Annotated in this window: 45 protein-coding genes; 35 read left to right on the forward strand and 10 right to left on the reverse strand. The window is 66.2% G+C overall.

Going from position 1 to position 57,671, the window contains the following annotated elements; translation table 11 throughout:
* Window positions 1-181 precede the first annotated feature (181 nt).
* The 3 genes from O0J15_RS07330 to fdnG are packed head-to-tail and all read right to left on the reverse strand — an operon-like array spanning window position 182 to window position 4,822.
* The gene (locus O0J15_RS07330) at window positions 182-829 is read right to left on the reverse strand and encodes a formate dehydrogenase subunit gamma (RefSeq protein WP_005410882.1); all 648 of its coding nucleotides are present in this window, start codon (window positions 827-829) and stop codon (window positions 182-184) included.
* Window positions 826-1,743, reverse strand: a complete 918-nt coding sequence (gene fdxH, locus O0J15_RS07335) for a formate dehydrogenase subunit beta (protein ID WP_100473795.1) — start codon at window positions 1,741-1,743, stop codon at window positions 826-828. Before fdxH ends, O0J15_RS07330 begins: the two co-directional genes overlap by 4 nt.
* 10 nt (window positions 1,744-1,753) lie before the next feature.
* On the reverse strand, window positions 1,754-4,822 hold the full coding sequence (fdnG, locus tag O0J15_RS07340; protein ID WP_308305399.1) for a formate dehydrogenase-N subunit alpha: 3,069 nt from the start codon (window positions 4,820-4,822) through the stop codon (window positions 1,754-1,756).
* A 291-nt stretch (window positions 4,823-5,113) separates the two neighbouring features.
* Here fdnG and gmk point away from each other — a divergent pair, with 291 nt between their 5' ends.
* The 5 genes from gmk to recG all read left to right on the forward strand — a co-directional run bounded on the left by gmk (window position 5,114) and on the right by recG (window position 11,161).
* Complete coding sequence (gmk, locus tag O0J15_RS07345) at window positions 5,114-5,779, forward strand: guanylate kinase (protein WP_233653787.1); 666 nt, start codon at window positions 5,114-5,116, stop codon at window positions 5,777-5,779.
* Window positions 5,780-5,889: 110 nt separating this feature from the next.
* Window positions 5,890-6,189: a DNA-directed RNA polymerase subunit omega gene (gene rpoZ, locus O0J15_RS07350; protein WP_005410877.1), complete on the forward strand. Its 300-nt coding sequence runs from the start codon at window positions 5,890-5,892 to the stop codon at window positions 6,187-6,189.
* A 105-nt stretch (window positions 6,190-6,294) separates the two neighbouring features.
* Window positions 6,295-8,457, forward strand: coding sequence for a bifunctional (p)ppGpp synthetase/guanosine-3',5'-bis(diphosphate) 3'-pyrophosphohydrolase (locus tag O0J15_RS07355; protein ID WP_019661980.1), 2,163 nt, complete (start codon window positions 6,295-6,297; stop codon window positions 8,455-8,457).
* Window positions 8,458-8,655: 198 nt separating this feature from the next.
* Window positions 8,656-9,042: a RidA family protein gene (locus O0J15_RS07360; protein WP_005410875.1), complete on the forward strand. Its 387-nt coding sequence runs from the start codon at window positions 8,656-8,658 to the stop codon at window positions 9,040-9,042.
* Window positions 9,043-9,049: 7 nt separating this feature from the next.
* Complete coding sequence (recG, locus tag O0J15_RS07365; RefSeq protein WP_308305400.1) at window positions 9,050-11,161, forward strand: ATP-dependent DNA helicase RecG; 2,112 nt, start codon at window positions 9,050-9,052, stop codon at window positions 11,159-11,161.
* Between the two features lie 53 nt (window positions 11,162-11,214).
* Here the strand turns inward: recG and O0J15_RS07370 are convergent, their stop codons facing one another.
* Window positions 11,215-12,543 (reverse strand): Fic family protein, encoded by a 1,329-nt coding sequence (locus O0J15_RS07370; protein ID WP_111103992.1) that lies wholly within the window; start codon window positions 12,541-12,543, stop codon window positions 11,215-11,217.
* A gap of 226 nt (window positions 12,544-12,769) precedes the next feature.
* Here O0J15_RS07370 and O0J15_RS07375 point away from each other — a divergent pair, with 226 nt between their 5' ends.
* The 11 genes from O0J15_RS07375 to O0J15_RS07425 all read left to right on the forward strand — a co-directional run bounded on the left by O0J15_RS07375 (window position 12,770) and on the right by O0J15_RS07425 (window position 29,146).
* Window positions 12,770-13,708 carry a nucleoside hydrolase gene (locus O0J15_RS07375; protein WP_308305401.1) on the forward strand — a complete coding sequence of 313 codons (939 nt, stop codon included), beginning with the start codon at window positions 12,770-12,772 and terminating at the stop codon, window positions 13,706-13,708.
* Between the two features lie 88 nt (window positions 13,709-13,796).
* Window positions 13,797-14,039 (forward strand): type B 50S ribosomal protein L31, encoded by a 243-nt coding sequence (locus O0J15_RS07380; protein WP_005410871.1) that lies wholly within the window; start codon window positions 13,797-13,799, stop codon window positions 14,037-14,039.
* A gap of 296 nt (window positions 14,040-14,335) precedes the next feature.
* A complete protein-coding gene (locus tag O0J15_RS07385; RefSeq protein ID WP_049453347.1) occupies window positions 14,336-15,613 on the forward strand; it encodes a citrate synthase in 1,278 nt (425 codons plus the stop codon).
* A 292-nt stretch (window positions 15,614-15,905) separates the two neighbouring features.
* Window positions 15,906-16,973 carry a hypothetical protein gene (locus O0J15_RS07390; protein WP_134731826.1) on the forward strand — a complete coding sequence of 356 codons (1,068 nt, stop codon included), beginning with the start codon at window positions 15,906-15,908 and terminating at the stop codon, window positions 16,971-16,973.
* A gap of 350 nt (window positions 16,974-17,323) precedes the next feature.
* Window positions 17,324-17,686 (forward strand): NirD/YgiW/YdeI family stress tolerance protein, encoded by a 363-nt coding sequence (locus O0J15_RS07395; RefSeq protein WP_308305402.1) that lies wholly within the window; start codon window positions 17,324-17,326, stop codon window positions 17,684-17,686.
* Window positions 17,687-18,083: 397 nt separating this feature from the next.
* Window positions 18,084-18,593: a CS1 type fimbrial major subunit gene (locus tag O0J15_RS07400; RefSeq protein ID WP_155030055.1), complete on the forward strand. Its 510-nt coding sequence runs from the start codon at window positions 18,084-18,086 to the stop codon at window positions 18,591-18,593.
* A gap of 51 nt (window positions 18,594-18,644) precedes the next feature.
* A complete protein-coding gene (locus tag O0J15_RS07405; RefSeq protein ID WP_308305403.1) occupies window positions 18,645-21,371 on the forward strand; it encodes a TcfC E-set like domain-containing protein in 2,727 nt (908 codons plus the stop codon).
* Window positions 21,372-21,571: 200 nt separating this feature from the next.
* Window positions 21,572-22,501 (forward strand): CfaE/CblD family pilus tip adhesin, encoded by a 930-nt coding sequence (locus O0J15_RS07410; RefSeq protein WP_308305415.1) that lies wholly within the window; start codon window positions 21,572-21,574, stop codon window positions 22,499-22,501.
* 18 nt (window positions 22,502-22,519) lie between these two features.
* Window positions 22,520-23,230 (forward strand): pilus assembly protein, encoded by a 711-nt coding sequence (locus O0J15_RS07415; RefSeq protein ID WP_164145045.1) that lies wholly within the window; start codon window positions 22,520-22,522, stop codon window positions 23,228-23,230.
* Between the two features lie 66 nt (window positions 23,231-23,296).
* A complete protein-coding gene (locus tag O0J15_RS07420; RefSeq protein WP_308305404.1) occupies window positions 23,297-28,333 on the forward strand; it encodes an ESPR-type extended signal peptide-containing protein in 5,037 nt (1,678 codons plus the stop codon).
* A gap of 69 nt (window positions 28,334-28,402) precedes the next feature.
* A complete protein-coding gene (locus O0J15_RS07425) occupies window positions 28,403-29,146 on the forward strand; it encodes a hypothetical protein (protein WP_134731836.1) in 744 nt (247 codons plus the stop codon).
* 177 nt (window positions 29,147-29,323) lie between these two features.
* Here the strand turns inward: O0J15_RS07425 and O0J15_RS07430 are convergent, their stop codons facing one another.
* Together O0J15_RS07430 and O0J15_RS07435 are read right to left on the reverse strand one after the other, a co-directional pair.
* Window positions 29,324-29,968, reverse strand: a complete 645-nt coding sequence (locus O0J15_RS07430; protein ID WP_075676367.1) for a hypothetical protein — start codon at window positions 29,966-29,968, stop codon at window positions 29,324-29,326.
* Between the two features lie 360 nt (window positions 29,969-30,328).
* A complete protein-coding gene (locus O0J15_RS07435) occupies window positions 30,329-32,752 on the reverse strand; it encodes a penicillin-binding protein 1A (protein ID WP_308305405.1) in 2,424 nt (807 codons plus the stop codon).
* A 219-nt stretch (window positions 32,753-32,971) separates the two neighbouring features.
* Here O0J15_RS07435 and O0J15_RS07440 point away from each other — a divergent pair, with 219 nt between their 5' ends.
* From O0J15_RS07440 to O0J15_RS07510, 15 genes are all read left to right on the forward strand, one after another.
* Complete coding sequence (locus O0J15_RS07440; RefSeq protein ID WP_010484061.1) at window positions 32,972-34,030, forward strand: pilus assembly protein PilM; 1,059 nt, start codon at window positions 32,972-32,974, stop codon at window positions 34,028-34,030.
* Entirely contained in the window at window positions 34,030-34,920 is an 891-nt protein-coding gene (locus tag O0J15_RS07445) for a PilN domain-containing protein (RefSeq protein WP_180877605.1), read from the forward strand. Before O0J15_RS07440 ends, O0J15_RS07445 begins: the two co-directional genes overlap by 1 nt.
* On the forward strand, window positions 34,917-35,594 hold the full coding sequence (locus tag O0J15_RS07450) for a type 4a pilus biogenesis protein PilO (RefSeq protein WP_021203696.1): 678 nt from the start codon (window positions 34,917-34,919) through the stop codon (window positions 35,592-35,594). Before O0J15_RS07445 ends, O0J15_RS07450 begins: the two co-directional genes overlap by 4 nt.
* Window positions 35,594-36,127 carry a pilus assembly protein PilP gene (locus tag O0J15_RS07455; RefSeq protein ID WP_019659994.1) on the forward strand — a complete coding sequence of 178 codons (534 nt, stop codon included), beginning with the start codon at window positions 35,594-35,596 and terminating at the stop codon, window positions 36,125-36,127. The genes O0J15_RS07450 and O0J15_RS07455 overlap by 1 nt, the downstream gene beginning before the upstream one ends.
* Window positions 36,128-36,148: 21 nt before the next feature.
* Window positions 36,149-38,119: a type IV pilus secretin PilQ gene (locus O0J15_RS07460; protein ID WP_134731840.1), complete on the forward strand. Its 1,971-nt coding sequence runs from the start codon at window positions 36,149-36,151 to the stop codon at window positions 38,117-38,119.
* A gap of 195 nt (window positions 38,120-38,314) precedes the next feature.
* Complete coding sequence (locus O0J15_RS07465; RefSeq protein WP_021203694.1) at window positions 38,315-39,340, forward strand: MoxR family ATPase; 1,026 nt, start codon at window positions 38,315-38,317, stop codon at window positions 39,338-39,340.
* 8 nt (window positions 39,341-39,348) lie between these two features.
* A complete protein-coding gene (locus O0J15_RS07470) occupies window positions 39,349-40,278 on the forward strand; it encodes a DUF58 domain-containing protein (protein WP_111103978.1) in 930 nt (309 codons plus the stop codon).
* On the forward strand, window positions 40,275-40,724 hold the full coding sequence (locus tag O0J15_RS07475) for a DUF4381 family protein (RefSeq protein WP_308305406.1): 450 nt from the start codon (window positions 40,275-40,277) through the stop codon (window positions 40,722-40,724). Before O0J15_RS07470 ends, O0J15_RS07475 begins: the two co-directional genes overlap by 4 nt.
* Entirely contained in the window at window positions 40,721-41,725 is a 1,005-nt protein-coding gene (locus tag O0J15_RS07480) for a VWA domain-containing protein (protein ID WP_308305407.1), read from the forward strand. Before O0J15_RS07475 ends, O0J15_RS07480 begins: the two co-directional genes overlap by 4 nt.
* A complete protein-coding gene (locus O0J15_RS07485) occupies window positions 41,722-43,560 on the forward strand; it encodes a VWA domain-containing protein (protein WP_134735196.1) in 1,839 nt (612 codons plus the stop codon). Before O0J15_RS07480 ends, O0J15_RS07485 begins: the two co-directional genes overlap by 4 nt.
* Window positions 43,557-45,272, forward strand: a complete 1,716-nt coding sequence (locus O0J15_RS07490; protein WP_134735195.1) for a BatD family protein — start codon at window positions 43,557-43,559, stop codon at window positions 45,270-45,272. Before O0J15_RS07485 ends, O0J15_RS07490 begins: the two co-directional genes overlap by 4 nt.
* Window positions 45,273-45,329: 57 nt before the next feature.
* On the forward strand, window positions 45,330-46,649 hold the full coding sequence (locus O0J15_RS07495) for a dicarboxylate/amino acid:cation symporter (RefSeq protein WP_308305408.1): 1,320 nt from the start codon (window positions 45,330-45,332) through the stop codon (window positions 46,647-46,649).
* Window positions 46,650-46,864: 215 nt separating this feature from the next.
* On the forward strand, window positions 46,865-48,862 hold the full coding sequence (gene tkt / locus O0J15_RS07500) for a transketolase (protein WP_021203688.1): 1,998 nt from the start codon (window positions 46,865-46,867) through the stop codon (window positions 48,860-48,862).
* Window positions 48,863-49,133: 271 nt separating this feature from the next.
* Complete coding sequence (locus tag O0J15_RS07505; protein WP_010484073.1) at window positions 49,134-49,412, forward strand: type II toxin-antitoxin system RelE/ParE family toxin; 279 nt, start codon at window positions 49,134-49,136, stop codon at window positions 49,410-49,412.
* Window positions 49,413-49,423: 11 nt separating this feature from the next.
* The gene (locus tag O0J15_RS07510) at window positions 49,424-49,729 is read left to right on the forward strand and encodes a HigA family addiction module antitoxin (protein WP_308305409.1); all 306 of its coding nucleotides are present in this window, start codon (window positions 49,424-49,426) and stop codon (window positions 49,727-49,729) included.
* Between the two features lie 86 nt (window positions 49,730-49,815).
* On the opposite strand, the gene O0J15_RS07515 is transcribed toward O0J15_RS07510, so the two are convergent.
* Both O0J15_RS07515 and O0J15_RS07520 read right to left on the reverse strand, forming a co-directional pair.
* On the reverse strand, window positions 49,816-51,768 hold the full coding sequence (locus tag O0J15_RS07515; RefSeq protein WP_308305410.1) for an acetyl-CoA hydrolase/transferase C-terminal domain-containing protein: 1,953 nt from the start codon (window positions 51,766-51,768) through the stop codon (window positions 49,816-49,818).
* Between the two features lie 34 nt (window positions 51,769-51,802).
* Entirely contained in the window at window positions 51,803-52,360 is a 558-nt protein-coding gene (locus O0J15_RS07520) for a flavin reductase family protein (RefSeq protein ID WP_308305411.1), read from the reverse strand.
* A 118-nt stretch (window positions 52,361-52,478) separates the two neighbouring features.
* Here O0J15_RS07520 and O0J15_RS07525 point away from each other — a divergent pair, with 118 nt between their 5' ends.
* From O0J15_RS07525 to O0J15_RS07535, 3 genes are read left to right on the forward strand one after another with little or no spacing between them, the layout of a single operon-like run.
* Complete coding sequence (locus tag O0J15_RS07525; RefSeq protein WP_010484077.1) at window positions 52,479-52,844, forward strand: BlaI/MecI/CopY family transcriptional regulator; 366 nt, start codon at window positions 52,479-52,481, stop codon at window positions 52,842-52,844.
* A complete protein-coding gene (locus O0J15_RS07530; RefSeq protein ID WP_308305412.1) occupies window positions 52,837-54,078 on the forward strand; it encodes a TonB family protein in 1,242 nt (413 codons plus the stop codon). The genes O0J15_RS07525 and O0J15_RS07530 overlap by 8 nt, the downstream gene beginning before the upstream one ends.
* Window positions 54,075-54,638, forward strand: coding sequence for a hypothetical protein (locus O0J15_RS07535; protein WP_019660008.1), 564 nt, complete (start codon window positions 54,075-54,077; stop codon window positions 54,636-54,638). The genes O0J15_RS07530 and O0J15_RS07535 overlap by 4 nt, the downstream gene beginning before the upstream one ends.
* Window positions 54,639-54,695: 57 nt before the next feature.
* On the opposite strand, the gene O0J15_RS07540 is transcribed toward O0J15_RS07535, so the two are convergent.
* Together O0J15_RS07540 and O0J15_RS07545 are read right to left on the reverse strand one after the other, a co-directional pair.
* A complete protein-coding gene (locus tag O0J15_RS07540; RefSeq protein WP_019660009.1) occupies window positions 54,696-55,496 on the reverse strand; it encodes an MBL fold metallo-hydrolase in 801 nt (266 codons plus the stop codon).
* An 11-nt stretch (window positions 55,497-55,507) separates the two neighbouring features.
* On the reverse strand, window positions 55,508-56,326 hold the full coding sequence (locus tag O0J15_RS07545; protein ID WP_308305413.1) for a S1/P1 nuclease: 819 nt from the start codon (window positions 56,324-56,326) through the stop codon (window positions 55,508-55,510).
* A 113-nt stretch (window positions 56,327-56,439) separates the two neighbouring features.
* Here O0J15_RS07545 and O0J15_RS07550 point away from each other — a divergent pair, with 113 nt between their 5' ends.
* Window positions 56,440-57,567 carry a GGDEF domain-containing protein gene (locus tag O0J15_RS07550; RefSeq protein WP_155030040.1) on the forward strand — a complete coding sequence of 376 codons (1,128 nt, stop codon included), beginning with the start codon at window positions 56,440-56,442 and terminating at the stop codon, window positions 57,565-57,567.
* The last annotated feature ends 104 nt before the right edge of the window (window positions 57,568-57,671 follow it).

The raw sequence follows: 57,671 nt of genomic DNA on the forward strand, positions 1-57,671 counted from the left end.
GCGCTTTGCTTGCGAAGCACTGCTTCGCAAGCGCCCGAACGCACAGCCGCCAGCGGCTGGGCCGGGCCCCGGAGGGGTACTTGCAGCGTCCCCCGCAACCGGATCCACCCCGCCATCCCACGGATAGCCGCTGTTGCTGTTGCCTTGGCTTGAAGCGGGTGCAGGGCCGCAGGCCCTGCCGCTACCCCTCTTCCCGACGTCCGCGCAGGATGTCCCGGAACCACTGCCGGTGGTGCTTGTACGCCCACCCATAGGTCACCTTGCCCTGGGTCATCGCCCGCACCGAGCCCTTGATCCAGATCGCTGCATAGATGTGCACCACGATCGCGCAGACCAGCACCCAGCCGAACAGCGCATGGGCAAGTACCGAGAAGCGGATCACCCCGATCGGGAAGAAGTGGCTGAAGTACTGCCGCCAGATCACGAAGCCGGTCAGCAGCAGCGCCGACAGGCAGCCGATGATGGCCCAGAACAGCAGTTTTTGGCCCGCATTGAAACGGCCCACCGGCGGCAGCTTCTCATCCTCGTTGCGCAGTACATCGCGCATGCCGCGCATCCATGCGCGATCGTCGGCGGTCGGCAGATTGTCGCGCCACATGCGGAACGCCAGCAGTGCAAAGCCCACCACCATGGCCAAGCCGATGAACGGATGCAGGATGCGCGTCCACGGTCCACCGCCGAACAGCTGGGTCAGCGGAAACAGGGCAGGGTGGAACAGGGCCAACCCTGACAAGGCGGTCAGCACGAAGCAGATCGCCACGATCCAGTGGTTGATGCGGGTCGGTGCGCGGTAGCGGATGATCTGGCGCGGGTGCGGGGCGTACTTCATGGCCGCTGCTCCTCTTCGATCTGCTTCGCCTCGTGTTCGGCTTCCTCTTCTTCCTCGTCATTGACCGTGTTGCGGCCGATGCCGATGTAATGCAGGAAGCCGGCGAAGGCGGTGGCGGCGATCGCCAGCACGCCCAGCGGCTTGGCCACGCCCTTCCAGACCTCCACCATCGGGCTGATGCGTGGGTCCTTGGGCAGATCGGCGTACAGCTCGGGCTTGTCCACATGCTGCAGCACGTACATCACGTGGGTGCCGCCGACGCCCTGCGGATCGTACAGGCCAGCATTCTCGTAGCCGCGCGATTTCAGGTCTTCCACGCGTCCGGCCGCGTGCTCGGTCATCGCCTGCTTGCTGCCGAAGGTGATCGCGCCGGTCGGGCAGGTCTTCACGCAGGCCGGTTCCTGGCCCACCGCCACCCGGTCCGAACACAGCGTGCATTTGTAGGCCTTGTGGTCCTTCTTGGAAATGCGCGGCACGTCGAACGGGCAACCGGTCACGCAGTAACCGCAGCCGATGCAGTTTTCTTCCTGGAAGTCGACGATGCCGTTGGCGTACTGGATGATGGCACCGGGCGACGGGCAGGCCTTCAGGCAGCCCGGATCGCTGCAGTGCATGCAGCCTTCCTTGCGGATCAGCCACTCCAGCTTGCCCTTCTCGTCCTCGTACTCGCGGAATTTCATCACCGTCCACGACTGTTCGCTCAGGTCGGGCGGGTTGTCGTAGCTGCCAACGCAGCTGCCCACTTCGTCGCGCAGATCGTTCCACTCCATGCAGGCGACCTGGCAGGCCTTGCAGCCGATGCACTTGCTCACATCGATCAGCTTGGCGACCTGGCCGGTATGCGCACCGCGCGCTTCCGGCGAGGGCGTGGTGGTGGCCGAGCGGCGGATGATGTCCAGCGATTGCAGTGACATGGCGTGTCTCCTACACCTTCTCGACCTTGACCAGGATGCACTTCGATTCGGGCGTCTGCGAGTTGCCGTCACCGATGGCGTTGGTCAGCGTATTGGCGATGTAGCCGGGTTTGGCCGCACCGAGGAAGCCCCAGTGGATCGGCACGCCCACCTGGTGCACGGTCCGGCCATCGATCTGCAGGGCCTTGATGCGCTTGGTCACCATGGCGACCGCTTCGATGTGGCCGCGCTTGGAACTGACCCGCACGCGGCTGCCGTTGTTGATGCCCAGCTCGTCGGCCAACGCCGCGCCGATCTCGACGAACTGCTCGGGCTGGATGATGGCGTTCAACTTGCCGTGCTTGGTCCAGAAGTGGAAATGCTCGGTCAGGCGGTAGGTGGTGGCCACATGCGGGAACTCGTCCGGCGAACCGATCTGTGCGCGATCGCTGGCAAATACGCGGGCGGCCGGGTTGTTCAGCGTCAGTGCCTGGCCAGGGCTGAGCGGGTTGCTGCGCAGCGGTGTATCGAACGGTTCGTAGTGCTCCGGGAACGGGCCTTCGGCCATGCCGGCCTTGGCGAAGAAGCGCGCGATGCCCTCCGGGTTCATGATGAACGGGCCCATTCCGCCGGCGGGATCTTCGTCTGCCTTGAAGTCGGGCACGTCCACGCTGCCCCAGTTTTTCCCGTTCCACGCCAGCAGCGTGCGCCGTGGATCAAATGGCTTTCCGGCGACGTCGCACGAGGCGCGGTTGTACATCACGCGACGATTGGCCGGCCACGCCCAGGCCCAGCCCAGCGTGTTGCCGATGCCGGTGGGGTCGCTGTTGTCACGCCGCGCCATCATGTTGCCGGTCGGGCCCCAGGCACCGATGTAGATCCAGCAGCCGCAGGCGGTGCTGCCGTCGTCGCGCAGGTCGCCGAATGCGGCCAGCTGCTCGCCGGCCTTGCGCACCAGCCTGGTCGGGTCCTTCGGATCGAACACGTCGGCCAGCGCCTTGCCGTTGTATTCCATCGCCAGTTCTTCGGGCGTGGGTACCTCAGGGTTGGCGTAGTTCCAGGCCAGGTCGCGCACCGGCTCCCACCACGCACCGCCGTCCTTCTCGTACAACGCTTTGATGCGATGGAACAGCTCGGACATGATCTCGATGTCGCTGCGCGCTTCGCCTGGCGGATTGGCCCCCTTCCAGTGCCATTGCAGCCAGCGCGAGGAATTCACCACCGCGCCGTTCTCCTCGGCAAAGGAGGTGGTCGGTAGGCGGAATACTTCGGTCTGGATCGTGCTCGGGTCGACGTCGTTCAGTGCGCCGTGGTTCTGCCAGAAGGCGATGGTCTCGGTTTCCAGCGGATCCATGCTGACCATGAACTTCAGCTTGGAGAACGCGCTGATCAGCTTGCCCTTGTTCGGCGCCGAGGCCAGGGGGTTGAAGCCCTGGCAGATGTAGCCATGGATCTTGCCCTCGTTCATCAGCTCGTACGCCTGCAGCATGTCGTACGGCTTGTCCAGCTTGGGCAGGTGATCAAAGCACCAGTTGTTGTCGGCGGTGGCAGCGTCGCCCCACCACGATTTCATCAGGCTGACGTGGAACTTCGGGTAGTTCTGCCAGAACGACATCTGGTTGGCGCGCAGCGGCTTCTGCGTGCGCTTGGCGATGTAGGCGTCGTAGTCCTGTTCGTCCTGTTTCGGCAGGGTCAGGTAGCCGGGCAGCAGGTCGGACATCAGGCCGATGTCGGTCAGGCCCTGGATGTTGGAATGCCCGCGCAGCGCGTTCATGCCACCACCGGCCACGCCGATGTTGCCCAGCAGCAGCTGCACCATGGTGCCGGCACGCACGTTCTGTGCGCCGATCGAGTGCTGCGTCCATCCCAGCGCGTACAGGATGGTCATCGCCTTGTCCTTGCCGGCGGTGGACGCGATCATGTCCCAGATCTTGCGGATGCTGTCGGCCGGAGTGCCGCAGATGCGCTCGACCATCTCCACCGTGTAGCGCGCATAGTGCTGCTTGAGCAGGTTGTAGACGCAGCGCGGGTCCTTCAGCGTCGGGTCGCTGCGCACGAAGCCATCGTCACCGTAGGCGTAGTCCCAGCTGGAGCGGTCGTAGCTGCGCTTCTCTTCGTTGTAGCCCGAATACAGGCCGTCCTTGAAGGCGAACTCGTCCTTCACCAGGAACGACATGTCGGTGTAGTTCAGCACGTACTCGTGCTGGATGCGGTCCTCGGTCAACAGGTAGTTGATCAGGCCCCCCAGGAACACGATATCGGTACCGGTGCGGATCGGCGCGTACACGTCGGCCACCGCGGCCGAGCGGTTGAAGCGCGGATCGACCACGATCAGCCGGGCCTTGTTGTGCGCCTTGGCCTCGGTCACCCATTTGAACCCGCACGGGTGCGCCTCGGCGGCATTGCCACCCATGATCAGGATCAGGTCGGCATTCTTGATGTCGACCCAGTGATTTGTCATCGCACCACGGCCTAGCGTCGGGGCAAGACCTGCCACCGTCGGGCCGTGTCAGACACGTGCCTGGTTGTCGAATGCCAGCATGCCGAGGGAGCGGACGACCTTGTGGGTCAGCACCGCGGTTTCATTGCTGGTGGCCGAGGCCGCCAGCATGCCGGTGGTCAGCCAGCGGTTGACCGTCTGCCCGGCCTCGTTCTTCTGCACGAAGTTGGCGTCGCGGTCTTCCTTCATCAGCCGCGCGATGCGATCCAGCGCATCGTCCCAGCTCAGCCGCTTCCACTCGTTCGAGCCCGGTGCCCGGTACTCGGGGTAGAGCAGGCGCGACTTGCTGTGGATGATGTCGGCCAGGCCGGCACCCTTCGGGCACAGCGTGCCGCGGTTGACCGGATGGTCCGGGTCGCCTTCGATATGGAAGATGCTCGGCTCGGCGTTCTTGGCGCCATCGCCGAGGCTGTACATCAGGATGCCGCAGGCCACCGAACAGTAGGTACAGGTGTTGCGGGTCTCGGTCGCGCGGGTCAGCTTGTACTGCCTGACCTCCGCGAGCGCGATGCCGGGCGCGAAGCCCATCAATGCCAGGCTGGAGCCGACCAGGGTTGTCCCGGTCACTTTCAGGAACTGGCGGCGGCTCATCGATGGCATGCCGTTCTCCTGGGATGGCGGGGAGGCACGGGCCTCCGGGCTGTCGTTGGGTACGGCCCGGTTATAGCACAGGCACCCGCATACCCATGTGGCACAAGGCCCGGCGCCTGCCGGGCAGGCGCGCAAACGGGCGCCTCTGGTAAAGTTGCGTGCCCGCACCCCGGGGAAGCGTCTGCCGGGCCTGGTTCCAGGATGTTCCGCGCAGCCCCCGCCGTCCTGGCGCGATCCGCCGCGCCGGACCTGGAACACCGAGGAAAAAAGTTTGCGAAATCAACCCGTTGGATCCCCCGCATGAGCGCCCCGTCGAAGCCGTCGGACACCGTTGCGCGCGGCACGCTGTACATCGTGGCCGCCCCGTCTGGCGCCGGCAAGAGCAGCATCGTCAATGCCACCCTGGCGCGTGACCCGCAGATCGCCCTGTCGATTTCCTTCACCTCGCGCGCAATGCGCCCCGGTGAAGTGAATGGCCAGCACTACCACTTCGTCAGTGCCGAGAAGTTCGAGCAGATGATCGCCGCCGGCGACTTCTTCGAGCACGCCTGGGTGCACGGCGACTGGAAGGGCACGGCCCGGCAGTCGGTGGAGCCGCAGCTGGCCGCCGGCCAGGACGTGCTGCTGGAGATCGACTGGCAGGGCGCGCAGCAGGTGCGCCAGCTGGTGCCGGGCACGGTCACCGTGTTCATCCTGCCGCCGTCCAAGCAGGCCCTGCAGGACCGCATGCGCAAGCGCGGCCAGGACAGCGAAGCCGTCATCGCCCAGCGCCTGGGCGCGGCCCGGGACGAGATGCTGCACTTCAACGAGTTCGACTACGTCATCGTCAACGAGGTGTTCGACACTGCCGTGGACGAGCTGTGCGCCATCTTCACCGCCAGCCGCCTGCGACGGGAGGCCCAGAAGGTCCGCCACGCCGGCCTGATCCAGGCGTTGCTGACCCCCGATCCGGGTGCAACTGACTGATTCCAAAAGAATCGGGTGGGGGTTGGCTTGATTTTGTCCAGCTCCTGCCAGTACACTCCGTCCCCTTTCCCTCATTCGACTGAGCGGCCGACCGGTCGCCGGGAGCCCGTATGGCCCGCATCACCGTAGAAGATTGCCTGGAAGTCGTTAACAACCGTTTCGAACTGGTCATGATGGCATCCAAGCGTGCCCGCCAGCTCGCCAACGGCGTGCAGGCCACGCTGGACAACAGCGAGACCGAAGACAAGCCGACCGTGCTGGCGCTGCGCGAAATCGCCGCCCGCAAGATCGACAACGCGCTGATCGACGAAGTCGAGAAGGCCGAGCGTGAGCGCGCCGAGCGCGAAGCGCTGGAGTGGGCTGCCGCCGAAGTAGTCGCCGACGAAGACATGTCCAAGAACGACGATTGACCGCATCGATCAACGTCGTTGCTGGATCGCCGAACAGCCCGCCCCGTGCGGGCTGTTTCGCATTCAGGATTTGCCGTAAACGTCGCGCTGGAATAGGCTTCGGGCATGAACCCAGGCCCCACTGCCAAGGTCGCCGCAGCCCCCGCTGCCGCCGTACCCGACTACGTCCTCCAGCTTGAACGCGCCGCCCATTACCTGCCGCCGGAACAGCTGCCGCTGCTGCGCCGCGCCTGGGAAGTCGGAGCCGCCGCGCACGCCGGGCAGACGCGCAAGTCGGGCGAGCCCTATATCACCCATCCGGTGGCCGTGGCCCAGGTGCTGGCCGAGCTTGGCCTGGACGTGGAAGCGTTGATCGCGGCGATCCTGCACGACACCATCGAAGACACACCGCTGACCCGTGAGGCGCTGGCCGCCGAGTTCGGCGAAGCCGTGGCCGAGCTGGTCGACGGCGTGACCAAGCTGGACAAGCTGAAGTTCCGCGACCGCCAGGAAGCGGCCGCCGAGAGCTTCCGCAAGATGCTGCTGGCGATGTCGCGCGACCTGCGCGTGATCATGATCAAGCTGGCCGACCGCCTGCACAACATGCGCACGCTGGGCGCGCAGAGCCGCGAAGCGCGCGGCCGCATCGCCCGCGAGACGCTGGAGATCTACGCGCCCATCGCCCAGCGCCTGGGCATGAGCCTGGTCAAGAGCGAACTGCAGAATCTTGGCTTCAAGGCGCTGTACCCGTGGCGCCACGCGATCCTGGAAAAGCACATCCGCAGCCAGCCGGTAGTACGCCGTGAAGCGCTGGCACAGGTGGAAGTGCAGCTGTCGCAGCGGCTGGCGAAGGAAGGTATCGAGCACCGCCTGGTCAGCCGCATCAAGACCCCGTGGAGCATCTACAACAAGATGCGCGACGAGAACAAAACCTTCGACCAGGTGATGGACGTGTTCGGCTTCCGCCTGGTGGTGCGCAGCGTACCCAGCTGCTACCACGCGCTGGGTTCGGTGCATGCCACCTTCAAGCCGCTGGATGGCCGCTTCCGCGATTTCATCGCCATTCCCAAGGCCAATGGTTACCAGTCGCTGCACACGGTGTTGTTCGGGCCGTATGGCTCGCCGATCGAAGTGCAGATCCGTACCGAGGAAATGGACCTGATCGCCGAACGCGGCGTGGCCGCGCACTGGACCTACAAGTTCGGCGGCGATTCACCCAACAGTGCGCAGAGCCGTGCGCACGCCTGGATCGTCGAACTGATCGATTCGCAGCGTGCTGCCGGTTCCTCGCTGGAGTTCCTCGACAACGTCAAGGTCGACCTGTTCCCGGACGAGGTCTACCTGTTCACCCCGAAGGGCAAGATCCTGGCGCTGCCGCGCAACTCCACCGCGCTCGATTTCGCCTACGCCGTGCATACCGACGTCGGCAACATGGCCGTGGCCTCGCGCGTGGACAAGAAACTGGTGCCACTGCGCACCAAGCTGGTGTCGGGCCAGTCGGTGGAGATCATCACCGCACGCTCGGCCACGCCGAAACCGCAGTGGCTGGAATTCGTGGTCACCAGCAAGGCGCGCACCGCCATCCGCCACCAGCTCAAGCAGCTGGAGCACGAAGATGCCGTGCAGCTCGGCCACCGCATGCTCGACCGTGCGCTGGAGGCGATGGATTCGTCGCTGGAACGGTTGCCGAAGGGGCGCCTGGATGCGTTCCTGGCCGAACACCGCTTCCCGCGCCTGGAAGCCCTGCTGGCCGAGGTCGCACTGGGCAACTGGATGCCGACCCAGGCCGCGCAGGCGCTGATGGCCTACGCCGAACTGCGTGGCGGCCCGCATTCGCGCCACCACTCGCAGGAAAAGATCCTGATCAACGGCAGCGAGCGTGGCGTGGTCACCTTCGCCGGCTGCTGCCAGCCGATTCCCGGCGACGAGATCATGGGCTACCACACCGCCGGCAAGGGCATCGTGGTTCACCGCATGGACTGCCCGAACCTGGCCGAGCTGCGCAAGTCGCCCGAGCGCTGGGTGCCGATCGGCTGGGACACCACCGTTTCCGGCGACTACGACACTTCGCTGGTGGTGGAAGTAGAGAACGGCACCGGTGTGCTGGCGCAGCTGGCTGCTGCCATCGCGCAGAGCCATTCCAACATCGAGCGCGTGGACTACCTGGACCGCGACTTCAACGCCGCCGTGCTGGCGTTCAACATCCAGGTACGCGACCGCAACCATCTGGCCGAAGTGATGCGCCGCCTGCGCCGTCTGTCGGTCGTGCAGTCGGTACGCCGGCAATAACCCGCGCCGGCACCGATCCGTAGAGCCGAGCCCATGCTCGGCTGCTCTTGCCTGAAGCAGCCGAGCATGGGCTCGGCTCTACAGAGAGCGCACGGGGTCAGAGCCGTTTCCCGCCAGGAAACGGATCCGACCCCAGCCGACATCGCCCCCACCCGGTACAATCACCGCTCTGTTTTCCCCCAAGCACCGGAGCGACCCATGTCCCGCCAGATCATCAACACCGAAAAGGCCCCCGCCGCCATCGGCCCGTACTCGCAGGCCGTGCGCGCCGGCAACACCGTGTACTTCTCCGGCCAGATCCCGCTCGACCCGGCCACCGGCGACATCGTCGGCGCCGGTGACGTCGAAGCACAGGCCCGCCGCGCCTTCGACAACCTCAAGGCCGTGGCCGAAGCCGCCGGCGGCTCGCTGGACAAGGTCGTGCGCCTGGGCCTGTACCTGACCGACCTGGGCGAGTTCGCCAAGGTCAACGCGGTCATGCAGGACTACTTCCAGGCCCCGTACCCGGCCCGTTCCACCATCGAAGTCTCCGGCCTGCCGAAGGGCGCCAACTTCGAGGTCGACGCGGTGATGGTCATCGACTGACCGCCACGTGGCACGCAAGGCGGCGGTCACCCCGGTCCTGTCACCGTCCGGCGAAGCATCCCTGGCGATGCTCGCGGGCGTCGGTCCGGCCGTGGCCGCCAAACTGCAGGCGCGTGGTCTGGCCACCCTGCAGGATCTCTGGCTTCATCTGCCACTGCGCTATGAAGACCGTACCCGGCTGACCTGCATTGAGGACCTGCGCAACGGCGTACCGGCGCAGGTGGAAGGGCGGGTGGTCGCGGTCGAGCGCGGCATGCGCTACCGGCCGATGCTGAAAGTGGCGGTGGAAGACGAAGGGCAGGGCACCCTGGTGCTGCGCTTCTTCCATTTCCGCCAGCAGCAGGTCGGCCAGTTCGCGGTCGGCAACCGGCTGCGCTGCTTCGGCACGCCCAAGCCGGGCCACCTCGGCCTGGAAATCGTCCATCCCAGCTACCAGGTGCTGGGCCGCAACGACGATCCCGAACTCGGCGACCGCCTCGACCCGGTGTATCCCACCGTCGAAGGCGTCGGCCCGATGACGATGCGCAAGCTGATCGGCCAGGCGCTGGACCGCCTGCCGGAGGAAAGCACGCTGGAACTGCTGCCCAGCGGCTGGCTCGATGGCCTCGGCCTGCCGTCGCTGCGCAGCGCGCTGCTGACCGTGCACCGGCCGCCGCCCGATGCCGACCTGGCCGCGCTGGCCGCCGGCACCCACCCGGCGCAGCGCCGCCTGGCGATGGAAGAGCTGCTGGCCCACCACCTCAGCCTGCGTCGCCAGCGCATTGCATTGCAGGCACACCATGCGCCGCCACTGGCCGGTCCCGGCAAGCTGGCCAAGGCGCTGCTGAAGCAGCTGCCGTTCGCGCTCACCGGCGCGCAGGCGCGGGTGTTCAAGCAGATCCGCGAAGACCTCGCGCGGCCCAGCCCGATGCTGCGGCTGGTGCAGGGCGATGTGGGCTCCGGCAAGACCGTGGTCGCCGCGCTGGCGGCGATGTTGGCGGTGGAGCAGGGCAAGCAGGTCGCGCTGGCAGCACCGACTGAGCTGCTGGCCGAGCAACATCTCAACAACCTGCGCGGCTGGCTGGCACCGCTCGGTGTGCGCATCGCCTGGCTGGCCGGCAAAGTCACCGGCAAGGCGCGCGCCAAGGTGATGGAGCAGGTCGCCAGCGGCGAAGCGCAGGTGGTGGTGGGTACCCACGCGCTGATGCAGGAGGCGGTGGTGTTCCAGGATCTGGCACTGGCCATCGTCGACGAGCAGCATCGCTTCGGCGTGCATCAGCGACTGGCGCTGCGTGACAAGGGCGCAGGCGGCAACAGCGTGCCGCACCAGCTGGTGATGACCGCAACACCGATTCCGCGCACGCTGGCGATGTCCGAATACGCGGACCTGGATGTCTCGGCCATCGACGAACTGCCACCGGGCCGCACGCCGGTGCAGACCGTCGCACTGAACAATGACCGTCGCCCGGAGCTGATCGAGCGCATTGCGCTGGCCTGCCAGGAAGGGCGGCAGGTGTATTGGGTGTGCACGCTCATCGAGGAAAGCGAAGAGCTGGATGCAACCCCCGCGCAGGCCACTTACGAATCACTGCAGGCACTGCTGCCCGGCGTACGCGTCGGGCTGGTGCATGGCCGCCTGAAAGCCGCCGAAAAGCTGGCGACGATGGTGGCGTTCAAGGCCGGCGACATCGACCTGCTGGTGGCGACCACGGTGATTGAAGTGGGCGTGGACGTACCGAACGCCTCGTTGATGGTGATCGAGAATGCCGAGCGCTTGGGCCTGGCCCAGCTGCACCAGCTGCGCGGCCGCGTCGGCCGTGGTTCGGCGGTGTCGCGCTGCGTGCTGCTGTACCAGGCACCGCTCTCGCAGATGGCACGCGAGCGCCTGCAGACCATGCGCGAAACCAACGATGGTTTCGTCATCGCCGAGAAGGATCTGGAACTGCGCGGCCCCGGCGAACTGCTGGGTACGCGGCAGACCGGCCTGGCCGGCTTCCGCATCGCGGATCTGGCCCGCGACGCCGGCCTGCTGCCCGGCGTGCACGACCTGGCCGAGCGCTTGCTGGACCAGCAACCCGCGCTGGCCGACCGCGTGGTGCAGCGCTGGATCGGCACCGCCGTGCGTTACGCCTCGGCGTGATGTCGCGTTGGTGGGGGTGGACCTTGGTCCACACATCCACGCATGGCGTGGATCTACAACACCAAGCGTTCCGACAGGCCTGGAAGCACCAGATATTCTGACGCTTTGCCGACGCGCTCTTTGCTGACAAGCCCAGATGCCACCAGTCCATTCAGATCCTTCAATGCGGTCGGATAGGTGATGGTGTGTGCCGCCTGGTGGCTGGCGACGGTGTAGGTCCGATCAGGATCTTTCAGCGCGTTGGCCAGCAACGCGCGCTGACGGTGATTGAGCTGCATGCCGCCAAGCCGGGCGGTTCGCAACATGCGTCGCGCTGCCTGATCCTCTGCATGCTTCCTGGCGATGTAGGCGTGCAGTCCCTGGATCGATTGCTCAATGGCCTCCAGCTGTTGCGCAACGAAGTAGCCAAGATCCCGGTTGTCACTTTCGGTGTACAGGTAGGCCCGCATGTACTTGCCTGGGGACTTCTTCAGCACGCTGGAAATGGAGAAGTACTCGGTCATCCAGTACCCGGCATTCATCATTGCCCAGTAGAACAGTGCGCGCGCAGTACGGCCATTTCCATCCACGAAAGGGTGGTCATAGCCAATCTGGAAATGTAGTGCGATGGCTTTGGCGACTGGATGCACAAACGGTGTGCTTTCTTCATTGATGAACGTGCACAGCCGCTCAATCCGTGCAGGCACTTCCTCGGCCGGAGGAGGGGTGTGCAGAAGCGTAGGCGGTGAGCCGCGGTCGAAGATCGCAACGTTGTCTTCGGCGGTTCTGAAACGCCCGCTGTCGGTTGGCAGCTCCAGCGTTCCGTCGGTGAGGATGCTGTGCAGTTCCAGAATCTCGCCGGGAGTGATCGGGCGTATGCCGCGCTCGCGGATCACGTTCATTGCCACGTAGTTGTTGTAGATCATGCGCTCGGACTGGTCGCGCGGCGCGCGGCCCGTGCTCAACATTTCCTTTGCCACGGCCCGCGTGGTTGAGGCGCCCTCCAACTGCGATGAGGTCATCGCTTCCTCGATCAGCGACCGGATCATGAACCGTCCTTGGCCGCTGGCAGCATCCACACCCTTCACCGAGCCTGCGGCCTCCCGGTCAATGTAGTGCAGGTGCCGCTGCATTGAATCGGTAAGTGCGAGCTTGAAGGGTTGCTGCGTCTTGTCCAGCAACAGCGGTAGCGGCTTCAGCAATGCTGCGCGCGTCCACGTGATACCCAGCCACCACTGCTCCGCGTTCAGGCCTGCCGGTGGCGCTCTGTGGCGCACCTTGTCCCAGTGCTCATAGGCGCCGTTCACCTCTGGCCCGATCCGGGCGTCCAGGATGGTACCGAGGGTCTCGATGTATTTCCGGGTGAGGGTTGCCAGATCGGGAGCTGGCATGGGCAGCTTCATGGCGGCTTTCTATAAAATATTTATCACTTTTTATAGCAAATAATGTTGAGCGCTCCAAGCGTGCCCAATCAAAATTCGTTCATGTTCGTGAGCGAGTCGGGCGGGGCCGTTAGTGGCGAGCAAAGGATCCGACGGTCTCCCCGGCACCTTTGCCGTTGGGGTAGTGCGGTATTGCAACGGTCATCAACCCGGTCCACACTTCGTTGCCGATCTGAAGACGGCAACGATGACCCACAAGATCCCGCTGTTGATCGACACCGACCCCGGTGTGGACGACGCCCTGGCCCTGCTGATGGCCTTCGCCGATGAACGGCACGACGTGGTCGCCCTGACCATCGCCGCCGGCAATGTCGGCCTCGATTACACCGTTCGCAACGCCCTCAAGCTCTGCGACATCGTCGGCCGCGCCGACGTGCCGGTGTTTGCCGGCAGCCCGGATCCGCTGCTGCATCCCTCCGTCGACGCTGCCCACGTGCATGGCCGTGACGGCTACGGCGACGTGGACCTGCCGCCGCCCAGCCGCCAGGCCGAAGCCGAGCACGCCGCACTGGCCATCCTGCGCCTGTCGCACGAGCATGCCGGCGAACTGATGCTGGTGATGCTGGGCCCGCTGACCAACCTTGCCCTGGCACTGAAGCTGGACCCGACCCTGCCCGAGCGCATCAAGCGCATCGTGGTGATGGGCGGCGCGGTCACCTGCCACGGCAACATCACCCCGGCGGCCGAATTCAACATTGCGTTCGACCCGGAAGCGGCGCACGTGGTGTTCACCTCGTTCAAGCACCTGCTGGTGTCGGACTGGGAGGCCACCGTCGCCCATGGCCTGCCGCTGCAGGACGCCGAGAAGTGGCTGCAGGCCGATTCCGATCGCGCCCGCTTCTACGAACTGATCTCGCGCAAGACCCGTGGCCTGTCCGAAGACAGCAAGGGCGGGCGCTGGTACACCGCCGATGCGGTGGCCATGGCCTGGGCGCTGAACCCCGAAGGCCAGCTGCGGGTCGAGTCGCGCCCGCTGAATGTGGAGCTGAACGGCACGTTCAGCCGCGGCGCCACCATCGTCGATTGGAACCGCCAGACCGGCCAGCCGGACAACTGCGATCTGCTGATGGCCTACGACCAGCAGCGTTTCGAGGCCCTGGTGCGCCAGGCCCTGGGCGCGGACTGACGTCCGTGGCCCGGCACCGGTTGCCCCGGGCGGCAACCGGTGCTTATAATGCCGCTCTTGACCACCAGCCCATTTACGGTGTGAGCCCATGAAGGCCGATATCCATCCGAACTACCGCGACGTCGTCTTCCATGACGTCACCTCCGATTTCAAGATCCTGACCCGCTCCACCATGGCGACGAAGGAAACCATCCAGTGGGAAGACGGCAACGAATACCCGCTGGTCAAGGTTGAAATTTCCTCGGCTTCGCACCCGTTCTACACGGGCAAGCACAAGGTCATCGACACCTCGGGCCGTATCGACAAGTTCCAGAAGCGCTACGCGCGCTGATCTGTCGATCCAGCTTCGAACCAACGGCCGCGCTCTGCGCGGCCGTTTGTTTTTCCCCAACGCCAACCCAACGGGCGTTTGGATGGACGGAACACTGCGTTCGTGTGACAACGCTTTTGCCGATCCGGGCCGCTCAACGGCCGGCGTCTGGCTGCCTGTCGTATACGACTTCTGTCTAGCGCCGGGCAAATGCTGCTGTGCGATAATGACCTGATCCCCGGCACAGGCCGAGGACGTCATTCACGTGCCTGACCAATGCGCTTGGGCAGGCGCCTTCCCATGAAGGAGCGCACACAGTGTCCGATCTTGATCAGGTCACGCTCAACGCCGGCGACAAGTCGGTCGTTCTGCCCGTCATCAAACCCACCCTTGGCAACGACTGCGTCGACATCGCGAAGCTGACCAAGGAAACGGGGTATTTCACCTACGATTCCGGCTTCACCGCGACGGCCAGCTGCAAGTCCGCCATCACCTACATCGACGGCGACAAGGGCGTGCTGCTGTACCGCGGCTACCCGATCGAACAGCTGTCGGAAAAGTCGAGCTACGTCGAAGTGGCCTACCTGCTGATCAACGGCGAGCGCCCGAGCGCCGAGCAGCTGAAGGCCTTCACCGATGAGCTGACCGCCGAAGCCAACGTCGATGAGTCGATCAACACCCTGATCGGCAGCTTCGCCAAGGATGCCCACCCGATGGCCATCCTGGCCGCTGCGATCGCGCAGCTGTCGGCCATCTACCACGACTCGCTGGACCTGTCCGACGCCGAACAGCGCCGCCAGGCCGCCGTGCGCCTGATCGCCAAGGTGCCGACCCTGTCGGCGCTGATCTACCGCCACGGCAAGGGCCTGCCGGCCAACAAGCCGGACACCTCGCTGGACTACGTCAGCCGTTTCCTGAAGCAGACCTTCGAGTCGGCTGACGGCCAGTACGATCTGAACCCGGACGTGGTCAAGGCGCTGGACCTGCTGTTCATCCTGCACGCCGACCACGAGCAGAACGCCTCGACCTCGACCGTGCGCCTGGTCGGTTCGACCGGTGCCAACCCGTACGCGTCGGTCGCTGCGGGCGTCACCGCGCTGTGGGGTCCGGCCCACGGCGGTGCCAACGAAGCCGTGCTGAAGATGCTGGAAGAGATCGGCACTGCCGACAACGTCGAGTCTGCCGTGGTCAAGGCCAAGGACAAGACCTCCGGCTTCCGCCTGATGGGCTTCGGCCACCGCGTCTACAAGAACTTCGACCCGCGCGCCAAGGTCATCGGCGAGATGACCAGCAAGGTGCTCAAGCAGCTGGGCGTGCAGGATCCGCTGCTGGACGTGGCCGTGAAGCTGGAGCAGGCCGCGCTGCAGGACGAGTACTTCGTCGCCCGCAAGCTGTACCCGAACGTCGATTTCTACAGCGGCATCATCTACAAGGCGCTGCAGATCCCGACCGAGATGTTCACCGTCATGTTCGCCCTGGGCCGTACCTCCGGCTGGGTGTCGCATTGGCTGGAACAGCAGGTCGACCCGGAAATGAAGATCGGCCGTCCGCGCCAGGTCTACACCGGCAGCGACGTGCGCGACTACCAGGGCTGATCGCCCGCGTAGGTTGTGCCGAGAACGCCCCGCATCCGCGGGGCGTTTTTTTTTGCGCGGACCTGGTAGGTGCGGACCGTTGGTCCGCACGATTTCGGCGCCGGCGAAAAATCATCCACGCCTGGCGTGGATCTACCACCGCATCCGCCTTCGGTAGGTGCCAACCTTGGTTGGCACGCGCTTCACCGCGCCAAGACCGCGTGATTCAAGGGTCTCACCAGCTTCACAAGCGCTCGCGCAGCCTCAGGACGCCAGCTGCATCCTTAGCACCTGAAATGGAGCGTCCATCCCGATGAGTACCCGATTCGACCCACCCGAGCGCGGCCCGCTTGGTCCCGACGTCGCCACTGTCGTCACCGCCCCGATCATCACCCCTCCCAGCGAAAGCGCCGTGTCCTGGGGCGCGATCTTCGCCGGTGCCGCCGCTGCCGCCGCACTCTCCCTCATCCTGCTCATCCTCGGTGTCGGCCTTGGCCTCTCCTCGGTGTCGCCGTGGTCGTTCGAAGGCGTCAGCAAGGAAACCTTCGGCTGGTCCAGCATCGCCTGGCTCACCTTCACCGCACTCGCCGCCTCGGGCCTGGGTGGCTACCTCGCCGGCCGCCTGCGCACCAAGTGGACGCAGATCCATGGCGATGAAACCTACTTCCGCGATACCGCGCACGGCTTCGTGTCGTGGGCGGTGGCCACGCTGCTGACTGCGGGCCTGCTGACCTCGGCCATCGGTGGCGTGCTGGGCGCCGGTGCAAAGGTGGCGGGCGCCACCGCAGGCGCTGCCGCATCCACGGCCGGTGTTGCCGCTGCGGGCGCCGGCAGCGCTGCCGCTGCGGCTCCGGAAGGCGACCTCAACTACTGGGTCGATTCGCTGTTCCGCAGCACCACCAGCGCAGGGCCGTCTGCTCCTGCAGCGCCGCCGCCGGGTGCACCGATGGATCCGAATGCCCCCCCGCCGCCGCCGGCCGCAAGCGTCGGCCCACGCGACGCGCGCATGGGCCCGCCGCCGCGCCCGATGCCGGGCAACGGCCCGATGGGCGACCGCCGCGAAGTCCGCGCCGAAGTGAACCGCATCATCGTCAACAGCCTGCAGGGCGATGGCCTGGATCCGGCCGACACCCAGTACCTGTCGCAGCTGATCGCGCGCGAGACCGGCATGAGCCCGGCCGAAGCGCAGGCCCGTGTGACCGATGTGCAGACGCGCATGCGTGCCGCGCTGGAGAAGGCAAAGACCACCGCCAAGCAGGCGGCCGACGATGCTCGCAAGGCCGCAGCGTACGCCGCGCTGTGGCTGTTCATCACTCTGCTGATCGGCGCGTTCTTCGCCAGCCTCAGCGCCACCTGGGGCGGCCGTCGCCGCGACCTGTAACCCGCATTCCATGCAAGGAGACCTGCCATGAAAATGATTCTGCTCTGGCTGTTGGGCGTGCCGATTCCGCTGTTGATCCTGTACGCGATCTTCTTCTGATCGCGTGCCAACACGATGTCTCATCAGGCCGCCGAAAGGCGGCCTGATATCTGTAGAGTCGAGCCATGCTCGACTCCCGCGCGCAGCGCGGACAGCAGCCGCGCCCGGGCGCGGTTCCACAGGGACTCGCTTCAGGATCTGAATGCATTCTGACAATGGATGTCGCGTTCACATCTTTTCGGATCTATTGCATGGGCATCACATGGAGGGCGATAGAACCTGAGGGTACTCATCCCTCCACGGAGAACACCATGAACCGACTGTTTGCCATCGCCCTCATCGCCACGCCGCTTGCCCTGCTGAGCCCGCAGGCCTTTGCGCAGTACACCGGACCAGGCGCGGGAACGGCTGCCAGCACCGTCGCCGACGCACGCGCGCAGCGCGATGACCATCCGGTGGTGCTGCGTGGCACCCTCATCTCCAAGATCGGCCATGAGCGCTACCAGTTCCGCGACGCCAGCGGCCAGATCGAGGTCGAGATCGACGACGAAGACATGCCGTCGCAGGCCGTCGGTGCCGACACCGTGGTCGAGCTGCGTGGCAAGGTCGACACGCATCGATTCAAGCCGACCGACATCGATGTCGATCACGTCACCGTGGTGCCCGCAGGTTGAAGCGAACGGCAGCCGCGCATGGGCCCGGCGCCACAGTAGATCCACGCCATGCGTGGATGACGTCAAACGAGCGGAAAAGCTGTCTGTAGAGTCGAGCCATGCTCGACTCGCACGTATGGTGCGAACAGCCGTCGAGCACGGCTCGACTCTACAAATGCGAAGCAATGAGGTTTATTGCATTCAAGCAGTGAGGGGAATTGCATAGCCCTCAAACATTGAACACCTTCAAGAATTCTCCTTAACGTTCCACGTTTTAGGAATGCTTGAATAGTCTGCATGGCAATGGATTCCTAACATTCTCTCCGTCGCCCGCACCCACCTCTGCGGGTGGCGCCTCCCTCCCTTTCTCCTTAGGGGAGGGAGGCTTTCATATTCCCCTGTCCGAGAGAGACAACCCATGCACGCCATCATCAAGAAGGCCGCGCTCGCTGCAGCGCTGGCCACTGTTTCGCTGTCTGCGCACGCGCTGGAAACCAAGATCTCCGTCTATGCCGACGTCGACCCGACCCTGGCACTGCTGCGTGATGACGGCACCCCGCTGCCGGACCTGGTCACGCTGACCCACGATCCGCTGCGCGGCCTGATTCCGGACACGCAGCGTGTGCGCATTCACTCCAACGACGAAACCGCGGATATCGAGGCACGCATCGACGGCGCGTTTGCCCTCGCAAATGAGACCGGCAGCGTCACCGTGCCGATGACCATCAGCCTCAACAATCGCGCACTGGGTGCCGCCGCCATCGAATACAAGGCAGTCGACCTGTTCACCGGCGCCGGTTCGACCCCGGGCGCCTCGATCTCGATGCCGTTGACCATTGCCCAGGCCACCCCGGCCCCGATCACCACCAAGGGTCGCTACAGCGGCATCGTCAACGTCGTGCTGAACCAGAAGGCGGCCTCGCCGTAATCCCCGCGCCGGCCCGGCTCCCGGGCCGGCCGCTTCTCCAGCGGTACCCCCATGACCTCACACGCCCCCGCCGTCACCCGGCTGGCGGTCGCGCTCGCCCTGGCGTTGTCCACTCCGCTGGTGGCCGCGCGCGGCGTCCCGCCCGGTTTCGAAGATCTGGTCGAAGGCCAGACCGAACAACTCGACATCCGGCTGTTCGGCCGCTCGGCCGGGCTGTCGCCGGTGCGCGTCACCCTGGAGCATGTGCAGCTGGAAGATCCCGCGCGCGTGCTGCAGGCACTGGACCTGTCCGCCGAGGCGCAGGCCGCGCTGCTGCCGGCGCTGTCGCAGCCGCTGCCACGCAACAGCCACCTGGCCTGCCGCTTCGGTGGCGCCGAGGCCGGTTGCGGTTATCTGGATCCCCCGGAAGACCCTGCCGCCGCGCTCGCGCTGTACGACGAAGGCGAGGGCGCCGTGCGCCTGTTCGTGGCGCGCAAGTGGATCGGTGGCGAGCCCGCCGCGGAACGCTTCCACGCGCTCAGCAGCAATGCCGAGAACGCTTTCCTGCACCAGCAGGTACTCAACCTTACCGGTGGGCGCGACTACCAGTCGTTCAGTGCGCGCGGCACCGGCGTCCTCGGCCTGTTCCAGCGGGGCCATATGTCCGCCGACTGGTACTTCACCCAGCAGCGCTACCGCAGCAACGGTGGCGATGCGCATTTCGAATTCGACAACGTCTATTACCGCCATGACCTGGGCCAGCAGTATTACCTGCAGGCCGGGCGCATGGACCGCCGCAACCTGTCCAGCCCACAGGGCGGCACCTTCGGTTTCAGCATGCTGCCGCTGGACCGCTTCGACGGTGCCCGCGTGGGCACCACCCAGGCTTACGTGGACAGCGATGCTGCCGTGCAGGCCTCGCCACTGACGGTCCTGCTCGCCCGCGATGCGCGCGTGGACGTGTTCGACGGCGAGCGCCTGCTGCAGACCTACTACCTGCAGGCCGGCATCAACCAGATCGATACCCGCAACTTCCCGTTCGGCAGCTACCTGGTGCGCATGCGCATCTACGAGGATGGCGTGCTGGTGCGTACTGAAGAAGCTCCCTTCGACAAGGGCGGTGACTGGACCGACAGCCAATGGCAGTGGTTCGTGCAGGGTGGCCGCCGCAACGAGCGCCGCAGCGACCGCTTCGATGGTGAGCAGGTGGCGGTGGCCGGTATGCGTGTGCCATTGGCACGCGACCTGGCCGTTACCGCGGGCGTTGCCCATCTGGGCGGGCACAGCTATGGCGAACTGCGCGTGGACCTGCGCCGCGTGCTGGCCACGCAGGAGATGCGCGCAACGTTCAGCGGCATGCGCGGCAGCGATGGCAGCCATGGCCAGCAGCATCAGCTGTCATACCGGCGCAAGGCGTCCTGGAACATCTACCAGCAGCGCATGCGCGGCAAGGCCTGTCAGTTCGAGGCCGATGCACGGGACCGCCTGGGCTGCACCAACTCGCTCAGCGGATCGGTCTCGCTGCCGATCGCCGGGGGTACGGCGTACCTGGGGTACACCCGGCGCCAGACCTGGCGCACCGGTTGGAGCCGTCCTGATGACGATGATCCGTTGGCGCCACTGGATCCGTTCCTGCCGCCGCAACCGCTGCAACCGCACCGTGAGCCGCAGCTCAGCCGCACCTGGCAGGCCAGCTTCAGCCGCAGCCATCGTTGGCAGGATTTCAGCGTCTCCACGCGGCTGGGCTTGTGGCAGCAGCTCAGCCACGACAGTGCCCGCGACATCCGCACGCGCGACCGTGGCATCTACCTCAACGTGAGCTTCACCCGCCTGCAACGCAGCCATGTTGGCAACGGCCAGCGCCGCTACGCGATGGACATACGCCAGCCGCAGCACCAGCGGCCGGAGATCAACTACAGCGTCGGCCAGAGCTATCGCCAGGAGGTGGACGCGCAGTTGCGTGAGCTGACCTCCGAGCTGCGCGCCAACAACAACGACCGCTACAGCGCATCGCTGGGCGGGCAGCTGCAGAACCGCTACGGACAGACCGGCGCCACCGTGGCGTACTACCAGCAGCATGGCCGCAGCGAGACTGCCTACAGCGGCACGCACAGCTCCGCCTTCGCGCTGGGCCGGCGGGGCGCGTACTGGGGCGCAGGGAGCGGCGCCGACGCCGGGCTGGCGGTACAGGTAGGCGCCACCGATGACCTGGACCTGCAGGGCGTGGCTGCCGAACTGCAGGTGAGTGGCGCAGGCCGGCAACGGCTGCAGATCGGCGAGCGCCGGCTGCTGCCGTTGGCCGCCTACCAGTCGCACCGGGCCGAACTGCAGGACGCCGGCATCGACACCAGCATGGCCGCCATCCGCGTGAGCGGCGTGGGCGGCGTGCGCCCGATGTTCCTGGCCCCAGGGCGGCTGATGCGCATGCCGGTGCCGATCGAAGTGACCTATACCTTCATCGGCAGCGCCCGCACGCTTGCCGGTGCGCCGCTGGGTGGCGCCCGCATCCTCAACGCGCCGGTGCCCGGCACCAGCGCCAACGGCGGCTTCGTCGCCGACTTCCCGCGTCGCGAGACAACGCTCTACCTGCTGCAGGACGACCGCCTGCTGCACTGCCCGCTGCAGGTGCGCGAGCGCCGCCAGGTGGTGCTGCTGGTCGGTGCCGTGCACTGCGAACCGCTGGCCGTGGCCCAGCTGCCGGCGGAGATCCGCCAGCAGGCCCGCGTCACCCGGCTGCTGCAGGAACGCGCGCTGATTGCCGCCACGCCCCAGACCGCTGCTGCAGGAGGAACGCCATGAGCCGGCGTGTGTTGTTCGTGTTGATGCTGGTGTGCGCGCTGGCCGTGCTGATGCCACGGGCGTGGGCGCAGTGGCCGCCGGAGACGCATCCCACCGATCAGAGCCGGGACATCGTGATGACGTGGGACCGCTCGGCCGTGCCCGGTGACGTGGAGCTGTGGGCGCCGAGGACGGTGCTGGGGTTCAGTCATGACGTGGCGATGAAGTATGGGCAGATCCATGTGGTGTGTGGGTCTGCTTCTGATGCCGAGTTTGGCAAATGTCCCACGGCGGGTATTCCGTCTGGCGCAGATGGGGTTACTGAGGTTTCGCTTAGGTTTGCAGATCAGCGGACTGGCTTACGCATCGAAGTCCGCGCGTTTGGCAGCATCCAGCGGATCATGTCTGACTGGGGATGTGCGATCGACTATTGGGACTCGCTGCAGAGGATTTTGAGTTCGGCATCCTGGTACACCTGCGGGCCAGATCAGCCAATAGGCACAGGCGTCAGGCTGTCAATTCCGTCAGCGGAACTTGCGCGCCTCGTCGCAGGTCACTGGAAGGCCACGATGCGCCTGAACATCAAGGCCGATCCCGCCGCAGCTCCCGTCGCCACCGCCACCTTCAATTTCGAGTTCACCGTCACCGACTACGACGCGATCTCGATCTACTTCCCGGCCTTCGACAACATTGCGCCGCTGGTCAACATGGACCTGCGCTACGACCCCATCAAGCAGATGGTAGGCGGCCGCAAGCAGCTGGAGATGTGCCTCTACGACGGCCTCGGCTCGCAGAGCGAGTTCCTCGGTGTCACCGTGCGTGACAGCGGGCCGCGCCCGCCACCCGGCAGCGACTTCGCGGTATGGCATCGCGATGGTGGCAGCGACGACCGCCAGCGCCTGGACTACCACGTCAGCCTGAACTACGGCGGGCGCGATATCCGCATGCGGCATGGCGTGGAAGAGCTGCTGCATGGCATCGACAGTGCCGAACTGCGCCTGGTGATGCTGCCCGGCATCAGCCAGCCGGTCTATTGCGTGCCCACGCCGCTGACCCTGCAGACACCTCCCACCCCCGTCGCCAGCAAGCGCCCCGGTCTCTACGAGGGCGAGCTGACGGTGGAACTGCGCGTCCCCACCGCCAAACCCTGATCCCACACGGAGCCTGCCATGAACAAACTGATCGCCTGGATGCTGCCGTTGAGTGCGCTGCTTGCACCAGCAGCACACGCCAACCTGTCCATCCATCCCATGCGAACCGCGATGGATGCCAAGCGTGGTGCGCAGATCCGCGTCTACTCGCAGTCCACCCGCCCGCAGTATGTACAGGCCAGCCTGCGACGCATCGACAACCCGGCAACGCCTCGCGAACAGGAGCAGGATATCGAGGTCGCCGATTCGGCCATTGCCATCACGCCCGGCAAGTTCGCGCTGTCAGGCGGTGGCAATCGCCTGATCCGGCTGATCCCACTGCAGCCGGTACAGAAGGAAACCGCATACCGCGTGTACTTCGAAGGTGTGCGCGGCCCGGAAGGCACTGAACTGGAAAGCAGCGACGACGCTGCGCACGCCGACGTTGGCGTCAGCCTGGTGTGGGGCGCGCTGGTGAACGTGGTGCCCGCCGACGGCGTGGTCAACCTGAGTGTACGCGGCAACACGCTGCACAACAGCGGCACGCTGCGCGTGGGCATCGTCCATGCGGCCGAATGCACGGCCGCCGGCGTCTGCACACCGCACGACCTCTCGCACAGCCTGTACCCGGATGCCGATTTCACCCTGCCGTTCCAGCCGCAGCCGGGCAGTTCGCTGCGCCTGCGCTACCGGCTTTCCCAGGACGGCTATCGCGAGCATGTCCAGGACGTGGCCATCCAGCCCAGTTGATCCCCCTCCCTGCGTCCCGCGCATGGCGCGGGATGCCTTTTCCACAAACTGTTAAGGAGAAAGACCATGAATCGAATCTATCGGCGTATCTGGAACCGGGCCAAGGGATGCTGGGAGGTGGCCAGCGAGCTGATCAACCGCAATCAGGGAGGTGGTCGCGTGGCGAAGGCCTGCACGGCTACAGCGCTAGTCACGCTTATGCAGATCGGGCCTGGACTGGACAAGGCAGAGGCGGCGGCCTTCTACATGGGGGGCTGTACGCGAACGGATTCCGGCAATGTCAACTGTACGCCCATCATCGGCAGAACCTCAGGCATCTCCTACGCGAACGCCGCCTTGGGGAGTAATGACTACCTCGTTATTGGAGGCGGTGCCGTAGCAGATGGCGACTGGATCACCATGTTTGGCCACCAAAGCTATGTGAAGGGGAACTTCAGTTCTGCATTCGGCGCTAAGGCAAATGCGAACGGCGTGGACAGCGTTGCCGTTGGCTACAATGCCAGCGCCAATGGCGGTCACAGCACGATTGTGGGCACGAACGCCTATGGCAAGGGCATCGGCTCAAGCGCATTCGGAAACAGCGCTGCGGCAACGCGCCAGAACGCGCTTGCCGTCGGCAGTGGCTCGTTGTCACAGAGCGAGAATGCGGTCGCAATGGGCGCAAACGCTTTCGCCAATGGCGTTGATGGCGTCGCCCTGGGCAGCAAAGCCTCGGTCGATACCGGCGGCGGCAACTCCGGCATCGCCATTGGTGCTGCTGCGAAGGCCGGGACGGCCGGCTACACCGGTGCAATCGCCATAGGCGGTGGCGCCGAGGCGCGCATTGATGGCGTGGCCCTGGGCTACGGCGCGTCGACCACCGCGCAAGGAGCAGTTGCGCTGGGTGTGCGTTCTTCCGCAACCGAAATGCATACTGTCTCCGTGGGCAGTTCGACGCTGCGACGGCGAATTGTGAACGTGGAAGACGGCCGCATCACGGCTTCCAGCTCAGATGCCGTTACCGGCAAGCAACTGCATGCGATGAGCGAGCGGGTCGATGGCCTGATCAAGCAGGATTCCGCGAGCGGCATAGTGCGTATTGCCAACAGCAATACCGGCACGGAAGTCAGCATGCGCAATGCAGTACTGGCGACGCGAAAAGTGAGTGGCGTTTCTGATGGAGCGTTGACGACAAGCAGTACAGATGCCGTGAATGGCAGGCAGCTCAACGCCACGAACACCAGGCTGGGGACAGTGGAATCGGCAGTGGGAACCGTAAAGGGAGACCTCGCGGACGTTCGGACGCTCGCGCAGTCCGCCACCAATCGTATCGATGCCACCACCCTGGCACTGGGCAAGGGCGCGGTTGCAGAGTCGGGCAGCTACGGCATCAGCACCGCCATCGGCAACAATGCCAAGGCCTACAACGGTCGCAGTGTCGCGCTCGGATTCGATGCACTGGCCGGCGTCGATGCAGAAGGCAACAAGGTGAACAACCAGAATGCCGGCGTTTCCATCGGTGCAAACACGCGCAGCGCAAACGGCGCGGTCGCGACCGGCTTCCGGGCCATTGCCAGCGGCAACTTCTCCATCGCCGTGGGCGGTGACGCCAATGCGGCTGCCGAGCATGCCACTGCAATGGGGTACCTGAGCAAAGCGACGGCAAAGCAGTCCACTGCGCTGGGGCGTGGCAGCGAGGCCACCGCGCAGTTCGCCACCGCGTTGGGCAATCTTGCGGTATCGGCCAACACCAGCGCCGTTGCACTGGGTGACCGGGCCAATGCCCGCCATGACAATGCAGTGGCACTGGGTGCGGGCTCTGTCACGGCGTCCGTCAACTCCGTTTCGGTGGGCAGCGCCACTCTCAAGCGCAAGATCCAGTACATTGCCGATGGCGCGGTCAGCAATGGCAGTACCGATGCCATCACCGGCAATCAGCTGTTCGCGACCAACCAGGCCGTGTCCACTGCGCAGAACATGGCGACGAGCGCGCAGACGGCGGCCAACGCCGCAAAAGCCGATGCTGCCAAGGCACTGACCGAGACCACCGCGCTCGCCGGGTTGGTCTCTCAGACCACCGCCAGCGGCAATGTCCGCCTGGGCGAGAAGAACAGCGGCACTGTACTGGACGTGCGCAACAGCGCCAACGCCAGCCGGAAGGTTGCCGGTGTGGCGGATGGCACGGTAAGTGCCAGCAGCAATGAAGCGGTCAACGGCAAGCAGCTCAATGCCACCAATGTGCAGGTAGCTGCCGTGGAGAAGGCGGCTGCAGCTGCGCAGGCGGATGCCACGGTTGCGAAGGCAGATGCTGCCAAGGCGTTGGTCAGCACCACCGCGTTGGAAGGACTGGTCAGCCAGACTGCCGCCAGCGGCAATGTCCGTCTGGGCGAGAAGAACAGCGGAACCGTGCTGGACGTGCGCAACAGCGCCAACGCCAGCCGGAAGGTTGCCGGTGTGGCGGATGGCACGGTAAGTGCCAGCAGCAACGAAGCGGTCAACGGCAAGCAGCTCAATGCCACCAACGTGCAGGTGGCTGCCGTGGAGAAAGCGGCTACGGCGGCGCAGGCGGATGCAACGGTTGCGAAGGTCGACGCCGCCAAGGCGTTGATCAGCACGGGTGCTCTGGAGGGACTGGTCAGCCAGGCTACCGCCAACGGCAATGTCCGTCTGGGTGAGGAGAACAGTGGAACCGTGCTGGATGTGCGCAATAGCGTCGGGGACAATCGCAGGATCAGTGGGGTGGCGGATGGGTTGGTGACCGACAGTAGTGCGGAAGCTGTATCTGGTCGGCAGTTGTTTGCAACCAACGCTCGTATTTCGTCACTGGAAGGTACTGGCCAGTTCTTGAGTGTAGGGCACGCGCCGATTAGTGAGCCGGCTGAAGCGGGTGTTGCGGGTGTGGCGCTAGGAAACGCGGCAAAGACTGGAAAGGAGGGGGGCACCGCAGTGGGTACTCGTGCCGTGGCGATGGGGAGGAACTCCGTAGCTGTGGGGCGCGGATCAACTGTGTTCGATGGATCAGAGGGTGGATTTGCTCTAGGAGCTGGAGCTCAGGTCGGTGGCTCGGGTGGTGTCGCGGAAGGTGGTGTTGCGATCGGTGCGGGCGCAAGGACTGGTGAGGGTGCAACTGGTTCGCTTGCACTTGGTCAAGGTGCTGAAGCGACCGAAGCAGGCGTTGCGTCGTTCGGGAACGCCTTTGCCCAGAGGCGCCTCGTGAACATCGCCCGGGGCACTGCCGATCACAACGCCACGACCGTCTCCCAATTGAAGGATTCCCTCGCCACGCTCGGCGGCAGCGCAAGCATGGACGCCAGCGGCAACATCATTGCCCCGATCTACTCGGTGCAGGGCGGGACGCAGAACACCGTTGAAGACGCGTTGATGGCGCTCGATGGTGCCGTCATCACCTCAAGCCGCCGTGCGGACAAGGTGGAGGGTCAGCTCAACTCGATCTTCCAGGATTCACCCTCGGTCCGTGGCGATGGCATGAGCCAGATCGCGCTGAGTGGCGCGAACGGCATGGTGTTGACCAATCTGGCTGACGGTCGGTTGGCGCCCGGAAGCCGCGATGCCGTAACGGGCAATCAGCTGTACGCCGCAGAGCAGAAGATCTCGCAGAATCGAAATGATCTGGAGGCGATGCGCAAGGAGCGGGAGATGGGCGAGCGGGCAATGCGTGGATTGGATGCGGGCGTCATCGACTACGGTGGTGCGAGTTTGACTGGTGTGGCTGAAGCGAAGTTGTCGGCTGACAGTTCGGATGTTGTTCGTGGAAGTCAGCTCTATGAGACCAACAGCCGTGTTTCGGAACTTGAGGACGTCGCACAGTTTGTGAGTATCGGGTCAGCGCCCTTCAGTGAACGCGCCCAGGCGGGTGTGGCGGGCGTTGCGTTGGGAAATTCAGCAAAGACGGGACTGGAGGGAGGAACTGCGGTAGGGACGTTTGCGGAGGCCATGGGGAAGAACTCGACCGCAATTGGTAGAGCGGCGACTGTCTCTGTGGACTCTGCGAATGGATTCGCAATGGGTGTCGGTGCACAGGTCGGTGGAGGCGCGGGCGGTGCGAATGAGGGTATCGCGATTGGTGCTGCCGCAAGAGTTCAAGGCGGAGCTCATGGCTCTCTGGCACTTGGAAACGGTGCCCTGGCAGATGAGGAAGGAGTTGCGTCATTTGGCGGTGTTGGCATCAAGCGCCGCCTCGTAAACATCGCCAGCGGCACCGCCAACCACAACGCCGCCACCGTCGGCCAGCTACGCGGGGCGCTGTTCGCGCTCGGCGGTGACGTCGATGCCAACGGCAACATCGTCGGCCCCAGCTTCAACGTACAGGGCCAGTCCCAGTCCACCCTCAATGGTGCGCTGGAGGCACTCGACGGCGCAGTCATCAGCACCACCTCGCGCGTGAACCAGGTCGAGTCCCAGCTGCGCAACGTGTTCCAGGACACCCCCTCGGTCCGCGCCGACGGTCTCAACCAGCTCACCCTGGCCGGAACCCACGGCATGGTCATCTCCAACGTGGCCAATGGCCTGGTCGCCGCCGGTAGCCGCGATGCGGTCAATGGTGGCCAGCTGCATTCGATGCAGCAGCAGCTCAACGGCCGTATCGATGGCCTGGAAGAGCGCATCGATGCGCCGCAGCCGCAGGCAATGGCCGTCGCTTCGGTGCCCGAACCAGAAGCACCGGTGCCGCAGGCCGAAGGCGGCCAGCAGGTGGCGTCGGTCGGCGAAGGTGAGAAGCCCGCGCCGCAGCCGAAGTCGAAGAAGGACGACACGCCCAAGCCGCAGGTCGACACCGCTGAGCTGGAGAAGATGCTGGCACGCGCCAACGAGTACACCGATGGCGCGATCAGCAACTTCGAACGTCGCCTGGACAAGATGGACAAGCGCTTCAACCGCATGGCGGCGATGAGCAGCGCACAGACCGCGATGGCGATGAACACCGCGGGCCTGGCCACCTACAACCGCCTCGGTGCGGGCGTGGGCTACAGCGAGGGTGAGTCCGCGATGGCGGTGGGCTACCAGCGCGTGCTCAACGAAAAGGGCTCGGCCACCTTCAGCCTCAATGGGGCGTTCACCAACAGCGGTGAGCGCAGCATGGGCGTCGGCGTCGGCATCGGCTGGTAAGCCATGCGGCCCCGGCGTGGTGCGCGTAATGAACCCCGCCGCGCCGGGGTCCTTGCCGAGGAGAAGGCAATGTACAGATGGGTAAGTGGAATCGTCAGCTATCGCACGTTCTATATCTGGCGGGCGCGCTTTCGCTACTACACCCGGAACCTGGATCTGTGGACGCTGATGAGCGGGCTATGCATTGCCGGTCTGCTGCTGGTGCTGTGGTACCTGTGGCAGATGCTGGGCGTGCCGCCGCCGCGCGTGCGTCCTCAGGCAGCGGCGCTGCGGATCGAGGGCGTCACCAGCGAGGCGATCCATCGCATCGTGCTGGTGCGTCACGCGGGCCGCACGCCGGGTGCACCGTTCACCACGCCGGAGGAGGTAAGGGCGAGCACGTTGCGCACGATGCGGGTGCGGCAGGTGATGGACAGCGAAGTGGTGTGGCGGCTGAAAGCCGACATGCTGGCGGACATCGCCGACTACATCACCGCCACGGGTGGGTGCGTCCCGTACGACTGCCGACGGATTCGCGCTCGATTGGAGGATGTGCGCAGGGCGGGTGTTGAGAATGCGCAGATCAACACAGCACTGTTGACGATCCTGGAGGTGTCGCTGGACCAGATGCCCTCGTTGGAGGCGGTCGAGCATGAGCGGGTGAAGAGTGGGTGGTCGGATGGGTTCAACGACATCTATGACCAGATCTGGTTGCTGCGGGGCCTGCAGGTCATGCATGCACAGATGATGCGGGAGTATCCGCAGCGAGCCCCAGTACCGTGGCTGCCGCGGCTGCTCAGCGATCCGCTGCGCGATACCCGTTTTGTCTGGTAACGGGAGCATGATGGGCATCATCTGCCAGCGCAGGTAGCGCAGCTTTTGTAGAGTCGAGCCGTGCTCGACTGCTCTCCGGCCAGCAATCGAAATGCCTGAAGCACGGTGCGGACCAACGGTCCGCACCCATCACTGGCAGGTACCGCTGCGCTCGCCGGCCATGGGCCGGCGCTACCGTCATCCGCCGATGTACGCGGTGATCTCGGCCTCGGCCAGCACCTGCCGCAACTGCGCGACAGACGCGCGCCGCATCGGCTTCTCATCGACCGGCGACAACGGTGCCTGACGCAGGGCATCGTACGGCAGCACGGCCAGGTCAAAGGTCAGTTCCTCGGCACTGAACACCCACACCGGCACGTCCAGGCAGCGCTCGCGATCCATGCGCAGGCGGCGCGTCCGCGATTCGGCGGGGATGCCGTGCTCGTCCAGGAAGCGGTGCACGGCTTCCGGGTCGTCGCTGTGCAGGTGAAGCTGCACCGGGCTGTTGGCATCGGCGGTGCCTTCCAGCACCGGGCCGGCCAGCCGTGGGGCGAAGCCGTGCAGGAACTCCAGCGCGCGCATGGCAGCCTCTCGGCGGCGCTGCAGTTCGTTGCCGTGCTGGGGCCCGGAGAACAGCCGCTGGTACTCGCGCAGGGCGTCTTCGATCTCGGTGTTGCGGGGCAGGGAGGCATCGTCGTGGATGCCGAGCCGGCTGGCGGCCTTCAACTTGGCCTGGTGGTAGTCGCGGATGCCGCCTTCGGCCATCAGGCGGGCGGCTTCGTGGGCGAGGCGGTGGCGCCGCTCGCGGGTCTGGCTGGCAGCATGCTGACGGGCGCGATGCATGCGATGACTCCCTGTTGCGACCTGGCTACAGAGTAGCGCACGGATGTGACATCTGCGTGGGTATGGCGCGGAGATGCCAACCAACGGTTGGCACCCACCACGGCCAACGGGTGCCGTTGATCCTGTAGAGCCGAGCCCATGCTCGGCTGCTCTATCGCGAGCGCCCGGAGCCGAGCATGGCTCGGCTCTACAAAGGCGGCGCCAACCAAGGTTGGCATCTACCGGAGCAAAAGGGTGCCGTTGATCCTGTAGAGCCGAGCCCATGCTCGGCTGCTCTACCGCGGGCCCCCGAAGCCGAGCATGGGCTCGGCTCTACAAAGGGCAGTGCCAACCAACGGTTGGCACCCACCGAATCCTTCCTCAGAAGATATCGAACGCGGCGGCGTCGGCCTGCGGCGTATTGAGGTTCAAGTCGTAGTCGGTCAGGCGGTCCATGTCTTCCACCTTCACCCACTCGGTCGCGCCGTTGAGGGTGGCCTGGACCATGCCGCTGGGCGGCTCGTTCTGCGCGATCGGGGTGTCCTTCAGCGCGGTGCGCATGTAGTCGATCCAGATCGGCAGCGCGGCCTTGCCACCGTATTCGCGGTAGCCCAGCGAGCGGAAGTCGTCGCGGCCCACCCACACCGTAGTCACGTACGGGCCACCGAAGCCGGAGAACCAGGCGTCGCGGTGGTCGTTGGTGGAGCCGGTCTTGCCGCCCACGTCCTCGCGGCCGAGCACCTTGGCCTGCACGCCGGTACCGCGCTGGACCACGTCGCGCATCATCGACACCAGCTGGTAGGCGGTGCGGGCGTCGATCGCGCGCGGGGCGGTGCGGGCATCGGGGTTGACCGGCGCGGCCGGGGTCTCGGCCTTGGCTTCGGCCTTGGCCGCAGCAGCCGGGTCCACCTTCGGGGCCGGGGCGCCGAAGTTGAAGCCGTCCACCACCTGGTTGACCGGCTGGTCGCTGCTGCCGGCGCAGTCGCGGCAGGCCATCGCCGGGTTTTCCTTGAACACCAGGTTGCCGTCGCGGTCGTTCACCTGGTCGATCAGCCAGGTGTCCACGCGCGAGCCGCCGTTGGCGAACACGGCGTAGCCACGGGCCACCGACAGCGGGGTGAGCGAGGCGGTACCCAGCGACATCGACAGGTTCGGCGGCAGTTCCGATTCGGCGAAACCAAATTCGCTGATGTACTTGCGCGCGTAGTCCACGCCCATGCCATCGAGCAGACGCACCGAGACCAGGTTGCGCGACTGCACCAGCGCTTCGCGCAGGCGCATCGGGCCGCGGAAACCGCCGCCGTCGTTCTGCGGGGCCCAGGTCTTGCCGCGGCGGTCGCGGAACACGACCGGGGCGTCGAGCACGATCGAGGCCGGGTTGTAGCCCTTGTCGAAGGCCGCGGCGTAGATGAAGGGCTTGAAGCTCGAACCCGGCTGGCGGCGGGCCTGGGTGGCACGGTTGAACTTGTTGCCGGAGAAGCTGAAACCGCCAACCAGCGCCTTCAGCGCGCCGCTGTGGGCATCCAGCGAGACCAGCGCGGACTGGCCGCGTGGGAGCTGATCCAGCAGCCACTCACCTTCCTTGGCACCGGCACGCACGCGCACGATGTCACCGCGCTGCACCAGCTTGCCCGGGGTCTTGTTGGTCCACTTGGCGGCACCGGCCGGCAGCACGATCTCGCTGCGGTTGGCCAGTACCACGGTGGCGCTGCCATCGGCACCGGTGCTGGCAACGATGGCCGGCAGCAGGCCGGCCTGGCCGTACAGGCCACGCAGGTGCTCGGCCAGGGCGGCGGCGTCTTCGCCGGCACCCACCTGGACCTGCTTCTCCACGCCGTGCCAGCCGTGGCGGTGGTCGTACAGCAGCAGGCCGTCGCGCACCGACTGGTTGGCGGCGGTCTGCAGGGTCGAATCGATTGTGGTGGTGACGTGGTAGCCCTTGTTGACCACGTCACCGCCGAAGCGGGCGATCATTTCCTGGCGCACCAGCTCGGCCACGTACGGGGCATCGACCTGCACCGGCGGCTCATGCGCGGTGGCGTGCATCGGCACGGCCTTGGCCGCGTCGGCCTCGGCCTGGCTGACGAACTTCAGGTCGGCCATGCGCTGCAGCACATAGTTGTCACGACGCTGGCGGGCGCGCTCCGGGTTGGAGATCGGGTTGCCCGAGGACGGGAACTTGGGGATGCCGGCCAGCGAGGCCATCTCGTCCAGGTCCAGCTCGTTCAGTTTCTTGCCGTAATAGAACTCGGCGGCAGCGGCGACGCCGTAGGCGCGGTTGCCGAAGAAACTCTTGTTCAGATACAGCTCGAAGATCTCGTCCTTGCTCAGCTCGGACTCGATCTTCCGCGCCAGCAGGATCTCGGCCAGCTTGCGGGTGTAGCTGTACTCGGAGCTGAGGAAGAACTGGCGGGCCACCTGCTGGGTGATGGTGGAACCACCGGGCACGCGCTTGTCGTTGGTGGTGGCCAGCAGCCAGACCGCGCGGCCGATGCCCTTGTAGTCCACGCCGCCATGCTCGTAGAAGCGGGCGTCCTCGGTGGCCAGGAAGGCCTGCTTCAGCTTCTCCGGCACGTCCTTCATGGTGATCGGGGTACGCCGGGTCTCGCCGAACACCGCCATCAGCTTGCCGTCGGCGGCATAGACGTACATCGGCTCCTGCATTTCCACGTCGCGCAGGGTCTGCACGTCGGGAAGCTTGGAGGACACGGCGTAGTACAGACCGCCCACGGCGGCCGCGCCGATCAGCGCCAGGACCAGGACAATCAGGAAGATCCAGCGCAGCCAGCGGCGGAGTCGAGTCATCGGGTTCAGATTCCGATTGCGAATTTCGTGGTCGCAGAGTATAGATTACGCAAGGTGGCGGCTGGGGTCGGCACCGGGGAGCGCAAGGGGAACAGTCAGGGGCTGCATCGTGAATCCGTGAGGAACTTCACAGCAGGGCCGTTGCCATTTGCTAAGAATACGTTATTAATGCTCGGGCGCAGGTCTTGCGTCCAAGTGCCCGTCGGCAGGGGAGAAACCGTGGGGCTCATCCCAAAAAGTCAGTCGCCGCTCGTAGGCGTCGACATCAGTTCGACTGCGGTAAAGCTTTTGCAGCTGTCCCGCAGTGGCAACCGTTTTCGCGTGGAACATTACGCTGTGGAACCTCTTCCGCCGAATGCGGTGGTGGAAAAGAACATCGTGGAAGTGGAGGCCGTGGGTGAGGCCATCCGCCGCGCGATGAACCGCTCGGGGAGCAAGGCCAAGCTGGCCGCTGCCGCCGTTGCCGGTTCGGCGGTGATCACCAAGGTGATCCCGATGCCGGCCGAGCTCGACGAGAACGACATGGAAGCCCAGATCGAGCTGGAAGCGGTCAACTACATTCCGTACCCGATCGAGGAAGTGAACCTGGACTTCGAGGTGATCGGGGCGATCCCGAACAACCCGGAGATGGTCCAGGTGCTGCTGGCCGCGTCGCGTTCGGAGAACGTGGAACTGCGCCAGTCGGCCCTGGAACTGGGTGGCCTGCAGGCCAAGGTGATGGACGTGGAGGCCTTCGCGGTCGAGAACGCCTACGCCCTGGTCGCCAGCGAGCTGCCGGTGTCCATCGAGGGCGTGGTCGCGCTGGTCGATATCGGCGCCACCATGACCACCCTCAACGTTCTGCGCGGCGGCCGCAGCCTGTACAGCCGCGAACAGGTGTTCGGTGGCAAGCAGCTGACCGACGAGATCATGCGCCGTTACGGCCTGAGCTACGAGGAAGCCGGTCTGGCCAAGCGCCAGGGTGGGCTGCCGGAAAGCTACGAGATGGAAGTGCTGGAGCCGTTCAAGGAAGCCACGGTCCAGCAGATCAGCCGCCTGCTGCAGTTCTTCTACGCAGGCAGCGAGTTCAACCGCGTTGACCACATCGTGCTGGCCGGCGGCTGCGCCGTGCTCGGCGGCCTGCCGGAAATGGTCGAGGAACAGCTGGGCGTGCCGACCGTGGTCGCCAACCCGCTGGCGCAGATGACCCTGGGGCCGAAGGTGAACGCACATGCGCTGGCCCAGGATGCCCCCGCGCTGATGATCGCCACCGGTCTGGCGCTGAGGAGCTTCGACTGATGGCACGCATCAATCTATTGCCCTGGCGCGCCGAGCGGCGCAAGCAACGCCAGCGCGAGTTCTACGCAATGCTTGGCATGGCCGCGATCGGTGGCCTGCTGCTGTCGCTGGTGATCTGGTTCTATTACGACCGCCAGGTGAGCGGCCAGATGGACCGCAATGCCTATCTGGAAGCCGAGATCGAGAAGGTCAAGGAACAGAACAAGGAGATCGACCGCCTTGACGCGCAGAAGGAACGCCTGCTGGCCCGCAAGAAGGTCATTGAAGAACTGCAGGCCAAGCGCTCGCAGATGGTGCACCTGTTCGATGCGCTGGTGCGCACGATTCCCGATGGCCTGGTGCTGACCGCGCTGAAGCAGGAAGGCGACGTGCTGACCCTGGAAGGGCGCACCCAGTCCAACGCCCGTGTTTCGGCGTACATGCGCAACCTGGAAACGTCCGGCTGGATGACCAACCCGGAACTGTCGATCATCGAAGCGCGTGACCCCGAGAAGGACAAGGACGGCAAGACCGGCCCGGTTGCGGACATCAAGGCGCTGCCCTATGTGTTCGTGGTCAAGGTGAAGCTGCCGGCACAGAGTGAGGAAGTGGCCGGTACGCCAGGCCTCAACGCCGATGGTTCGGTGGCAACGCCGGCTCCGCCCGCAGTGGCCCCGCTTGCCGCCGGCCCGGATGCAGCGGCGCCTGCTGCACCGGCCGCAGGCCAGCCCGCTGCTGCTCCGGCTGCCCCCGCCCCCGCCGCCGCTCCGGTCAACGCACCTGCTGCCACCCCGGCCGCGCCGAACCAGCCGGCAGCCCCGGCTGCCAAGCCTGCGCCGAAGCCCGAGGGCAGCCGCCTGGCGCAGCCGCCGCAGGCCTTCAACGCCCCGCTGCAGGGGGATCGCGCATGAGCCAGAAAATCGATCTGAAGAACCTGGATTTCAACGACATCGGCAACTGGCCGCAGAAGGCCAAGATCGTCTTCTGCTCGCTGTTGGCGCTGGTGATCATGTTCGTTGCGTGGATGCTGCTGATCAGTGGCAAGCGCGAGGAACTGGCCGGCCTGGAATCGAAGGAAGTCGACCTGCGTGCCGAGTTCACCAAGCAGCAGGAACGCGCGGTGAACCTGGCGCCGCTGAAGCAGCAGCTGGCACAGATGGAACAGGTGCTGCAGCAGATGCTGCGGCAGCTGCCCAGCAAGACCGAAATGCCGGACCTGATCATCGACATTTCGCAGACCGCGTTGTCCAGCGGCCTGACCAACGAGCTGTTCGAGCCGGAGCAGGAGCAGGTCAAGGAGTTCTACGCCGAAAAGCCGATCAAGCTGCGCATGGTGGGCAGTTACCACCAGTTCGGTGCTTTCGTCAGTGGCGTGGCGTCGCTGCCGCGCGTGGTCATCCTGACCATGCACGACATCAACCTCAAGCCCAAGGACAAGGCCAGCGGCAACGCCCGCAGCGGTGCGCTGGAGCTGTCCGGTACGGTCAAGACCTATCGCTATCTGGATGAGACGGAAGTGCAGGCGCAGCAGGCTGTCGCCGATGCCGAAGCGAAAAAGAAGAACGGCAAGGGGGGCAAGAAGTGATGCGCACGTACATCGCACGCAGTGCAGTGGCGTTGGCGGTCCTGTTGCTGGCCGCCTGTGGCCGCGGCGTGACCAGCACGCCGGGTGATGCGCCGAATCTTGAAAAGTGGGTGGAAGGCGAGCGTGCACGACCGGCGCAGCCGCTGGAGCCGCTGCCGGTGATGCAGCAGTTCGAAACCTTCGAATACTCCGCACAGGGCCTGCGCGATCCGTTCACCGATGCCTGGACCAATCCGCAGCAGGGGAATGGCGGATTGCGTCCGGATCCGAACCGGCGCAAGGAGCCGTTGGAAGGCTTCCCGCTGGATGCACTGGACATGGTCGGTACCATCGGCACCGGCGCCGCTACCGTGGCGCTGGTGATGGGGCCGGACAAGGTGACCTACCGGGTACGCCCGGGTGGGTACCTGGGGCAGAGCGACGGGCGGGTCACGGCGGTCTTCGAAGACCACGTGGAGCTGATCGAACTGGTGCCGGATGGCGCGGGCGGCTGGCTGGAACGGCCGGCAACGCTCTCGCTTGAAGATCAATGATCGTTTACTGGGGATAGCACGATGACCTTTCACCAAGCCAAGGGGCTGCGTCCCAACCGGCGCTCTACCTTGAACCGTGTCAGCGCGTTGGGAGTCGCGCTGATGCTGGCCTGCGCTCCGGCGCTGGCCGCCGCACCGGCCGAGAAGCCGGTGGGCGCCACCGTGGCTCCGGCGGCAGCGCCGGCCGGCCTGTCGGTGGCCAAGATCGATTTCAAGCGCGGCGATGATGGCGCCGGGCGCCTGATCGTCCAGTTCGACGGCCAGGGCGCGGTGCCGGATCTGCGTACGCAGGGCAACAGCGTGGTGGTCGATGTCGGTAACGCTCGGCTGCCGGCCAACCTGCAGAAGCCGATGAACGTCACCGACTTTGCCACACCGGTGCAGCGCATCGACGCCAAGCCGTCCGGTGCCGGTACCCAGCTGGTGCTCAGTACCGGTGGCGCGGTGGAGTCGCTGGCCTACCAGAGCGGCAACGAGTACGTGGTGGAGATCAGCCCGCGGCAGGCGCCCGCCGCGGTGGGCGCGGTCACCGCCGGCAGCGTCACCCAGGCCGCCAAGGCGGTGGGGCAGCGTGGCTTCACCGGCAAGCCGGTGACCTTCAACTTCCAGGACGTGCCGGTGCGCACCGTGCTGCAGTTGATCGCCGAGGAATCCAATCTCAACGTGGTGGCCTCCGATTCGGTACAGGGCAATGTGACCTTGCGCCTGGTCAACGTGCCGTGGGACCAGGCGCTGGACATCGTGCTGCGCGCCAAGGGCCTGGACAAGCGTCGCGATGGCAGCGTCATCTGGGTCGCTCCGCAGGCTGAGCTGGCCAAGTTCGAGCAGGAGAAGGAAGACGCGCGGATCGCCATCGAGAACCGCGAAGACCTGGTCACCGATTACGTCCAGATCAACTACCACAGCGCCACGCAGATCTTCAAAGCGCTGACCGAGGCCAAGGGCATCGGTGGAAGTAGCAACAATAGTGGTAATGGAGGCAGTTCATCGCAGGAGGATAGTGGCTTCCTTTCTCCACGTGGCCGTATCGTGGCCGACGAGCGCACCAACACGCTGATGATCAGCGACATCCCGAAGAAGATCGCGCGCATGCGTGAGCTGATCGGTGTGATCGACCGTCCGGTTGACCAGGTGCTGATCGAAAGCCGTATCGTCATCGCTACCGATACCTTCGCCCGCGAGCTGGGTGCGAAGTTCGGCATCAGCGGCAGCCGCGACAACGTGTATTTCAGTGGCAACCTGGAAGCCAATCGCCTGACCCGCGAATCCCAGGTCAAGGCTGCACAGGATAATGCCAAGGCCGAACGTGACTGGATTACTGGCGGCCGCGTCGGTCCGCCGCCCGTGCCGACGGGTTCGGCAATTACCCGTGGCCTGAACTGGAGTGTGCCGGTAGCCGCAGCCAACAACCCCGGCTCGCTGGCGCTGTCGATCCTCAACGCAGGCTACCTGCTGGACGTGGAGCTGTCGGCCATGCAGGAAGAGTCGCGAGGTGAGGTGATCTCCAACCCGCGCGTGGTTACCACCAACCAGCGCGAGGCGATGATCAAGCAAGGCAAGGAAATCGGCTACGTCACCATCAGCGGCACCGGTGCTGCCGGTGGCGCCGGCTCCACCCCGAACGTGCAGTTCAAGGAAGTGGTGCTGGAACTGCGGGTGACCCCGACCATCACCAACGACAACCGCGTGTTCCTCAACATGCAGGTGAAGAAGGATGAAGTCGACCGCCTGATCGAACTGCAGGGCTACGGCACGGTGCCGTCGATCAACCGCCGCGAGGTCAACACTGCGGTACTGGTCGAGGATGGGCAGACCGTGGTCATCGGTGGCGTGTACGAGTTCACCGACCGCAGCAGCATCAGCAAGGTGCCGTTCCTGGGCGACGTGCCGTTCCTGGGCAACCTGTTCAAGAAGCGCGGCCGCAACAAGGACAAGGCCGAGCTGCTGGTGTTCGTCACGCCGAAGGTGCTGCGCGTGGCCAAGCAGAACTGAGCCCGCGCCACCCGCGCAACGCAGAAGGGCCGCCATGCGCGGCCCTTCTGCGTTTCCACCCGTTGATCCACGACGCCCATGTCCAGTAGATCCACGCCATGCGTGGACGCTGTTCATCCTTTCTTGATGCCAATCGCAAGGCACCCTGCGATGATGTCGGGAACCCGTGCCATCCCGCGCCGGTCAAAGGCCCCCATGAACCTGCCACCGCCGATGCCCGAAACCGTCTCGCCGCCGCCCGCGCCGGCCGCCTCCCGCCTGCATGGCGCCTTCACCCAGCTGCGCGATGCCCTGTCGGCCGAGATCGTCGGCCAGGCGGCACTGGTCGAACGCCTGCTGATCGCGCTGCTGGCCGATGGCCACCTGTTGGTGGAAGGCGCTCCGGGCCTGGCCAAGACCACGGCGATCCGTGCGCTGGCCTCGCGCCTGGAGGCGGATTTCGCCCGCGTGCAGTTCACCCCGGACCTGTTGCCGGCCGACCTGACCGGCACCGAGATCTGGCGCCCGCAGGAGGGCCGCTTCGAATTCGTACCCGGCCCGATCTTCCACCCGATCCTGCTGGCCGATGAAATCAACCGCGCGCCGGCCAAGGTGCAGTCGGCGCTGCTGGAAGCGATGGGTGAGCGCCAGGTCACCGTTGGCCGCCACACCTACGCGCTGCCGCCGCTGTTCCTGGTGATGGCCACGCAGAACCCGATCGAGCAGGAAGGCACCTTCCCGCTGCCCGAAGCACAGCTGGACCGGTTCCTGATGCATGTACGCATCGGCTACCCGGACCAGGCCGCCGAATCGGAGATCCTTCGGCTGGCCCGCGACCGCGCCCGTGGCGCGCTGGGCGAAGCCGCACCGGCGGCGGAAAAGCTGCCGATGCAGGATGTGTTCGATGCCCGCCGCGAAGTGCTGGACCTGCACATGGCGCCGGCGCTGGAACGCTACCTGATCGAGCTGGTGCTGGCCTCGCGTGATCCGTCGCGCTATGACGCTGGCCTGGGCCGCCGCATTGCCTGGGGCGCCAGCCCGCGCGGTTCCATCGCGCTGGAACGCTGCGCACGTGCGCGCGCCTGGTTGGCCGGCCGCGACTTCGTCACGCCCGATGACGTGCGAGCGGTTGCCGCCGACGTGCTGCGCCATCGCGTACTGCCCAGCTACGAAGCCACCGCCGAAGGCTGGGATGGCGAACGCCTGGTGCAGGAACTGCTGGCCCGCGTGCCGGCACCCTGAGCCTGCGCATGGCCGATCCATCCCTGCACCACGCCTCTTCCGTCAGCGACGGTGACGGGCTGCGCCCGCAGCTGGCCGAACTGGTAGCGCTGCGCCGCCTTGCACAGCGACCGCCGCCGCCACGCCGTGGCCGCGCCGGCAACGCGGGGCAGGCGCCGTCGCCGCTGCGTGGGCGTGGCATGGAGTATGCCGAGTCACGCGAGTACGTGGCCGGTGATGATGCGCGCCATATCGACTGGCGGGTGACCGCACGCACCGGTCGTGCCCACACCAAACTGTTCCAGGCCGAACGCGAGCGGGTCAGCCTGATCGTGGCCGATACCTCGCCGGCCCTGTACTTCGGCACCCGCGTGCGCTTCAAATCGGTGCAGGCCGCACGTGCCGGTGCTGTCGCCGCGTGGTCGGCACAGCGTCGTGGTGATCGCATCGGCGCCCTGCGTGGCAGCGACCGTGAACCACCGATCGCACCGGCAGGTGGCCCGCGCGGCGTGCTGCGCGTGCTGGATGCGCTCACCCGGTGGTATGCGCAGCCCCCGGCCGATGACCTTGGCCTGGAGCGCGCGCTGGACCATGCCGGTCGCGTCCTGCGCCCGGGTGCACGCGTGCTGGTGCTGGCCGACCCGCAGCAGGCCATCCGTATTCCGCCTGCGCGCTGGAGTGCGCTGGCCCAGCACCATGACCTCAGCCTGGTGCTGCTGGTCGATCCATTGGAACTGCAGCCTCCATCGGCCGCGCTGCAGTTCCAGACCCTGCAGCAGCGCATCGGCCTGGACCTGCGGCGCAGCGAGGTGCAGGCGCATTGGCAGGCACACTTCGTCGAACCGCTGCAGGAGCTGCGGCGCCAGCTGGGAGCGCGCCGCGTCGATGTACAGGTGCTGTCCACCGATGCGCCCAGCGATGCCTGGCTGGCACCATCGCCCACCGAGGCGCCGGCATGAGCGCGAACCTGCCGCTGCGCGACGTCCAAGTGCCGCCGGCCCCATCGTGGTGGCCACCGGCACCGGGCTATCTGATGATCGGCGGCGTGGTGCTGCTGTTGCTGGTGGCGATGGCCTTCCTGTGGTGGCAGCGCCGCCGACGCCGCCAACGCTGGTTGCAGCTGTTTGATCAGGAGCTGGCAACCACCGCCGATGCGGCTGCCGAACTGGCGGCGATCGCAGGGCTGCTGCGTCGCGCCGCGCGCCAGGCACAGCCCGGCAGTGAATCCCTGCGCGATGATGCCTGGTGGCAGCGCGTGGATCCGGAAGGCACGCTGCCCGCGGCGCGTCGCAGCCTGCTGGCCGAAGGTGCCTATCGCCCACGCGTGGACGCCAACGATGTGGCGGCGCTGCGCAGCTGGGCGCGCGAGCGCTATCTGGCCATGCTGCTGGAGCGGCGCCGATGAACCTGCTGGCAAGTTACTGGCCGTGGCCGGAGCTGCAGCTGGCGTGGCCGCTGGCCCTGCTGGCGCTGCCGTTGCCGTTGCTGATGCGCTGGTGGAAGCGTCGTGCCGATCCCGGCGCTGCGCTGCGCGTGCCCTATGCAGCGACGGAACTGGAAGCGCTGGCCGGTGGCGGCCGCGTTGATGTGTCGTGGCTGCGCACGCTGCTGTTGTGGCTGGGCTGGTGCGCGCTGTGCGTCGCACTGGCTCGCCCGCAACAGCTGGGCGAAGCAATCACGCCGCCGCAGGAGGGCCGGCAGATGATGCTGGCGATGGACGTGTCCGGCAGCATGGGCGAGGGCGACATGGTGCTGGGTGGACAGGCGGTGGATCGCCTGACCGCAGCCAAGGCCGTGTTGGCCGACTTCCTCGATCGTCGTGCCGGTGACCGCATCGGCCTGCTGATCTTCGGCGACCGCGCTTACACGCTTACGCCGCTGACGGCCGATCTGGCCAGCGTGCGCGACCAGCTGCGCGACAGCGTGGTTGGCCTGGCGGGTCGCGAGACGGCCATCGGTGATGCCATCGGCCTGGCGGTGAAGCGCCTGCGCAGCCAACCCGAAGGCCAGCGCGTATTGATCCTGCTGACCGACGGCGTCAGCAACGCCGGGGTGCTGGAGCCGCTGCGTGCGGCGGAAGTGGCCCGCGCCGAAGGTGTACGCATCCACACCGTCGCGTTTGGTGGCGATGGCAGCATTCGCCTGTTCGGCATTCCCATTTCCGCCGACCAGGATCCGGTCGACGAGGCCACGTTGAAGAAGATTGCCAGCATGACCGGTGGCCAGTTCTTCCGCGCCCGCGATACCGCGCAGCTGGCCGGGATCTACGCTGAACTGGACCGGCTGGAGCCGATCGCCGCGAAGGGGCCGAGCCTGCGCCCGCGCGAAGAACGTTATGCCTGGCCATTGGGGGTGGCGTTGCTGCTGGGCGTGCTGGCGTGGCTGTGGCCGGAGCGTCGCCGATGATCGCGCTTGCTTCGAATCTTCCCGATTGGAATGCGCTGCACTTCCTGCGCCCGGAATGGCTGTGGGCCTTGCTGGCTTTGCCGGTCATTCTTGCACTGGCGCTGTACCGGCAGCGGCGCAGCGATGTGTGGCGAACAGCGGTGGATGCCCACCTGTTGCCGCATCTGCTGGCCGCGGGCACGCGCCGCCGCGTACGCCTGCCCTGGGCCGTCCTGCTGGGCTGGACGCTGGCCTCGCTGGCCATGGCCGGGCCAAGCTGGCGCCAGCAGGCACAGCCGATGTTCCAGGCCAGCGCACCGCTGCTGGTCGTGCTGGATCTGTCCAGCCGGATCAATGCCACCGACCTGCCGCCGTCGCGCCTGCTGCAGGCGCGGGCGAAAGTGGGTGAGCTGCTGCGTGCCCGCCAGGGCGGACAGGTGGGCCTGGTGGTCTACGCCGAGGACGCCTACACCGTGGCGCCGCTGACCGACGACGGCAGCAATGTGGCGCTGTATCTGGACGCGTTGTCGCCGGATGTGATGCCACGTGACGGCCAGCGTGCCGACCGCGGCATCGACTGGGCAACGCGGTTGATGCGCCAGATCGGGGCGCTGCGGGGGCAGATCCTGCTGGTCAGCGATCACGCCGATGATGAAGCGGCACTGGCCGCAGCGCAGGCGCGCAGCCTCGGCCTGCAGGTGTCGGTACTGGGCCTGGGCACCCCCGCCGGGGCGGCGTACCGGGATGGCAGTGGGCAGATCCGCCAGGCTGCGCTGGATGAAGGCAGCCTGCGTGCCGTGGCCACCGCGGGCGGTGGCCGCTATGCCCGCATCGCCGCCGATGCCAGTGATCTGCGCGCACTGGGCGTACTGGATGCACGCGAAGGCACTGCAGCGCAGCGGCCGGGCGAGGGCAAGCAATGGCGTGATGAAGGGTTCTGGCTGCTGCCACCGGTGATGCTGCTGGCGTTGCTGGCCTTCCGCCGCCGCGCGCTGCTGGCGGCAGTGCTGGCGGTGGGCCTGCTGCCATGGATGAGCGACGTGCAGGCGCAGGCGCCTGCCGCGCCCGCCGCACCGCCAGCGCAGGGCACGCTGTGGAAGCGCGCCGACCAGGTGCAGCACCAGCGCTTGGCCGAAGGTGCGCAGGCGTACCGCAATGGCGATTTCGCCGGTGCCCGCAAGCAGTTCGAGGGCATCGACAGCGATGCGGGCTGGTACAACCTGGCCAATGCACTGGCCCGCCAGGGCCACTACGACGAAGCCATTGCCGCCTACGACCGCGCGCTGGCGCTGCATCCCGGCATGGCCGATGCGGTCGCCAACCGTGCCGTGGTCGATGCCGCGCGCAAGCGCAAGCAGTCCGGTGGCAAAGGCCAGGATCAGCAGAAACCACCGCAGAACGGGCAGCAGAAGCCACCGCAGAACGGCCAGGGGCAGCAGAATCCGCAGGGCCAGAAGCCGCAGCAGGGCCAGCAGGATCCTGGCCAGGGCCAGCCGCAGTCGGGCCAGCAGGGGCAGCCCAAGCCCGGTGACGACAAGAACCCGTCGAGCCCGCAGCCCGGCGAGCGCGGCCGCGATGGACAGCCGGCGCCACCACAGGTGGAGGATGCCAAGGCACAGGCCCGGGCCGATGAGCAGCAGCGCCAGCGCATGCAGCGGGCAATGCAGCAGGCACGTGAGGGCAAGGGCGAACAGGACGGCAAGCCCGTGCCCGGCAGCGACGGCAGCACTGCGCGCCAGCGCGAGGAGCAACAGGCGGTGGAGGCGTGGATGCGACGCGTGCCGGATGATCCGGGGGCATTGCTGCGGGCCAAGTTCCAGCTGGAAAACGAACGCAGGAAGAGGGAAGGGCGATGACGCGGGCGATCAACATGCACAGGCACTGGCCCCGACAGGTACTGGCGGCGTTGCTGCTGTGGCTGCCGCTGCTGGCCTGGGCGCAGCCGCGCGCGTGGCTGGACCGCGACCGCATCGCGTTGGGTGACACGGTCATGCTCAATGTCGAGAGCGACCAGGGCGCGCCGGACTTCACGCCGTTGCGTACCGACTTCGATCTCAGCGGGCAGACCAGCAGCCGCCAGGTGGAGTGGCGCAATGGCAGCATGCAGCAGCGCACTCTGTATGGCGTGGCACTCACGCCGCGGCGCAGCGGTGCACTGGTGGTGCCGGGTCTGCAGGTGGGCAGTGCACGTACCGTGCCGCTGACCCTTCAGGTGGATGCCGCTGCCGTGGCCGGCCCCGACAGCAACGCGGTGGCCTTCATCGAAACCGTTGTCGATGACGAGACGCCGTATGTGCAGCAGAGCGTGGGCGTGGTGGTGCGGCTGTATTTCGCCTCGCAGCTGGCGTCCGGCGAACTGGTGCTGGATACCCCGGCAGGCGCGTCGTTGCAGCGGGTGGGCGATGACCGCACCGATGTGCGGCAGGTCAATGGCCGTCGCTACAACGTGGTCGAGCGGCGCTTCCTGCTTGTTCCCGAGCGCAGCGGTGCACTCCGGCTGGCCGGTGCGCGCTTCAGTGGGCGCAGTGCCGGTGGCTTCTTCGACGATTTCTTCGGCGGCGGCGACGGGCGCATGAATGCCACCGGCGCCGACCGCACGTTGCAGGTACAGGCACAGCCGGCGCAGGCGCCGCAGCCATGGTTGCCGCTGCAGGGCCTGCAGCTGCGCTACACCAGTGCACCGACCAGCGCACGTACCGGTGAGGCGGCCAACGTGGTGGTCGAGGCGATTGCCGACGGTGCCACCCGCGCGCAGTTCACCGACCTGCCGGTGCCCGACGTCGGCAGCGCCGCACAGGTGTTCGCCGAACCGGCGCAGTACGAAGAGAGCTTCAACGGCAGCACGCCGCGCCTGAAGATCACCCGCCGCTATTCGATCGTGCCGCGCCAGCCGGGTTCGCTGGTGGTGCCGGGGCCGCGCCTGCCGTGGTGGGATGTTCGTGCGGGCAAGCCACAGGAAGCGAAGCTGCCGGACCTGACACTCGCCGTCGCAGCCGGTAATGGCGGTGGCAGTGCTTCACCTGCGCCGCTGCCGCCGATCGACACCGATGCTGCGCTGCCGGGGGGCGATGGCCAGGACAGCCGTATCGCGGCCACCGATCCGCGCGCCAGCGGCCTGGCCGAGCGTCCGTGGCCATGGATGGGCGCCGCTATCGGCTTGGCGCTGCTGTGGCTGCTGACCTTGCTGTGGGGCTGGCAGCGTGGCCGTCGCCCGCGCGTGGCGCCGCCTGAGGCGGGCAGGGGGGCTGTGCCGGCTGTGGCGACGGGACGTGCCGGCCTGGCCGAACTGCGCCGCGCGCTGGATGGTGAAGGCTTCGATCAGGTAGAAGCTCAGCTATGCGCGATGGCCGGCGTTGAACGCATCGAGCAGGTCATCGCCCGGTTGGATGACCCGGCCCAGCGCCAGGTGCTGCAGGACCTGCAACAGGCCCGCTGGGGCGGGCAGGGTGATCTGGCGCCGCTGCGCACGCGCCTGCGCGGGGTCTTCCGTGACGGACCGCACTGGTCGGCGGCGGCGATCACCGCTGACACTGGCCTGGCGCCGCTGTATCCGCCGCGGCGAACCTGAACCGGCGCCGCTTGCGAGCTTTGTTAGAGTGCATTCATTTTTCGAGGAAACCCACGCATGACAGCAGCTGCTGCCGACAAGAAGAAGTTGCCCCTGCATTGGAAGATGGGCATCGGCTTTGCGATCGGCCTGGTCCTGGGATTGATCGTGCACGCCCTGGGCGGCAGCGTCGAAGGTCTGCAGGCCGGTGCCAAGTGGGTAATGGACTACGTCACCACCCCGGCGTCGGGCCTGTTCCTCAACCTGATCTTCATGCTGATCGTGCCGCTGATCTTCTCGGCGCTGATCATGGGCGTGTCGGAGATGGGCGACATCCGCGCCCTTGGCCGCATCGGCTGGAAGACCCTGGCCTATACCGTGCTGCTGTCCGGCATCGCCGTGGGCATCGGCCTGGTGCTGGTCAACCTGCTCAAGCCGGGCGCCGGCGTGGATCCGCAGGTGGCCGCGATGATGCTGTCGGAGAACGCAGAGCGCAGCAAGGAAATCGTTGCCGGCATCCATGGCACGCCGAAGGGCATGGACATGTTGCTGTCGATCGTGCCGAGCAACGTGCTGCAGGCCGCGTCCGACAACGGCGCGATCCTGTCGCTGATGTTCTTCGCGCTGATGTTCGGCATCGGCATGGTGTTGACCGACGACGAGAAGGTCGCCCCGCTGCGCCGTGCCATCGAAGGCGTGTTCGAAATCTCGATGACCCTGATCAACCTGGTCATCCGCCTGGCCCCGTATGCGGTGGCCTGCTTCATGTTCAACCTGGCCGCGCTGTTCGGCTTCGAACTGATCATCCGCCTGGGCGCCTACGTGGGCGTGGTGGTGCTGGCACTGGGCCTGCACATGGTCGTGACCTACGGCACCGCCGTGTGGCTGTCCGGCCGCTCGCCGCTGTCGTTCTTCCGCGATACCCAGGAAGCGACGGTGATGGCGTTCTCCACCGCCTCCAGCAACGCCACCCTGCCGACCGCGCTGCGCGTGGCCGACCAGATGGGCCTGCCGCAGCGCGTGTCGCGCTTCGTGCTGACCGTGGGCGCCACCGCCAACCAGAACGGCACTGCGCTGTTCGAGGGCGTGACGGTGATCTTCCTGGCCCAGTTCTTCGGCGTGGACCTGAGCATCGGCCAGCAGATCATGGTGATGGCGGTCTGCATCCTCGGTGGCATCGGCACGGCCGGCGTGCCCTCGGGCTCGCTGCCGGTGGTGGCGATGATCTGCGCGATGGTGGGCGTGAACCCGCTGGGCATCGGCCTGATCCTGGGCGTGAACCACTTCCTGGACATGTGCCGTACCGCGCTGAACGTGACTGGCGACCTGGCCCTGACCACGCTGGTGGCCAAGGGCGAGTCCCACGACGGCCCGGCGCTGACGCCCCACCAGGACTGAGTCCAAGGCCACTGCTGGCGACCTGATCGGGGTCGGATTCCTTTCCGCAGGGAAAGGTATCCGACCCCTTTTCACATGCGGAATCCAGCGGAGATCACGACGCTGCCGGCCAGCGACCGGCACGACCGGACAAGGTGAACCGACCCCCCGCCCGGCGACTATGGGACAATAGGCCGCCCGCACGTCCGCGGCCGCCTCCCGATTCCGACAGAACCATGACGCAGCCTACCCGTCGCCAGTTGGCCAACGCCATCCGCTTCCTTGCCGCCGATGCGGTTGAAACCGCAAAGTCCGGCCACCCCGGCATGCCCATGGGCATGGCCGACATCGCCGAAGTCCTCTGGAACGACTACCTCCGCCATAACCCGAGCAACCCGCACTGGTTCAACCGCGACCGTTTCGTGCTGTCCAACGGCCATGGTTCGATGCTGCAGTACGCGCTGCTGCACCTGAGCGGTTACGACCTGCCGATCGAGCAGCTCAAGCTGTTCCGCCAGCTGGGCAGCCACACCGCCGGCCACCCGGAGCGCCATGAGACCCCGGGCGTGGAAACCACCACCGGCCCGCTGGGCCAGGGTTTCGCCAACGCCGTGGGCTTCGCCCTGGCCGAGAAGCTGCTGGCACAGCGCTTCAACCGCCCGGAGCTGGAAGTGGTCGACCACCGCACCTGGGTGTTCATGGGCGATGGCTGCCTGATGGAAGGCGTATCGCATGAAGCGGCGTCGCTGGCCGGTACCTGGGGCCTGCACAAGCTGGTCTGCTTCTGGGACAACAACCACATCTCCATCGACGGCAACGTCGAGGGCTGGTTCACCGACAACACCCCGGAGCGTTTCGAAGCCTATGGCTGGAACGTGGTCCGTGACGTCGATGGCCACGACCCGGAAAGCATCAAGGCCGGCATCGAGGCCGCGCTGTCGCAGAGCGACAAGCCGACCCTGATCTGCTGCCGCACCACCATTGGTTTTGGTTCGCCGAACAAGGCGGGGAAGGAATCCAGCCACGGCGCACCGCTGGGCAAGGACGAACTGGAAGCCACCCGCAAGCAGCTGGGCTGGGAGTACGGTCCGTTCGAGATCCCGCAGGCGATCTACGACGGCTGGCGCGCCAATGGCGCCGGCACCCTGCGCCAGGCCGAGTGGGAACAGCTGTTCGACAAGTACGCCAGCCAGTACCCGGGCGAGGCCGCCGAACTGACCCGTCGTTCGCACGGCGAACTGCCGGCCGACTTCGTTGCCAAGGCCGATGCCTACATCGCCCAGGTGGCGGCTGAAGGCCCGACGATCGCCTCGCGCAAGGCCTCGCAGCTGGCCATTGAAGCCTATGCTCCGCTGCTGCCGGAAATCGTCGGCGGCTCGGCCGACCTGGCGCACTCCAACCTGACCCTGTGGAAGGGCAGCAAGTCCGTTGCCAGCGACGACGCCAACGCCAACTACGTGTACTACGGCGTGCGCGAGTTCGGCATGACCGCCATTGCCAATGGCCTGGCCCTGCACGGTGGCTTCATTCCGTTCGACGCCACCTTCCTGGTGTTCAGCGACTACGCCCGCAACGGCGTGCGCATGAGCGCGCTGATCCCGGCCCACGCCATCCACGTCTATACCCACGACTCGATCGGCCTGGGCGAAGACGGCCCGACCCACCAGCCGGTGGAGCACCTGGCTTCGCTGCGCTACATCCCGAACAACGACGTGTGGCGTCCGTGCGATGCGGTCGAGTCGGCGGTGAGCTGGAAGGCCGCGATCACCCGCCAGGACGGCCCGAGCTGCCTGGTGTTCAGCCGCCAGAACCTGCCGCACCAGCCGCGCAGCGCCGAGCAGATTGCCCAGATCGAGCGCGGCGGTTATGTGCTGGCCGATGCTGCCGGTACCCCGGACGTGATCCTGATCGCCACGGGCTCGGAAGTCTCGCTGGCCACCGAAGCCAAGGCCCAGCTGGACGCGGCCGGTATCAAGACCCGCGTGGTCTCGATGCCGTCCACCGACGTGTTCCTGCGCCAGGATGCGGCCTACCGTGAATCGGTGCTGCCAAATGCCGTGCGCAAGCGCGTGGCCGTGGAAGCCGGCGTCACCGGTTTCTGGCGCCAGTTCGTCGGCCTGGACGGTGCTGTGGTCGGTATCGACACCTTCGGTGCCTCGGCGCCGGCCGATCAGCTGTACAAGCACTTCGGCATCACCACCGCCCACGTGGTGGAAGCGGCCAAGGCGCTGTAAGCAGCATCGCAGCGTGATGCAGGAAAGGCCGGCGCACGCCGGCCTTTCTCGTTTTCCTGGGTAGATCCACGCCATGCGTGGACGAGAAAAGGGGACGGCGTGTTCCGCCCGACGGCGCCGCTGTCGCGTTGGCCTCTTCATCTGGCCTGCGTTCCTTGCGAAAAGGAGAGTCTGCCGAGACAACCTCAATAGTAAAAATGGTCAACAAGCGCGGCGCAGAAACCTATACTGGATTTGCGGAGTGTAAGGTGTGGCCTTACACTAGTGCTGCATGATCGTCAGCTTCAGGCATAAGGGCCTGAAGGCGCTCTATGAGCGGGGCGACATTTCCGGAGTCCGTGCCGATCATGTGGCTCGGTTGCGGCGTTTGCTTCTGCAGTTGGATCAAGCCCGGCTGCCTGGAGACATGGGGCTGCCCGGAAATCGCCTGCATCCCCTGCACGGAAGCTATAGCGGCTACTGGGCTGTGAATGTCTCGGCGAGTTGGCGATTGGTGTTCCGCTTTCGTGGGCTCGACGTCGAACTGGTCGATTACCTTGATTACCACTAGGAGTCTGCTCGATGCCGTTGCTTGATCCGCCGCATCCAGGAGAATCGCTGCGCGAAGACATCCTGCCGGCGATCAGCATGTCCATCAGTGCGCTGGCGCAGCACCTTGGTTATTCCCGTGGACAGCTGTCGACCATCATCAACGGGCACGCCGGCATCTCTGCTGAACTCGCGCACCGTCTTGAACTTGCGGGCCTCGGCAGTGCTCGTATGTGGCTGGCGATGCAGGCGGCCTATGACCTGTGGCAGGTCGAGCATCGAGAGCATCCGCCCATTGCCCGCCTGTATCTTGAGGATGCAGTGAGGATAGAGCGGTAGATCCACGCCATGCATGGATGAAAAAGGGGACGGAGGGGATCAAGTCGTCTGTGCATGAACGACTTGATCCCCTCCGTCCCCCTTTCTCAGGCAGTGCGTGCCAGCGCCAGGCGCAGCAGTCGCGCGTCCAGGCGCTCTGCGAAATCCGTCGGGGCCTGTAGACCCATGCGCTGCAGGTACACCGCATCGCCGTCGCCGGCCGGTTGCCGCAACGCTGCCCAGACGGTACGCAGCTTGTCGCCGCGGGTCTGCGTGTTGGCCTTCAGCCAACCCAGCGCTTTCACCAGCACCTGCTCGATCTCGTTGAAGTCGCTGCCCAACGGATAGTCCGGCAGGCTGCCATCGACGCGGAACGGTGCCAGCGCTGCCGCCAATGCCTGCGGCGTATTGCGCTGCAGGCGCACCGGGTGCGGTTGCGCGGTCGCCAGCAGCTTGCGCGCGGCATGTGCCTGCTGCAGCAGATCGCCCTGGAACGGGGCTTCGGTGATCGCGGTCATCGCATGCACGCAGTCCTCGTCGGTCAGACCTCGCAGGTCGGCGATGCCGTACTCGTTCAGGTAGATATCGCGCAGGTGGCGCGGGATGGTGGTGTGCCCGTAGTTCCAGCGCACGTTGGACTCGCGCCGGCCCTTGTCATCGCGCGCGGCGCGGAACATCAGCACGCTGCGCGCTTCCGGCAGGGCATGCGCCATCGCCACAAAGTTGTACTGGCCACCCACGCCGGACACCACGCGGCCATCGTCCAGCGCGTCCGACACCGCTGCACCCAGCGCGGTGGCCATCATGCAGGAATTGAAGAAGCGCGCGTGCCGGCGCTGCAGGCGTTCCAGCGTTTCGTTGCCACCGTACAGCTGGTTGATCTCGCTGATGCGGCGCATGCCGATCGCACGACACTCATCTTCCGGCAGCGTGCGCAACCACTCGTAGAACTCCGGCGAGCCCAGGTAGAACGCGCCGTGCAGGTACTCGCCCTCGGCGGCCAGGGTGGCGTGGTCGATGGACAGCGTGCTGCCATTTTCGATGCGCTGCATCAGCGCCAGGTCGTCGTGCACCTTGCGCTTGATCACCCCGGTCTGCACCAGCCGGCGGAAGCCCTCGTTGAGCATCTCGCTGCAGCCGTACAGGCCCACTTCGAACGGATCCAGCCCGCCGATTTCCTGCACCAGTGGGTGGCTGGCCAGCTGCGGATCCAGCGCGTGCAGCACGCGGCGGTAGCGCGCGTTGTCGGTGTGGCGCAGCACCAGCGCATGGCTGAGCGCATCGGCCAGCGTGCCGATACCGATCTGCAGGGTGCCGCCGTCGCGCACCAGCGTGCTGGCGTACAGGCCAATGGCGTAGTCGGCATCGCCGACCGGCTGCCGCGGCAGCCCGAACAGCGCCGGGTACGGCGGTGGCGGGGTGATCACCAGATCGAAGAACGACACATCGACCGTGGCCGAGCCGCCCATATAGGGCAGCTGCGGATCGATCTCGGCGATCATCAATGGGCGCTGCAGGCCGCGCGCGGTCATCGCATCCAGCGTGTCCTGGGTAATGTCGTTGTTGCACGACAGGGAAAGCCGGCGGTCGTTCGGGCGCATCGCCACCTTCTGCACGATCACCTGCGGTGCGCGCTGCGCCACCGCGTCGGCGGCATGGGTGTAGTTCAGGCTGGTATAGCTGGACTGCGCCTGGCGCGACCCGAGCAGGGCGCCGGACTGCATGTAGAACTCTTCCACCTGCACATGTGCCGGCAACGCGTCGCGCGCGATCGCATCGGCATAGGCCAGGCGCGGGAAATCGTCGCCGAAATGGCGCTGCGCGAACGGCGCCAGGAAGCGCGCTTCCAGACCGTTGCCGCGCGCCTTCGGCGGGTTCAGCGACAGCGCGGTATACAGCTGCAGCGGCCGCGAAGGGTCGTGCTCGACGCGTGCGTAGAGGGCATTGAGCAGCCGGTGTGGCTTGCCCAGTGCCAGCGGTGCCCCGATCCGCAGCGGCCCGTCCACGCGCGCAAACAACCAGTCGACGGCGGCGTCCAGGTCGGTGAGGTGTTCGGTCATGCGGGGCGGTCCTGCGTGTGGGGGAGTGCGGGCATTACAGCATGTCGGGCTTGAACCGCCGTCGACGCGAGACTTCCGCGCCGGACACCATGAACTGCCCATCGCCGCGGTAATGCACCGTGCGCGGCAGCTTCGGCCGGGGCGCGACGTGGGCGCGCACGATTTCCCAGATGAACAGGTTGTTCGATTGCACCTGGCTGTCGTCGTAAAGACGGCATTCGAAGCAGGAATGGCATTGTCCGACCAGCGGCGCGCCAACCTCGCGCGCAGGTACTGCATCCAGCCCGAAACGCGCGAACTTGTCGAACTCGCGGCCACTGCAGTTGCCGATGTCGACCACGGTATCGAGCAGCTCCACGCCGGGTACGTTGATCACGCACTCGCCACTACTGACGGCCAGTGCATGGCTGTGGTTTTCATTCCACAGGTAGGTGGCGACCAGCGACGGCGAAAAGCCCATCACCATGTGCCAGCCCATCGTCATCAGGTTGCGCTGGCCCTGCCACGCGGTACTGACCAGCACGATCGGGCCGGGTTCGAGGAAGCGGCGCGCCTGCTCGACCGGTAATTCCTTCTTGGACAGTGCTTTCATCCGGGGCCTGGGGCGGGAGGAATCGATGCTGACGCAGCCGGGATGAACCCGGAGTCGAGGGGCTTGACAGATGATTCGATTACGCGCGTAATCGTGTTGTCGATTACGGATGTAAACCATGACCCCGATCAGCGAAGCCGAAGCCGTTGTGATGGAGGTGCTGTGGCAGCAGGCACCGCGTAGCGCCGATGACGTGGTGGCCGCGCTGGCCCATCGCGACTGGGCCGAGCCGACCATCAAGACCCTGCTCAACCGCCTGCTGACCAAGGGCGCGATTGCCGCCGAGCGCGATGGACGGCGTTACCTGTACCGGCCGCTGCTGCAGCGCCAGGCTTGGGTGGAGGCGCAGAGCCAGGACTTCATCGGGCGTGTCTTCGAGGGGCGCGTGGCGCCGCTGGTCGCGCACTTCAGCGAACGTGGCCAGTTGAGCGCACAGGACATCGCCGAACTGAAGAAGCTGATCCAGGAGCTGGACCATGACTGAGCTGCTCGACGGACTGTGGCAGGCCAGCCTGTGGCTGGCGGTGGGCGTGATCCTGCTGGCAGTAATGCGGCCGCTGCTGGTGCGGATGGGCGGTGTGGGTCTGGCCTACCGCAGTTGGTGGCTGCTGCCGATGCTGCTGGTGGCACTGATGCTGCCGTTGCCGCAGGTTGCGTTGTTGCAGCAGGTACCCACGCTGCCGCTGAAAGTGATGCCCGGTGCCATCGATGCTCTGAACGGGCCGTCGTTGCCATGGGCAGGGCTGTTGTTCGCGCTGTGGGCGCTGGGCGCGGGCATCTGCCTGCTGCGCGACCTGCGCGCACAACTCCGTTTCGAACGGCGGATGGGTCCACTGACGCCGCGCACCGATGGCAGCTGGCAGGCCAGCGGCGATCCCGGCCTGCCCGCGCTGGTGGGCCTGTGGCGACCGCGCATCGTGGTCGGCCCGGCATTCGACCAGCAGTTCACCGCACAGGAGCAGAACCTGATCCTGCAGCACGAGCGCAACCACCGTCGCAACGGCGATCACTGGGCCAACGGCGCGCTGCTGCTGGCGCGCGTGGTGTTCTGGTTCCACCCGCTGCTGCCATGGGCCGCACGCCGCTTCCTGCGCGATCAGGAACTGGCCTGCGATGCCCGCACCATCGGTCCGCAGCCTGCGCTGCGCGGCCTCTATGCCAGCACGCTGCTGAAGGCGCAGCTGGTCCACCCGGTTGCGCCCGCGGTTTGCCATTGGCGCAGCCAACCCGTGTTGAAGGAGCGTATCGCCATGTTGAAGCAGTCCAAGCGGAAGGCATTGCCGTGGGTGTCCGGGCAGGTGCTGGTGGTCGGGTTGTGTGTGGGCATGGGGGCGGTGGCATGGGCCAGCCAGGGCGGTGCGGCCGGTGGCACCCGGATCGGTGTCGAGCCGTTCGAACATGCGCAGGACGATGCGGCCAAGGCGGGGTTGGACCGGCCGATCCAGGTGGACAAGATGCCGCCGCCGTCCTATCCGAAGTCCGCCGTCGAGCAACGCCAGGTAGGCGTGGTCAATCTGCGCATCGAAGTGGATGCACAGGGCCATCCGACCGATGTGCGGGTACTCAGTGCGACCAATCCGGGGGTGTTCGACGCCGTCTCCGTCGCCGCCGCGCGCAGCTGGACCTATAGTCCCGCGGTGAAGAACGGCAAGCCGGTGGCCGGTGCCGTACGCATTCCGATCACCTACGCCATGGATGACACCGAGGACGCGAAGTGAAGTCCGCGCCGCTGTTGATGATGGCAGCGCTGCTGGTGGGGTGTGCAACCCAGGATCGCCTGACCACCGTCGATACCCGCAGCGAGAATGTCGGTCACCAGCGCCTGCAGCCGCAGGCGGGCGGCGGCAGTGGGCAGCTGCAGGTGTATTCGCTGGGTGCGACCGAGGGCTACCGGATGCCGCAACTGTACGCGGCACCGGACCCGGAGGTCGGGGATAGCGACCCGCGCGCGGAACTGGCGCCGACCACAATCTGCCTGCAGGTGGTGGTTGATGCCAACGGCGACGTCGAGCGCAGCCTGCCATTGACCGATCGCCCGGAGTGCGCGGCAGGGGCTGCACGCGAGAACGCGCCCCTGCTGCAGGCTGCGCAGGAAGCCGTGGCGATGTGGAAGTACTCGTCCGCAGCGGTCTGCCACTTCGCGGCCGGCAAGGTGCCTGCCGACCGCGGCGACTGCCGCGGCGCCGAGCGCGTCGAGCCGGTAGCGGTCACCCTGCAGTACGCCTTCACGTTCGAGATCGTGAAGGGACGGCACGTGGTGCGCACGCAGGGAAAATGATCGCTCGCGATGACCGGGGTAGCGCCGGGCCATGCCCGGCGGGCGCAGCGGCGTGGATCAGGCCCCGCCCTGGATGTTGGCCTTCACTGCGGGCTGCATCAGCTTCGGTTCTTCCAGCGTCGCATCGCGGGCCTGGCGCACGCTGACGAACTCTGCCTCGGCCACGCCGTCGTGCACGTGGATGTTGTGCGCGCGCTGTTCGCCGATGGTGGTCTCGTTGGCGAACCCGCGGCCACCCGGGCCGTAGTCGTGGCAGACGAATACGCGCGTCGCATCGGGCAGGGCCAGCAGACGCTGGATCGAGCGGTACAACTGCGCGGCATCGCCGCCCGGGAAATCGCAGCGGGCGGTGCCGCCATCGGGCATGAACAGCGAGTCGCCGGTGAACAGCGCATCGCCGATCAGATAGGCGATGCTGTCGCTGGTGTGGCCGGGCACGGCGATCACCTGACAGCGCAGTTCGCCCAGAGCGAAGGTCTCGCCATCGCTGAACAGGCGATCGAAGATCTCATCGGCGGCCGGAAGCTGCAGGCCGTAGCGCGGCGCAAAAGTGGCCTGCACCGCACGGATGCCTTCGCCGATGCCCAGCGTGGCCTGCGGAAAGCGGTGCTTGAGCCGGCGCCCTGCCGACACATGATCGGCGTGGGCATGCGTCTCCAGCAGCCAGCGCAGCTGCAGGCCTTGTTGTTCGATGGCATTCAGCACGTCGCGCAGCGGTGCTTCGCTGCTGGCGTCGGTATCCGGGTCGTAGTCCAGTACCGGGTCGATCAGCGCTGCCTCGCCACTTGCCGGGTCGCTGACCAGATAGCTGAAGGTGTTGCTGTCACGGTGGAAGAACGACTGTACCTGGACCGACATTGGAACGCTCCTCAGCGCGTGCCGAGCACGCGGTTCAGCAACTGCGCCAGGTTCTCGCCGGCCAGTCGCAGCTGCGCTTCGGCCAGCGGCCGGTAGCGCTCGGTGTATTCATCACCGATCTTACGCGTGGCCGGATAAACGCCAGCTTGCATGGAAATGCGGCAGCTGGCCTCGGCCCAGGCCTGCGGGTCGCGCTGCGGGTTGGACTGGCGTGCCAGCTTCGGCGCGCGCTGGCTCTGCAGCAGCGGCAGGTAGCCGGCATCGTCCAGCTTGCGGGTGTTGAGCATGCCGCTGTCCCACAGCGAGTGCAGGTTGGTACCGCGGTTGCCGAACTGCAGCTGGAAATCGTTGCCGCCCTTGTCATGGGCGTAGCCGGCGTGCATCGGCTGGTGGATGTCACCCACCAGGTGCACGACGAACTTCAGCGCCTGCAGGCGCTCGCCGTCGGTCAGGCTGCGGTCGCCGAGGATGGCACTCTGTGCTTTCAGTGCCTCGACAATGCAGTTGCCGCTTTTGCAGTGCTTCGGTGCTTCGTAGTGGCAGTTGTCTTCGGCGATGTTGACGTAGTGCCAACCGGCCGAGCGACGGCCCAGGCCGGGGTCCTTGGCGCGCAGCTGGTCGGCCCAGGGCGCGATGCTGGCCAGGGTGGCGTCTGGCTCGGTGGCCAGCAGACGGTCCACTTCGGCGCGGGCGGTGGGGGTGAGGCGGGCGTCGGCGACTTCGGCAACCAGGCGGTGGCCTTGTGCGCCCCAGGCATGGGCCGGGGCGGAAGCGGACAGCAGGGCCGGCGCCAGGGCGGCGGCGAGGAACAGGGAGTGCAGGGCTTTCATGCGCACATTCTAGCGGGCCTCTGCAGGCCCGGGCTTGATCACGCCTGGTGTTCGCCACGCGGCCTTGATGCGGCGGCCGCTAGGGTGGCCCGTGCACATGCGGGGAGGGGCCGATGGCGATCACGGACAGGCGCATCATGGCCGGGCATCCCGATGACGACGGGTTCGCTGCCGCGTTCGATGCCCAGGTGGTCTGGCGCATGCGCTGGGCCTGCGCCGTGGCCGGGGCGTTCTCGCTGGGCTTTGCCGTGCTCGATACCTACTGGTTGCCGCCGGACGTGCACGCGCCGGTGCTGCGCTGGCGGCTGGGCGTTCTGCTGCCGGCACTGCTGCTCGGCGTCGCGCTGACCTTCGTGCCGGTGCTGCGGCGCCACCTGCAGTGGCTGGGCGGCAGCGTCGTGCTGGTCAGCGGGCTGGCGCTGGTGACCATGATCTGGACCGCGCACCGTGCCGGCGTGGACTACCCCTACGAAGGCATCAGCCTGTTCCTGTTGTTGAACTACTTTCTGTGCGGGCTGCGCTTCGGGGTAGCGACGCTGACCGGAACCCTGATCGCGCTGGCCTTCGTGCTGGCCGAGCTGCAGGTGGGCCGGCACTGGGCGCAGATGCTGCAGAGCGTGATGTTCGTGCTGGCCAGCAACCTGGCCGGCATTGTCGGCAGCCACATTTCCGAACGGCAGGCGCGTGCAACGTGGCGGGCCGAGCAACGCCTGGATGCATTGGCCAACCACGATGGGCTGACCGGCCTGCTGAACCGGCGCGCCTTCGATCGCCAGGCCAACCAGATCTTCCAGCGCTATCTGCGTACACCGCATGCGCGTGGCGCACTGCGCATCGCCATGATCGATATCGACTACTTCAAGCGCTACAACGACCACCACGGCCATCCCGCCGGTGACACCGTGCTGCATGCGGTGGCGACGACCCTGGCTGCTCAGCTGCGTGGTAGCGACTCGGTGGTGGCACGCTACGGCGGCGAAGAGTTCGTGGCGCTGGGGCACTGGGCGCCGGGACAACCGGAATCAGCGCCTTTCGAGCAGCTTCGGCAACAGGTGCAGGCGCTGGCGATCGCACATGCCGATTCGGATGCGGCCCCGGTGGTGAGCGTGAGCATCGGTGTGGCACGCTGGCATGATGATGGTGGCGATACGCTGGAACAGGCATTGGCGCGGGCCGATGCAGCGCTGTACCGCGCCAAGGAAGGCGGCCGCAACCGGGTGGAAGTGGCGCCGGATCAATAATCGACTGAAAGGCGGCCCGTTCATGCTTCTGTAGAGCCGAGCCATGCTCGGCTGATCTTCTTCGGGTACCTGCGCGCTCCGCGCGATAGCCGAGCATGGCTCGG

The sequence above is a fragment of the Stenotrophomonas sp. Sm10 genome (assembly GCF_030985515.1).
Lineage (GTDB): Bacteria > Pseudomonadota > Gammaproteobacteria > Xanthomonadales > Xanthomonadaceae > Stenotrophomonas > Stenotrophomonas hibiscicola.

Coding starts and splice junctions, on each gene's coding strand:
- O0J15_RS07465 (WP_021203694.1), top strand. CDS start 38,315: ATGAACCTGCCACCGCCGATGCCCGAAACCGTCTCGCCGCCGCCCGCG.
- O0J15_RS07435 (WP_308305405.1), bottom strand. CDS start 32,752: ATGACTCGACTCCGCCGCTGGCTGCGCTGGATCTTCCTGATTGTCCTG.
- O0J15_RS07450 (WP_021203696.1), top strand. CDS start 34,917: ATGAGCCAGAAAATCGATCTGAAGAACCTGGATTTCAACGACATCGGC.
- O0J15_RS07380 (WP_005410871.1), top strand. CDS start 13,797: ATGAAGGCCGATATCCATCCGAACTACCGCGACGTCGTCTTCCATGAC.
- gmk (WP_233653787.1), top strand. CDS start 5,114: ATGAGCGCCCCGTCGAAGCCGTCGGACACCGTTGCGCGCGGCACGCTG.
- O0J15_RS07330 (WP_005410882.1), bottom strand. CDS start 829: ATGAAGTACGCCCCGCACCCGCGCCAGATCATCCGCTACCGCGCACCG.
- O0J15_RS07485 (WP_134735196.1), top strand. CDS start 41,722: ATGATCGCGCTTGCTTCGAATCTTCCCGATTGGAATGCGCTGCACTTC.
- O0J15_RS07480 (WP_308305407.1), top strand. CDS start 40,721: ATGAACCTGCTGGCAAGTTACTGGCCGTGGCCGGAGCTGCAGCTGGCG.
- O0J15_RS07455 (WP_019659994.1), top strand. CDS start 35,594: ATGCGCACGTACATCGCACGCAGTGCAGTGGCGTTGGCGGTCCTGTTG.
- O0J15_RS07475 (WP_308305406.1), top strand. CDS start 40,275: ATGAGCGCGAACCTGCCGCTGCGCGACGTCCAAGTGCCGCCGGCCCCA.
- tkt (WP_021203688.1), top strand. CDS start 46,865: ATGACGCAGCCTACCCGTCGCCAGTTGGCCAACGCCATCCGCTTCCTT.
- O0J15_RS07410 (WP_308305415.1), top strand. CDS start 21,572: ATGAAGTATGGGCAGATCCATGTGGTGTGTGGGTCTGCTTCTGATGCC.
- O0J15_RS07425 (WP_134731836.1), top strand. CDS start 28,403: ATGTACAGATGGGTAAGTGGAATCGTCAGCTATCGCACGTTCTATATC.
- O0J15_RS07495 (WP_308305408.1), top strand. CDS start 45,330: ATGACAGCAGCTGCTGCCGACAAGAAGAAGTTGCCCCTGCATTGGAAG.
- O0J15_RS07390 (WP_134731826.1), top strand. CDS start 15,906: ATGAGTACCCGATTCGACCCACCCGAGCGCGGCCCGCTTGGTCCCGAC.
- O0J15_RS07470 (WP_111103978.1), top strand. CDS start 39,349: ATGGCCGATCCATCCCTGCACCACGCCTCTTCCGTCAGCGACGGTGAC.
- O0J15_RS07405 (WP_308305403.1), top strand. CDS start 18,645: ATGACCTCACACGCCCCCGCCGTCACCCGGCTGGCGGTCGCGCTCGCC.
- O0J15_RS07525 (WP_010484077.1), top strand. CDS start 52,479: ATGACCCCGATCAGCGAAGCCGAAGCCGTTGTGATGGAGGTGCTGTGG.
- O0J15_RS07430 (WP_075676367.1), bottom strand. CDS start 29,968: ATGCATCGCGCCCGTCAGCATGCTGCCAGCCAGACCCGCGAGCGGCGC.
- O0J15_RS07490 (WP_134735195.1), top strand. CDS start 43,557: ATGACGCGGGCGATCAACATGCACAGGCACTGGCCCCGACAGGTACTG.
- O0J15_RS07515 (WP_308305410.1), bottom strand. CDS start 51,768: ATGACCGAACACCTCACCGACCTGGACGCCGCCGTCGACTGGTTGTTT.
- O0J15_RS07460 (WP_134731840.1), top strand. CDS start 36,149: ATGACCTTTCACCAAGCCAAGGGGCTGCGTCCCAACCGGCGCTCTACC.
- O0J15_RS07375 (WP_308305401.1), top strand. CDS start 12,770: ATGACCCACAAGATCCCGCTGTTGATCGACACCGACCCCGGTGTGGAC.
- fdxH (WP_100473795.1), bottom strand. CDS start 1,743: ATGTCACTGCAATCGCTGGACATCATCCGCCGCTCGGCCACCACCACG.
- O0J15_RS07370 (WP_111103992.1), bottom strand. CDS start 12,543: ATGAAGCTGCCCATGCCAGCTCCCGATCTGGCAACCCTCACCCGGAAA.
- O0J15_RS07420 (WP_308305404.1), top strand. CDS start 23,297: ATGAATCGAATCTATCGGCGTATCTGGAACCGGGCCAAGGGATGCTGG.
- O0J15_RS07520 (WP_308305411.1), bottom strand. CDS start 52,360: ATGAAAGCACTGTCCAAGAAGGAATTACCGGTCGAGCAGGCGCGCCGC.
- O0J15_RS07360 (WP_005410875.1), top strand. CDS start 8,656: ATGTCCCGCCAGATCATCAACACCGAAAAGGCCCCCGCCGCCATCGGC.
- O0J15_RS07530 (WP_308305412.1), top strand. CDS start 52,837: ATGACTGAGCTGCTCGACGGACTGTGGCAGGCCAGCCTGTGGCTGGCG.
- O0J15_RS07400 (WP_155030055.1), top strand. CDS start 18,084: ATGCACGCCATCATCAAGAAGGCCGCGCTCGCTGCAGCGCTGGCCACT.
- O0J15_RS07540 (WP_019660009.1), bottom strand. CDS start 55,496: ATGTCGGTCCAGGTACAGTCGTTCTTCCACCGTGACAGCAACACCTTC.
- O0J15_RS07445 (WP_180877605.1), top strand. CDS start 34,030: ATGGCACGCATCAATCTATTGCCCTGGCGCGCCGAGCGGCGCAAGCAA.
- O0J15_RS07545 (WP_308305413.1), bottom strand. CDS start 56,326: ATGAAAGCCCTGCACTCCCTGTTCCTCGCCGCCGCCCTGGCGCCGGCC.
- O0J15_RS07550 (WP_155030040.1), top strand. CDS start 56,440: ATGGCGATCACGGACAGGCGCATCATGGCCGGGCATCCCGATGACGAC.
- O0J15_RS07415 (WP_164145045.1), top strand. CDS start 22,520: ATGAACAAACTGATCGCCTGGATGCTGCCGTTGAGTGCGCTGCTTGCA.
- O0J15_RS07505 (WP_010484073.1), top strand. CDS start 49,134: ATGATCGTCAGCTTCAGGCATAAGGGCCTGAAGGCGCTCTATGAGCGG.
- O0J15_RS07510 (WP_308305409.1), top strand. CDS start 49,424: ATGCCGTTGCTTGATCCGCCGCATCCAGGAGAATCGCTGCGCGAAGAC.
- O0J15_RS07355 (WP_019661980.1), top strand. CDS start 6,295: ATGAACCCAGGCCCCACTGCCAAGGTCGCCGCAGCCCCCGCTGCCGCC.
- rpoZ (WP_005410877.1), top strand. CDS start 5,890: ATGGCCCGCATCACCGTAGAAGATTGCCTGGAAGTCGTTAACAACCGT.
- O0J15_RS07395 (WP_308305402.1), top strand. CDS start 17,324: ATGAACCGACTGTTTGCCATCGCCCTCATCGCCACGCCGCTTGCCCTG.